General features: G+C 68.3%; 44 protein-coding genes and 2 pseudogenes (2 of these 46 cut by a window edge). 26 read left to right on the forward strand and 20 right to left on the reverse strand.

Annotated elements, in window-relative coordinates; translation table 11 throughout:
- The 4 genes in view from ABD340_RS06305 to ABD340_RS06320 are tightly spaced (each overlapping or abutting the next) and all read left to right on the forward strand, a layout consistent with a single transcriptional unit that may run on beyond the window.
- Positions 1–55: the 3' end of a VirB4 family type IV secretion system protein gene (locus ABD340_RS06305; RefSeq protein ID WP_344587560.1), read on the forward strand. It extends 1,661 nt beyond the left edge of the window; the window shows 55 of its 1,716 coding nt (coding positions 1,662–1,716); its start codon lies off the left edge, out of view; the stop codon is at positions 53–55.
- Positions 52–2,493: a type IV secretory system conjugative DNA transfer family protein gene (locus ABD340_RS06310; protein ID WP_344587561.1), complete on the forward strand. Its 2,442-nt coding sequence runs from the start codon at positions 52–54 to the stop codon at positions 2,491–2,493. The genes ABD340_RS06305 and ABD340_RS06310 overlap by 4 nt, the downstream gene beginning before the upstream one ends.
- On the forward strand, positions 2,490–3,413 hold the full coding sequence (locus tag ABD340_RS06315; protein ID WP_344587562.1) for a replication-relaxation family protein: 924 nt from the start codon (positions 2,490–2,492) through the stop codon (positions 3,411–3,413). Before ABD340_RS06310 ends, ABD340_RS06315 begins: the two co-directional genes overlap by 4 nt.
- Complete coding sequence (locus ABD340_RS06320; RefSeq protein ID WP_344587564.1) at positions 3,404–4,390, forward strand: C40 family peptidase; 987 nt, start codon at positions 3,404–3,406, stop codon at positions 4,388–4,390. Before ABD340_RS06315 ends, ABD340_RS06320 begins: the two co-directional genes overlap by 10 nt.
- Before the next feature lie 87 nt (positions 4,391–4,477).
- Here the strand turns inward: ABD340_RS06320 and ABD340_RS06325 are convergent, their stop codons facing one another.
- The 3 genes from ABD340_RS06325 to ABD340_RS06335 form a co-directional block, all read right to left on the reverse strand.
- The gene (locus ABD340_RS06325; protein ID WP_344587565.1) at positions 4,478–4,882 is read right to left on the reverse strand and encodes a hypothetical protein; all 405 of its coding nucleotides are present in this window, start codon (positions 4,880–4,882) and stop codon (positions 4,478–4,480) included.
- Between the two features lie 106 nt (positions 4,883–4,988).
- Entirely contained in the window at positions 4,989–6,095 is a 1,107-nt protein-coding gene (locus ABD340_RS06330; protein WP_344587566.1) for a MarR family transcriptional regulator, read from the reverse strand.
- Positions 6,096–6,741: 646 nt separating this feature from the next.
- Positions 6,742–7,140 carry an ATP-binding protein gene (locus tag ABD340_RS06335; RefSeq protein WP_344587567.1) on the reverse strand — a complete coding sequence of 133 codons (399 nt, stop codon included), beginning with the start codon at positions 7,138–7,140 and terminating at the stop codon, positions 6,742–6,744.
- Between the two features lie 698 nt (positions 7,141–7,838).
- Here ABD340_RS06335 and ABD340_RS06340 point away from each other — a divergent pair.
- Entirely contained in the window at positions 7,839–8,060 is a 222-nt protein-coding gene (locus ABD340_RS06340; RefSeq protein WP_344587568.1) for a hypothetical protein, read from the forward strand.
- Positions 8,061–8,214: 154 nt separating this feature from the next.
- On the opposite strand, the gene ABD340_RS06345 is transcribed toward ABD340_RS06340, so the two are convergent.
- Positions 8,215–8,892 (reverse strand): AfsR/SARP family transcriptional regulator, encoded by a 678-nt coding sequence (locus ABD340_RS06345; protein WP_344587569.1) that lies wholly within the window; start codon positions 8,890–8,892, stop codon positions 8,215–8,217.
- Between the two features lie 956 nt (positions 8,893–9,848).
- On the opposite strand from ABD340_RS06345, the gene istA (ABD340_RS06350) reads away from it, so the two are divergent.
- The 3 genes and pseudogenes from istA (ABD340_RS06350) to ABD340_RS06360 form a co-directional block, all read left to right on the forward strand.
- On the forward strand, positions 9,849–11,072 hold the full coding sequence (gene istA, locus ABD340_RS06350) for an IS21 family transposase (RefSeq protein WP_344587570.1): 1,224 nt from the start codon (positions 9,849–9,851) through the stop codon (positions 11,070–11,072).
- Positions 11,072–11,566: pseudogene (locus ABD340_RS47895) on the forward strand (ATP-binding protein); the annotation flags it as partial. The gene istA (ABD340_RS06350) and the pseudogene ABD340_RS47895, both read left to right, overlap by 1 nt.
- Before the next feature lie 148 nt (positions 11,567–11,714).
- A pseudogene (locus tag ABD340_RS06360) lies at positions 11,715–11,951 on the forward strand (ATP-binding protein); the annotation flags it as partial.
- Positions 11,952–12,100: 149 nt separating this feature from the next.
- Here the strand turns inward: ABD340_RS06360 and istB are convergent.
- Together istB and istA (ABD340_RS06370) are read right to left on the reverse strand one after the other, a co-directional pair.
- Positions 12,101–12,928 (reverse strand): IS21-like element helper ATPase IstB, encoded by an 828-nt coding sequence (gene istB / locus ABD340_RS06365; protein WP_344587573.1) that lies wholly within the window; start codon positions 12,926–12,928, stop codon positions 12,101–12,103.
- Entirely contained in the window at positions 12,928–14,151 is a 1,224-nt protein-coding gene (gene istA / locus ABD340_RS06370; protein WP_344587574.1) for an IS21 family transposase, read from the reverse strand. Before istA (ABD340_RS06370) ends, istB begins: the two co-directional genes overlap by 1 nt.
- Positions 14,152–14,327: 176 nt before the next feature.
- On the opposite strand from istA (ABD340_RS06370), the gene ABD340_RS06375 reads away from it, so the two are divergent.
- Positions 14,328–15,575, forward strand: a complete 1,248-nt coding sequence (locus ABD340_RS06375) for an MFS transporter (RefSeq protein WP_344587575.1) — start codon at positions 14,328–14,330, stop codon at positions 15,573–15,575.
- Between the two features lie 70 nt (positions 15,576–15,645).
- Here ABD340_RS06375 and ABD340_RS06380 read toward each other — a convergent pair whose 3' ends face one another.
- Entirely contained in the window at positions 15,646–16,788 is a 1,143-nt protein-coding gene (locus ABD340_RS06380) for a hypothetical protein (RefSeq protein ID WP_344587576.1), read from the reverse strand.
- A 108-nt stretch (positions 16,789–16,896) separates the two neighbouring features.
- Between ABD340_RS06380 and ABD340_RS06385 the strand changes: the two genes are divergently transcribed.
- On the forward strand, positions 16,897–17,298 hold the full coding sequence (locus ABD340_RS06385; protein ID WP_344587577.1) for a hypothetical protein: 402 nt from the start codon (positions 16,897–16,899) through the stop codon (positions 17,296–17,298).
- Positions 17,299–17,585: 287 nt separating this feature from the next.
- Complete coding sequence (locus ABD340_RS06390; protein ID WP_344587579.1) at positions 17,586–17,972, forward strand: ATP-binding protein; 387 nt, start codon at positions 17,586–17,588, stop codon at positions 17,970–17,972.
- A gap of 186 nt (positions 17,973–18,158) precedes the next feature.
- On the opposite strand, the gene ABD340_RS06395 is transcribed toward ABD340_RS06390, so the two are convergent.
- The 4 genes from ABD340_RS06395 to ABD340_RS06410 form a co-directional block, all read right to left on the reverse strand.
- Positions 18,159–19,601 carry a hypothetical protein gene (locus ABD340_RS06395; protein ID WP_344587581.1) on the reverse strand — a complete coding sequence of 481 codons (1,443 nt, stop codon included), beginning with the start codon at positions 19,599–19,601 and terminating at the stop codon, positions 18,159–18,161.
- Positions 19,602–19,859: 258 nt separating this feature from the next.
- A complete protein-coding gene (locus ABD340_RS06400; RefSeq protein WP_344587582.1) occupies positions 19,860–20,471 on the reverse strand; it encodes a hypothetical protein in 612 nt (203 codons plus the stop codon).
- A gap of 23 nt (positions 20,472–20,494) precedes the next feature.
- Positions 20,495–21,817, reverse strand: coding sequence for a histidine--tRNA ligase (gene hisS / locus ABD340_RS06405; RefSeq protein WP_344587625.1), 1,323 nt, complete (start codon positions 21,815–21,817; stop codon positions 20,495–20,497).
- Between the two features lie 140 nt (positions 21,818–21,957).
- Positions 21,958–22,122, reverse strand: coding sequence for a hypothetical protein (locus tag ABD340_RS06410; RefSeq protein ID WP_344587583.1), 165 nt, complete (start codon positions 22,120–22,122; stop codon positions 21,958–21,960).
- Between the two features lie 851 nt (positions 22,123–22,973).
- Between ABD340_RS06410 and ABD340_RS06415 the strand changes: the two genes are divergently transcribed.
- The 6 genes from ABD340_RS06415 to mads8 all read left to right on the forward strand — a co-directional run bounded on the left by ABD340_RS06415 (position 22,974) and on the right by mads8 (position 40,437).
- A complete protein-coding gene (locus tag ABD340_RS06415) occupies positions 22,974–25,076 on the forward strand; it encodes an AIPR family protein (RefSeq protein WP_344587584.1) in 2,103 nt (700 codons plus the stop codon).
- Between the two features lie 260 nt (positions 25,077–25,336).
- Positions 25,337–27,487 (forward strand): methylation-associated defense system DNA methyltransferase MAD2, encoded by a 2,151-nt coding sequence (mads2, locus tag ABD340_RS06420; RefSeq protein ID WP_344587585.1) that lies wholly within the window; start codon positions 25,337–25,339, stop codon positions 27,485–27,487.
- Positions 27,484–28,911, forward strand: coding sequence for a methylation-associated defense system restriction endonuclease subunit S MAD5 (mads5, locus tag ABD340_RS06425; protein ID WP_344587586.1), 1,428 nt, complete (start codon positions 27,484–27,486; stop codon positions 28,909–28,911). Before mads2 ends, mads5 begins: the two co-directional genes overlap by 4 nt.
- Positions 28,911–33,227, forward strand: a complete 4,317-nt coding sequence (mads6, locus tag ABD340_RS06430) for a methylation-associated defense system protein kinase MAD6 (protein ID WP_344587587.1) — start codon at positions 28,911–28,913, stop codon at positions 33,225–33,227. Before mads5 ends, mads6 begins: the two co-directional genes overlap by 1 nt.
- Positions 33,224–34,876, forward strand: a complete 1,653-nt coding sequence (gene mads7, locus ABD340_RS06435; protein WP_344587588.1) for a methylation-associated defense system protein MAD7 — start codon at positions 33,224–33,226, stop codon at positions 34,874–34,876. The genes mads6 and mads7 overlap by 4 nt, the downstream gene beginning before the upstream one ends.
- Positions 34,873–40,437: a methylation-associated defense system ATP-binding protein MAD8 gene (mads8, locus tag ABD340_RS06440; RefSeq protein WP_344587589.1), complete on the forward strand. Its 5,565-nt coding sequence runs from the start codon at positions 34,873–34,875 to the stop codon at positions 40,435–40,437. The genes mads7 and mads8 overlap by 4 nt, the downstream gene beginning before the upstream one ends.
- 565 nt (positions 40,438–41,002) lie before the next feature.
- Here the strand turns inward: mads8 and ABD340_RS06445 are convergent.
- Positions 41,003–41,263: a hypothetical protein gene (locus ABD340_RS06445; RefSeq protein ID WP_344587591.1), complete on the reverse strand. Its 261-nt coding sequence runs from the start codon at positions 41,261–41,263 to the stop codon at positions 41,003–41,005.
- Positions 41,250–42,371, reverse strand: coding sequence for a recombinase family protein (locus ABD340_RS06450; RefSeq protein ID WP_344587593.1), 1,122 nt, complete (start codon positions 42,369–42,371; stop codon positions 41,250–41,252). The genes ABD340_RS06445 and ABD340_RS06450 overlap by 14 nt, the downstream gene beginning before the upstream one ends.
- Before the next feature lie 147 nt (positions 42,372–42,518).
- Here ABD340_RS06450 and ABD340_RS06455 point away from each other — a divergent pair, with 147 nt between their 5' ends.
- The 9 genes from ABD340_RS06455 to ABD340_RS06495 all read left to right on the forward strand — a co-directional run bounded on the left by ABD340_RS06455 (position 42,519) and on the right by ABD340_RS06495 (position 51,062).
- The gene (locus tag ABD340_RS06455; protein ID WP_344587594.1) at positions 42,519–43,382 is read left to right on the forward strand and encodes a hypothetical protein; all 864 of its coding nucleotides are present in this window, start codon (positions 42,519–42,521) and stop codon (positions 43,380–43,382) included.
- Positions 43,379–43,567 carry a hypothetical protein gene (locus tag ABD340_RS06460; RefSeq protein WP_344587595.1) on the forward strand — a complete coding sequence of 63 codons (189 nt, stop codon included), beginning with the start codon at positions 43,379–43,381 and terminating at the stop codon, positions 43,565–43,567. The genes ABD340_RS06455 and ABD340_RS06460 overlap by 4 nt, the downstream gene beginning before the upstream one ends.
- Before the next feature lie 487 nt (positions 43,568–44,054).
- A complete protein-coding gene (locus ABD340_RS06465) occupies positions 44,055–44,771 on the forward strand; it encodes a GntR family transcriptional regulator (RefSeq protein ID WP_344587596.1) in 717 nt (238 codons plus the stop codon).
- On the forward strand, positions 44,768–45,772 hold the full coding sequence (locus ABD340_RS06470) for an ADP-ribosylglycohydrolase family protein (RefSeq protein WP_344587598.1): 1,005 nt from the start codon (positions 44,768–44,770) through the stop codon (positions 45,770–45,772). Before ABD340_RS06465 ends, ABD340_RS06470 begins: the two co-directional genes overlap by 4 nt.
- A complete protein-coding gene (locus ABD340_RS06475; protein WP_344587599.1) occupies positions 45,769–47,280 on the forward strand; it encodes a purine-cytosine permease family protein in 1,512 nt (503 codons plus the stop codon). Before ABD340_RS06470 ends, ABD340_RS06475 begins: the two co-directional genes overlap by 4 nt.
- Positions 47,277–48,200 carry a PfkB family carbohydrate kinase gene (locus ABD340_RS06480; RefSeq protein WP_344587600.1) on the forward strand — a complete coding sequence of 308 codons (924 nt, stop codon included), beginning with the start codon at positions 47,277–47,279 and terminating at the stop codon, positions 48,198–48,200. The genes ABD340_RS06475 and ABD340_RS06480 overlap by 4 nt, the downstream gene beginning before the upstream one ends.
- Before the next feature lie 94 nt (positions 48,201–48,294).
- A complete protein-coding gene (locus tag ABD340_RS06485; protein WP_344587601.1) occupies positions 48,295–48,735 on the forward strand; it encodes a hypothetical protein in 441 nt (146 codons plus the stop codon).
- A 531-nt stretch (positions 48,736–49,266) separates the two neighbouring features.
- Positions 49,267–50,304 carry a 2,5-dihydroxypyridine 5,6-dioxygenase NicX family protein gene (locus tag ABD340_RS06490; RefSeq protein ID WP_344587602.1) on the forward strand — a complete coding sequence of 346 codons (1,038 nt, stop codon included), beginning with the start codon at positions 49,267–49,269 and terminating at the stop codon, positions 50,302–50,304.
- Complete coding sequence (locus ABD340_RS06495; RefSeq protein ID WP_344587603.1) at positions 50,301–51,062, forward strand: maleate cis-trans isomerase family protein; 762 nt, start codon at positions 50,301–50,303, stop codon at positions 51,060–51,062. The genes ABD340_RS06490 and ABD340_RS06495 overlap by 4 nt, the downstream gene beginning before the upstream one ends.
- A gap of 64 nt (positions 51,063–51,126) precedes the next feature.
- Here the strand turns inward: ABD340_RS06495 and ABD340_RS06500 are convergent, their stop codons facing one another.
- The 7 genes in view from ABD340_RS06500 to ABD340_RS06530 are tightly spaced (at most 58 nt apart) and all read right to left on the reverse strand, a layout consistent with a single transcriptional unit that may run on beyond the window.
- Entirely contained in the window at positions 51,127–51,966 is an 840-nt protein-coding gene (locus ABD340_RS06500) for an alpha/beta fold hydrolase (RefSeq protein ID WP_344587604.1), read from the reverse strand.
- Entirely contained in the window at positions 51,959–52,609 is a 651-nt protein-coding gene (locus ABD340_RS06505; protein WP_344587605.1) for an isochorismatase family protein, read from the reverse strand. Before ABD340_RS06505 ends, ABD340_RS06500 begins: the two co-directional genes overlap by 8 nt.
- Positions 52,602–53,297: an SRPBCC family protein gene (locus ABD340_RS06510; protein WP_344587606.1), complete on the reverse strand. Its 696-nt coding sequence runs from the start codon at positions 53,295–53,297 to the stop codon at positions 52,602–52,604. The genes ABD340_RS06505 and ABD340_RS06510 overlap by 8 nt, the downstream gene beginning before the upstream one ends.
- Positions 53,294–53,791 (reverse strand): (2Fe-2S)-binding protein, encoded by a 498-nt coding sequence (locus ABD340_RS06515; RefSeq protein ID WP_344587607.1) that lies wholly within the window; start codon positions 53,789–53,791, stop codon positions 53,294–53,296. The genes ABD340_RS06510 and ABD340_RS06515 overlap by 4 nt, the downstream gene beginning before the upstream one ends.
- Positions 53,788–56,154: a xanthine dehydrogenase family protein molybdopterin-binding subunit gene (locus ABD340_RS06520; protein WP_344587608.1), complete on the reverse strand. Its 2,367-nt coding sequence runs from the start codon at positions 56,152–56,154 to the stop codon at positions 53,788–53,790. The genes ABD340_RS06515 and ABD340_RS06520 overlap by 4 nt, the downstream gene beginning before the upstream one ends.
- Positions 56,151–57,029, reverse strand: coding sequence for an FAD binding domain-containing protein (locus ABD340_RS06525; RefSeq protein WP_344587610.1), 879 nt, complete (start codon positions 57,027–57,029; stop codon positions 56,151–56,153). Before ABD340_RS06525 ends, ABD340_RS06520 begins: the two co-directional genes overlap by 4 nt.
- A 58-nt stretch (positions 57,030–57,087) precedes the next feature.
- Positions 57,088–57,671, reverse strand: partial view of an MFS transporter gene (locus tag ABD340_RS06530; RefSeq protein WP_344587611.1) — the 3' portion only. Its footprint extends 823 nt past the window's final position; 584 of the gene's 1,407 nt are visible here — the last part of the coding sequence; the start codon falls outside the window, past its right edge; it ends in the stop codon at positions 57,088–57,090.

The following is a 57,671-nucleotide window of genomic DNA, read 5'->3' on the forward strand; positions in this document are numbered from 1 at the left end:
CGACCCCGCCGAGCTGCTCGACAACGGCGACGGGACGGAGATCGACCCGCTGTGAACCCTGACTGGACACAGGTCTTCGACGAGATCGCCCGCCTATCGGACGGGCTGGCGGCTCAGGCCTACCGCCACGGTACCGAAATCGCCTTGGCGGTGGGCGTCATCGCAGTTGCCCGAGCCTGCACGCAGTTCGTTGTGTCGCGCTGGCGCACGCGGCGATTCAGCCGCGATGCGCGGGTGGTCGCCGTCTCCGTCCCACCGCAGGTCGATCCGGCCAGCGCCCCGGTTTGGTGGGCTAACCAGGCCGGACTCCTCGCGCCCAGGTGGAAGCGCTGGATCGTCGGCCAGCCGCATCTGTCATTCGAGTACACGGGCGACGACGCCGGACTCCACGTGCAGATCTGGGTGCCGGGAGTCGTCCCACCCGAAATGGTCGAGCAGACGATACGCGCGGCATGGCCAGGAGCAACCGTCACCACCCGCCCGGCCTCCGACCTGATCTCTCCCGACTACCGCGCGACCGGCGGCCGTGTGGTGTTGGCCAACGACGACTCCTACCCCATCAAGTCCGATCACGACACCGACCCGCTGCGCCCGCTGCTCAGCATGGTCGCGGCGTTGAGGCGAGGCGAGAAGAGCGCCGTGCAAGTCCTCGCACGGCCAGCGACAGGGCGAAGACTGAGCCGAGCACACCGCATCGCCGCCACCTTGAGAACCGGGCGCCCTGCCGGCCTCCGGGCGCTCGTGTTCGACCTCATCACCCCCGGCAGTCGCGCCGGGTACACGCACCACTCCAGCGAGGCGAGCCGGACGCATCCTGAACGCGCCGACCACGTCCGAGCCATCCTGGCCAAGGCCGCCCAACCCAGGTTCGAGGTCGAGGTTAGATACGCCGTCGCCACGCACGCACCAGCGGAAAAGGCTGAAGGCTGGCTGCGCGGTCACGCACACGCCCTCGCTTCCTTGTCAGCCCTGTACGCCTCCGGCCCGCAGTACCTCCGTCGCCGCAGGCTGTGGCGAGCAGCCGCCGTCCTGAACTCGCGCCACCTGGGACGCGGCTACCTTCTCGGGGCTTCGGAGCTGGCCGCCTTGGCGCACCTGCCGCTCGATCTCGACGCGCCCGCCATCACACGAGCAGGCGCCCGACCGGTAGCACCGCCGCCGGACGTCCCAAGCGGCCCCAGCAAGAAGATCGGACCGGTACGCATCCTGGGAGACGCCGACGGAGGCAGCCCACGCCCTGTCGCCCTCCCCGTCCTAGGCGCACGCCAACACGTGCACGTCCTCGGACAGACGGGCGTCGGCAAGTCGACCTTGCTCGTCTCCATGGTCTTGGCGGACGCCCGCGAGGGTCGCGGCGCGCTGGTCCTCGATCCCAAAGGCGACCTCATCACCGACATCCTGGACCGGTTGCCGAGCCGCACGGTGAAACGAACGGTGCTGTTCGATCCGTCAGACAGCAGCCCGCCGCCCTCGGTCAACATCCTCGGCGGCCCTGATCCGGCGTTCGCCGTGGACTCCGTCGTATCGATCTTTCACCGCTGCTACCCGTCGGCCTGGGGCCCGCGACTGGACGATCTACTCCGCTCGGCGTGCCTCACCCTCACCCGTACACAAGGACCGCGCGCCACGCTCGCCGACGTTCCCCGGCTGCTGACGGACACACCGTTCCGGCACCGAGCCCTGGCACGACTCTCCGATGAGCTGCTGCGCGGATTCTGGGCCGGGTACGACGAACTCTCGGCCGCCGGGCGGGCCTCAACGATCGGGCCGGTCATGAACAAGCTGCGCGCCGTCCTGCTCCGCCCGTTCGTCCACCAGGCGTTGTCCGCGACCGAATCGAGTGTGGACCTCGCCCGCCACCTGGACCGGGGCGGGCTGGTCCTGGCCCGTTTGCCCAAGGGCGTTCTCGGCGAGGACGCGGCCAGGCTGCTCGGCTCGATGCTGCTGGCGCACACCTGGCAAGGCATCACCCGACGCGCCTCGTTGCCCGAGCCCGAAAGGCCGGACGCAAGCGCCTACATCGACGAGTGCCACAACTTCCTCAACCTGCCCGGTTCGGTCTCCGACATCCTCGCCGAAGCCCGCGGATACCGCTTCTCGCTCGTCCTGGCGCATCAGCACCTCTCACAGCTCCCCAAGGATCTCCGCGACGCGGTCTCGGCCGACGCCCGCAACAAGATCTATTTCGCCGCCTCGCCTGAGGACACCAGAGATCTCGTCCACCACGCCGGCCCCGTCCTCTCCGCGCACGACCTCTCCCACCTCGGTGCCTACCAGGCCGTAGGACGGCTCGTCTCCGCAGGACGTCCGAGCGCCGTCTTCACCTTCCGCACCCGGCCACTCCACGCCCCCATCCCCGGACGAACCGAAGAGGTGCGCCAGGAATCCCGCAAGCGATTCGCACCGAAAACCGAGCCCTCATCCGAGGGCGTGACGGCCAAGGACGCGGTCCTAGCCGATCCGCGCGACGACGACCAGGAGGATCACCGATGAGCCGGACCCACATGCGCATGCGCCGCCCCGCGACCTCCTCCAGCCGCGCAAATCCCGAACTGTTCCTCGAACTGCGGCGACGCCTCACCGACCGCGACCGAGAGATCTTGAACCTGCTCTGGGAACACCGCGTCCTGACCACGCACCAGGTCGCAACGATCTTCTTCAGCACTCCCGGAAAGGGCCGGCACCGGCTACTCGAGCTGTTCCGACTCCGCGCCCTGGAGAGGTTTCAACCCTGGGTACCGGTCGGCGCCGCACCCTTCCACTGGGTAATCGGCCCGCTCGGCGCCGAGATCCTGGCCGCCGAGCAAGGGATCAGCGTCCGCGAGCTCGGATACCGCCGGGCCTCGGCCTTGGCGGTCTGCCACTCACGGCACCTCGGGCACCAGATAGGCGTCAACGAGTTCTTCACCCGCCTCCACGCCCATGCCCGGCGAGACCCGAACGCAGCGCTGTCCAAGTGGTGGTCAGAGCGTCAATGCGCGCGGCTCTGGGGCGACCTCGCCCGCCCCGATGCCTACGGCCGATGGACTGAACTCCACCCGCAAAGCGGCCGACTCGCCAAGCTGGACTTCTTCCTCGAACACGACACGGGAAGCGTCGTCCTGGCCAAGGTCACCGCGAAAATCGGCAACTATGCGGCGCTCGCCGACGCGACCGGGATCACCACGCCCGTCCTGTTCTGGCTCCCGAGCTCGCGGCGCGAGGCCCATCTCCGCGAGCATCTGGGAACACCCGAGGTCCCGGTGGCGACGGCCGTCCAACCGGCAGCCGGACACCCCGCCGACGCAGTGTGGCTGCCAGCTGGGCACAAGGGACCGCGACGGCGCCTGATCGAACTGACCGACGCGTGGCCCGGGATATCCCGCCCCACGACCGGCGGCCCCGACATGCCAGAAAGCGACCCGTGCCGGTAATCGCGGTCGTCGCCGGTATCGCGCTGCTGGTCGCCGTTCTGGTCGGGGCGATCGCCGGGATGTCCACCCGTGACGAGGAATGCCAGCCCGCAACCGCTACCGGCCCGGTGTCCGACATCCCGCGCGGATACCTCGCCCTTTACCGGAAAGCCGGTGCCGAGCACGGTCTCCCGTGGACGATCCTTGCCGCGATCGGGTCCGCCGAGTCCGATCACGGACGGTCCCGCGAGCCGGGCGTCCGGTCGGGCGAGAACCACGCCGGGGCAGGTGGCCCCATGCAGTTCGTCTCCGGCACCTGGGCGGCCTTCGGCGTCGACGGCGACCGGGACGGCCGGAAAGACCGCTACAGCCCCGCCGACGCCATCCCCGGCGCCGCCCGCTACCTACGCCACAACGGCGCGCCCGCCAAGATGCGCGCCGCCCTGTTCGCCTACAACCACTCGGCCGCCTACGTGAACGACGTCCTTGCTCGCGCCCGCCGGTACGAATCCGCCGTGCGATCCACCCCCGGCGCCAACACACTTCAACCCGCGCAAGCGTCCGGGTGCAAACCCATGGTCGGCGCCCACGCCGCGCCGAGCGGGACAGTCGCGAAGATCATCGCCTTCGCGATGGCGCAACGTGGCAAGCGCTACGTGTTCGGCGCGAGCGGCCCGGACGCCTGGGACTGTTCGGGCCTCGTCCAAGGCGCCTACCGCGCCGTCGGATATGCCATCCCCAGGACGACCTTCGAACAGTGGCCGTTCGGCGTCCAGGTCCCCAAAGGCCGTGAGCAACCGGGAGATCTGGTTTTCTTCAACTCAGGCCCGGGGACCTCATCGAGCCGACCTGGACACGTCGGCCTGGTCATCGGCGCCGGAAAGATGGTGGCCGCCCGCTGTTCCACATGCCGCCCCAACATCGGCGTCGAGTCGTACCGCCGTGGCGATTGGATCGGATCCACACGCCCACTCCTCAAGCTCAGGCCCAGGCGATGAACGTTTCCCTCCGCGCCGTCATCGCACACGAACAGGCCCCGGGGCGGTCTGTCGTCGTCCCCGGGGCCTGTGTGCGCTGGTAGCTGCCTACCCGATCGGTGTGATGCCGCCGCCCATGATGCGGCAGGCGCGTTCGTCGGCCGCGTCCAGCAGGATCACCGGCAGTTCGGTGACCCGTTCCGTGATGGCGCGGTGGATCCGGTGGTACCCGTCGATCACCAGGGGCACAGCGGCGTTCGGGACGGGTACGGCGAGCAGCGGTCGGGACAGATCCACGGTGGCCGCGTGAACGGGATCAACGTTGATCACTGGCCGCGCCCACCCCAACCGGGTGATGTCCGCCCGCATCACCGGATGACGGGCCGCCAACCGCGCGGCCTTGTCGACGTCCCATGCCCACCCCAGGAACACGAACATCTGGCCGGTCGCGTCACGGTCAGGCGTGTTCCCCGACGTGTCGCCAGGTGCCCCGCCCGGCACGTCACCGAACATGTAGCGTCTCCTTCGTCATGACAACCTCACGTTCTGTGGTGGGGCCTCACGGCCCCGGGTCATGACGGGGCGGACGGGCTGCCACCCGTCCGCCCCGCCCCGAAGATCAGGCGCTCTCGGCGTCCGCCGTCCCGGAGTCGCCGCTCTCGTTCGCGGGCTGGTTCTCGTCCGTACCGCCACCGGTGTCCGGGCCGGAAGACGCGGCCCGGAAGCGGCGGGGACGCTCACACGTCAGTTCCGCGATCCCGTGCCCGACCAAGGTGTCCAGGGCGTTCGCGACCGCGCCCGGCGACCGGTCCAGGACCCGCGCGATCTCGCCGGGTGTGAACTCCTTTCCGGGATGCGCGTGAAGGTGCTCGGCCACCGCTGGCCGCAACGGGCGCGGCGCGTTGCGGGTACCGCCCGCCGCCGGGCGCGCCGACTGACCAGGCACCCGCCCGGTAGCGCTGGGACGCGACGCACGCCGTACCGCACTGGCGTAGGCGGCCACCTGCTCCAGACCGGCCGCCACCTTCTCCTCGTCGTCGTCAGTGACCGCCGCCAAAGTGGTGGTCACCACCCCCAACAGTTCGGCCAGCAGCGTCCGAGTGCTCTCACGCGCGTGTGCCTTGGCCAGTTCGGCGTCAATACGAGCGCGCCGTTCCGCCTCCTCCTCACACGCCCGCCGCAACGCGTCCTCGGCCGCCGCCCGCCGGTCCGCCTCCTCGTGGAGAATGCGCATCGCCGCCCGTAGCGCGTCCTCAGACGAGGCGCCGGACGCCACCGGGGCCGCCTTGCTCTCGTCGTCAGGACGGGGCTCGGTGGCACCGTCGGTGTCGTCCTCGCCGTCCGGGCCCGTTTCCGCGTCAGTGTCGGCCTCCGCGTCCGTGACCGCGCCGGTAGTGGCCGTCTCGCCGTTGTCCCCTGTGACCGGGGCCCAGATGTCCGGGGTACGCCCGCGCCCGGTCTTGGCGCCCGGCGTGCGAACCGCGTGCCCGGCGTCGGCGAACGCTGCCAGCGCCTTCGTGACCGCCGAACGGCTCACGCCCGACGCGTCCGCGATCGCGGTCACCGTAGCGCCGTCCGGAACGGTCCTGAGGGCGCCCCAGACGGTGCCCGCCGCCCCGGTCGGGTTGAACGTCGCGGGACCGAACGCGGTCACGTCATCGGCCGTTTCGGCGATGCCCGTGCCCGTCGTGGTGGCGGTGATGTTGGTGATGGTGGCCGTAGTCATTCCTTCCTCCTGGGAAACGGCGAATCTAATGGCGGGACTTTCCCGACCGGTGTCGCCGTCATGACGACCATTTCTCGATGACTAACGCCATTGCAACTAGGAGCGCCGATAATTTTCGTCACCCCACCGGCTGGATAGGCTTACCTCAGCCAACAAAAATTTAATTCCGCCGAGGACGTTCACCTCGGGGCGGACGACATCTAGCGAAGGCACGCGGGGAAGCTAGTCCGACTCGGTCACAGCAACGGCCCGACTTGTCGAGTTCACGGAGAACAGAAATTCGCGGCAGCCCAGAGCCGGCCGGAGCAATACCCGAAGAGGCGGACCCAAGCGTGAGACTCAACTCGAAGGCTGCATGAACAGAGCCCGATTCTCGTCCGCCAGCACCCTTGTGGACCCCTGTAGGGGTATCCGGCCGCACCAGCGGCCCACGCGGCAGGCGCCTGACCTGTGCACATGCCACCACCCCGGAGGGCCCGTCATAGTCGGCCCGCCGGACGGCCCCACGGTTGGCATCCCGCTTGGCCCCCCGGTTGCCAGAACACAGCAAGGCCCCGTTCGCGCTGTTGAGAACACGAACGGGGCCTGCCTTCCAGACCTATGCTGGAGCGGGGACCAGCCTGCTACGGACGGGCTGGTCCTCCCTTCATATGGCCGGCGCCACCTCCACCGGCGGCTGAGCTGGCCTGTTGCAGACGCCCGCGAGGTCCGCCCACACCGTGTGTCCCTCCTCGGGGCTACCGTGAACACCGAGCGAGACGGCGAGCTTCGAGATCGCCAGCAGCCCTCGGCCGTGCTCGCGGTTGCTGCCGTCGATCGGGTCGGGCCGCACGGTCGGGTAGCCTCCGCCGCCCAGATCGCTCACTGCGACGTAGGCCAGCCCGTTGTTCACCAGCTCCACGCTGAAGCTTCCGCCCTGCCCCGACAGCGTGTGACGCACGGCATTCGAGGCCAGCTCCGTCACCACGAATCCGACCTCGTCGGCGATGGCGGTCTCCGCGAACAGATACATGGCGAAATGCCTGGCCGCCGGGATCTGGTCCACACGCCCCGCGAAGACACGCCGCCATGACATCGTCCGTCCCATCACGGACGCCGTCGGAACCTTTCTACTTGCAGCCAACCTTTTCCCCTTTCGATCACGTCGTCCGCCGCCACGCACCACGCGTGACCCTAACGGCACGGACGAACCAACCCTATAAAGGGATCCCTCAAACGTGATTGTCAAGCACTCGCCGCAAGGCGTTTCCTGCGTCGATAAGAATGACGACTGGCCGCGGCGCACTGTCAGATCTCCTGAACAATGTTCAGCCGGTGACGACTCCGGTACCCGGCACGGCCTGGGACTGGTCCCGGACGGGTGGCCCTATGTTGATCCACCCCGGTCACGGTCAGGGCTACTGCGAAGGGCGAAGACCATGAACCAAAAGCGGCTGGAACGTCGCGCCTCCCTGGGCACTGCTCATCACTGCGGCGACCCTGCCGCTGGCGGGTTGCGGCGGCGATGAAGCAGGAACGACCGCCCCGCGCGCCTCCACGTCCGCGCCGAGCACACCGCCCCCGAGCGCATCCCCCTCCGCCACGCCGAGCCCGAGCTCGGCGGCGCTGAAGGCACCGGACGGGACACGACTCAAGTCCTGCGCGGACGCCAAGTGCGAGGTCGAGGTCAAGGCCGGTGACGTCATCCGCTTCAACGCGGCCGGCGAGAGCAAGGCCGGATTCGGTGACATCAAGGTGAAGCAAGTGAGCCAGAAAGAGGTGGTCTACGACCTGGCTTCCGGCTCCGCCACCTACACCCAGCCAGTGAGGAAGGAGCCAGACTCCAGCAACCTCAACGACATCTCGCTCACCCTGGTCAGCGTCCAGGGCGAGCGCGCCGTCATCCGCCTCGGGAAACCTGTCCCCGGTGCGTTCACGGCCCGAGTCGGGGGCGGTGGCATGACCGTGACCACTCCAGGCGGCTGAGCAGACCCTGCCAGGTGCCGAGCATCCCTCATGTGGGGAGGCCCGACGCCCCGGCAGGGCTCTTCGGCCGCAGTCGTGGTTCGCGGTACGGCAGTCCTCTGCCCTCGGTGGGGACCGCCTTTCGCGCCCTGCTCGATCGCCACATGCACCGGTGTCACGTTCGGGTGAGCCGTCGATAGACCTCTTCCGTCTGAGACGCCGGCCGTAGTTGCAGCCCCTCCAGAACGTGGGCGAGCTCCTGATAGCAGTGATGGACGGCCGCCACTCGCCCCAGACGCGCGTTCATCTCCATGCGTTGCCGGCAGAGGTGCTCGGCCGTGGGGTCGATGCACGTGGCACGCTCCAGGTGAAGAACCGCGGCTTCAGGTTCGCTCAGGTCGGCCAACTGGGCGAGTGCGTCCACGACCTCACGCTCGAGAGCCAGCGCGGCGTTGCGGGCGAACTCGTAGTCACATCCGGGCAGGTAGGTACCCACGTACTTCTCCACCGCGGACGTGAGCGCGCACACCTTGTCGGCTCCACCGGCCATGCGAGCGGCCTTCAGAGCGTCGCGCAACTCCCACACGTCGAAGGTGAAGAAGCCCGCGTTGACCCGGTAGCTGCTTCTCCCGAGCTTCTGAATGACCTGTGGACCGGCCTGGCCGCCACCAAGGGCTTGCACGAGGCGGGTCCGCGCATCCCGCATCGGCTTCCAGAAGGTGTCCCTGTCGCCGGCGGGGTCCAGGTCAGGCCACAACTTCGCGTAGGCGGTCTCCCGAGGCAGAGGTAGCGCACGATGTTCCGCGAGGAGCCCCAGCAGCGCCCAGGTGTCCTTTCCTCCCTCGGTGTACACCAGCCCCGCAGGTCCTTCAACGGTGCACCGCCCCAGCAGGTGAATCACCCCTGAAGCCGCTCTGGACGTTGGTGAGATCGCGGCGCGCGAACTACCAGATCCGGACTCAGCGCCAACGGCGGAGGCGTTGGCTCGTGACGCCTCGTATGAAGGATCACCTGCCCCTGCCTGGTCAGCGAGGGGCGCCGCATCCCCGGTGTCTTCGTCGCGAGCCCGTAGACAGGAGAGAACCTCGACCAGAACGGTCCGCAGGACCTCTTCGGTACTCACCCCGGTACGTGCATCCCGTGAGTGCTGCAACGGGCTCGCACTCCCCTGGTCATCAGCCTGGGTGGCCTGTCTGCGTCGCTCGGATCGACCGAGGCACCGACGAATGACGCCACGCAAGCCGCCCACGCCCTTCAACAGCGACCCCGATGAGCGCGCGGCCGCAGACGGTGCCCCCTCGGCAGCGCCCTCGGCTGGGTTCCGCTCACCGCGCCCATTCGAGCGGCTGTGGGCAAGGACGGAGCCGTGAGCCACATTCGTCATGCTGTCTCCCGGTCGAACGGCGATCAGTAGCCACGATGAAACCGCAAAGATGCAGGTCAGAACCATGAGCGAAACCGACCATGGTGAGAAGTCGTCACCAGCGGAAGCAGGGAGGTTTGTCCAAGGTCCGCCGAAACCCCGATGGCGTAAGGGCTCCTCGCATGGCCAGGCTGACCGTCGCTGCCATGGCGACTTCCACTCATTGGCGCGAAACACTCACCTTGGAGGTCAGTGACACACAGTTAGGCGCTGCTACTCTCTGCGCCTTGGAGGTGGCGCACTGTGAGTTCCGAAGTCGAGCAGACAGCGAAGAAGCTTCTAAAAGGCATCGTTCCCGACGAACTACTCACTCCTGTCGGCGACACGTGAAAACTGACCCCCAGGCGACAGCCGAAATCTGACCCCCTCCGCTGTCACTGTGGAGGGTGATCAAGGTGGAGGACTGGGCGGAGATCCGCCGGTTGCGCCGGGCCGAGGGCGTGCCGATCAAGGCGATCGCTCGGCGGATGGGCATCTCGAAGAACACCGTCAAGCGGGCGCTGGCGGCCGAGGAGCCGCCGAAGTACCGGCGGGCGAGCAGGGGGTCGATCGTGGACGAGGTGGAGCCGCAGATCCGGGCGCTGCTGGAGGAGTTCCCGGACATGCCGGCCACGGTCATCGCTGAGCGGATCGGCTGGACTCGTTCTCTGACCGTGCTCAAGGACCGGATCCGGATCCTGCGGCCGCACTACAAGCCGGTGGATCCCGCGTCGCGGACGACGTATCAGCCCGGTGAGCTGGCCCAGTGTGATCTGTGGTTCCCGCCGGCCAAGATCCCCCTGGGTGCCGGGCAGGCGGGCAGTCCGCCGGTGTTGGTCATGGTGAGCGGGTATTCGCGCTGGCTGATGGCGGGGATGCTGCCCTCGCGGGCGGCCGGGGACCTGTTCGCCGGGATGTGGGCCCTCCTCAGTGTCTTGGGCGCCGTTCCGAAGACGCTGGTCTGGGACAACGAGAGCGCGATCGGTCAGTGGAAGGGCGGCCGGCCGCAGCTGACCGCTGAGGCGAACGCCTTCCGCGGCGTGCTGGGGATCGCGATCCACCAGTGCAGGCCCGCTGATCCCGAGGCCAAGGGCCTGGTGGAGCGGGCGAACGGGTATTTGGAGACCTCGTTCATGCCCGGTCGCGCCTTCACCGGTCCGAGCGACTTCAATGCTCAGCTTGCCGGGTGGCTGGCCCGGGCCAATGCCCGTCATCATCGGCGGATCGAGTGTCGTCCCGCCGACCGGTTCGAGGTCGATCGGGCGGCGATGGTCGGCCTGCCGCCGGTTGCTCCGTCGGTGGGCTGGCGGACCTCGACACGGCTGGCCCGCGACCACTACGTCCGGATCGCCTCCAATGATTATTCGGTGCATCCGTCGGTGATCGGCCGTCTGGTCGAGGTCGTCGCCGACCCCGAGCAGGTCACCGTGACCTGCGGCGGCCAAACGGTCGCCCGCCATGAGCGGTGCTGGGCCGCCCACCAGACCATCACCGACCCGGCCCACGCCCGGGCCGCCGCGGTGCTGCGCCGCTCGAAGATCCAGGCCGTGGCCTGCCCGGCCGAACTGGAGGTCGAGCAACGACGGTTGAGCGACTACGACGCGCTGCTCGGCATCGAAGGGGTCGCCTGATGACCGGCGCAAAGACCACCAGCGGCCGCAACCTCACCGCGGAACTGGCTTACCTGACCCGGGTGCTCAAGGCCCCATCCCTGGCCGCGTCAGTCGAACGGCTGGCCGAACGAGCCAGGGCCGAGTCCTGGAGCCATGAGGAGTTCCTGGCCGCCTGCCTGCAACGCGAGGTCGCCGCCCGCGAATCCCACGGCGGTGAAGCCCGCATCCGCACCGCCCGGTTCCCGGCCCGCAAGGCGATCGAGGACTTCGACTTCGACCATCAGCGCTCGCTCAAGCGCGAGGCCATCGCGCACCTGGGCACCTTGGACTTCGTCGCCGCCCGGGAGAACGTGGTGTTCCTCGGCCCGCCCGGCACCGGCAAGACCCACCTGTCGATCGGCCTGGGCATCCGGGCCTGCCAGGCCGGCCACCGCGTCGCGTTCGCCACCGCGGCCGAGTGGGTCGCCCGCCTGGCCGACGCCCACGCCGCCGGCAGGCTGCAGGGCGAACTGGTCAAACTCGCGCGCATTCCCGTGGTCGTCGATGAGGTCGGCTACATCCCGTTCGAGCCTGGCCCCGGGAGGCCGCCCCTAGCGGCTGTCCTAGGAGCCGGCCAATCACGCCGCCGCGCCCTGCCGGGCCTGCGAGCCCGAGGCGGCGAACCTGTTCTTCCAACTGGTCTCCAGCCGCTACGAACGCGCCTCCCTGATCGTGACCAGCAACAAACCGTTCGGGCGCTGGGGAGAGGTGTTCGGCGACGACGTCGTGGCCGCCGCCATGATCGACCGCCTCGTCCACCACGCAGAGGTCATCAGCCTGAAGGGAGACAGCTACCGCCTGAAGAACCGCGACCTGGGCCGCGTTCCCGCAGCCCAGACCAACAACGACCATCAGTAACAACCCATGACAAACAACACCACCAGGGGGTCAACATTCCGGCGTCGCCAGGGGGTCCACATTCGCGCGTCGTTGACAAGTGTCAACGGCGCGCCAAGCGTGACCCCCTGCGGGCGCGTGAACCGTAACCCCCTGATGTTGTCGTTGAGTTACTGTTCGTGGTCGTTTCTGGCCGCTGGTGGGCGGCCGAGGTCTCTGTTCTTGAGCCGGTAGCTGTCTCCCTTCAGCGAGATGACCTCGGCGTGATGGACGAGCCGGTCGATCATGGCCGCGGCGACGACGTCGTCGCCGAAGACCTCGCCCCAGCGCCCGAATGGCATATTGCTCGTCACGATCAAGCTCGCCCTCTCATATCTGGACGAGACGAGCTGGAAGAACAGGTTCGCGGCCTCGGCTTTGAACGGGATGTATCCGACCTCGTCCACCACCAGGACCGGGATGCGGGAGAGCTTGACCAGTTCTTCCTGCAGGCGGCCGGCGGAGTGAGCGTCGGCCAGGCGGGCGACCCATTCGGCTGCGGTGGCGAACGCGACCCGGTGTCCGGCCTGGCAGGCCCGGATGCCCAGCCCGGTCGACAGATGCGTTTTCCCTGTTCCCGGCGGCCCCAGGAAGATGACGTTCTCCTTGGCCGTGACGAAGTCGAGCGTGCCCAGGTGCGCGATGACGTCCCGTTTCAACGATCGCTGGTGGTCATAGTCGAAGTCCTCCAGCGACTTGCGCGCGGGGAAGCGGGCGGCTTTGATACGGCCCTCGCCGCCGTGCGCCTCGCGGGCGGCGACCTCGCGTTGCAGGCAGGCGGCCAGGAACTCCTCGTGCGTCCACGATTCGGCTCTTGCCCGTTCGGCGAGCCGCTCGATCGAGGCGGCCAACGATGGTGCCTTCAGCACGCGAGTCAGATAGGCCAGCTCGGCGGTGACGTTCCGGCCGCTGGTCGTGACCTGGGCACTGGTCGTGGTGGTGGTTTTGCGGGTGGCCATCACGCAACACCGCCTTCGATGCCGAACAGTGCGTCATAGCTGGCCAGCTGCCGGAACTCGACCTCGGTCTCGACCGGGGCGACGGCCTGCAGCCGGGCGCGGCGCATCTTCTGGGCGGCCTGGTCGTGGTCGGGGTCGGTGAGGGACTGGTGGATGTCCCAGCACCGGTCATGCTGGGCGACGATGCGTCCGGCGCAGGTCACCGTCACCTGCTCCAGCCCGGCGACGATCTCGACCATGCGGCCGATCGCCGACGGGTGGACCGAGTAGTCGTTGGAGGCGACCCGGACGTAATGGTCGCGGGCCAGCCGGGTCGAGGTTCGCCAGCCCACCAGCGGTGGGACGGGCGGCAGCTCGACCATCGCGGCCAGGTCCGCGGGCAGCCGGTCGACCGGACGGCACTCGATCCGGCGGTGCTGCCGCTGGTTCGCCCGCTCCAGCCAGCCGGCCAGCTGGGCATTGAAGTCCTGTGGTGAGGTGAAGATCCGGCCGGGCAGGAACGAGGTCTCCAGATAGCCGTTCGCCCGCTCCACCAGCCCCTTGGCCTCCGGGTCACCGGGACGGCACTGCCAGATCCTCACCCCCAGGCTCCCAGCGAACGCGACAGCGTCCTTGGTGGGCTGCGGTCTGCCCTGCCGCCACCCACCGACCGCGGACTCGTTGTCCCAGACCAGCGTCTTGGGTGCAGCGCCCAGCACGCTGAGCAGCGCCCACATCCCGGCGAACAGGTCCCCGGCCGCCCGCGAGGGCAGCATCCGCGCCATCAGCCAGCGCGAATAGCCGCAGACCATCACCAGCACCGGCAGGTTCGTCCGGACGGTCCCGCCAACCGGCACCTGAACGGGCGGGAACCACAGATCGCACTGGGCAAGCCCGCCCGGCCGATAACTCGTCCGCGATGCCGGGTCGGCCGGCTTGTATTCCGGCCGCAGCAACCGGACCCGGTCCTTGAGCACCGTCATCGACCGTTCCCAGCCGATCCGCTCGGCGATCACCGTCGTCGGCATCTCGGGAAACTCTTTCAACAGCGCACGGATCTGCGGCTCGACCGCGTCCACGATCGACCCCTTCCGCGCCCGCTGATACTTCGGCGGCTCCGATGCGGCCAACGCCTTGCGCACCGTGTTCCGTGCGATCCCCAACCGCCTGGCGATCGCCTTGATAGGCATCCCCTCGGCCCGATGCAGCCGACGGATCTCAGCCCAGTCCTCCACCTTGATCACCCTCCAGAGAGTGGAGGGGGTCAAGGTTCGCGCGCCCACAGGGGGTCAGTTTTGCAGCGTCGCCGACAGGAAGCAGAGTAACGACACAACCATTCAGCCAACAAACTTCCATTTCCAGGTATCAGCCAAGAAAACGGCCCACTTGACGCCTGGAGTCGTGCACTACCTTGCACACCATGCTCAAGCTCCTTTCACCCCTGCCACTTCTCAAAAACCCCGCCGCCGCCCCACTTTTCATAGCTCGCCTCATTTCAAGCGCCGGAGTGGGATTCGGCCAGCTTGCCCTCTCCTGGGGCGTGATGAGTTTGGGCCACGGAGCAAAGGGACTCTCGGTCGTTCTGGCGTGCAACTCGATACCTGCACTCCTGCTCATCTTCACCGGAGTCATCGGAGATCGATTCCGACGTCACCACGTACTCATAACAGCAGAGCTCCTCGCAAGTACCACCTGGTTCGGCTTGGGCGTTTGCTTCATCACCAAGAAGGCGCCCTTCCCCTTGGTCTGTGCACTCGCGCTCCTGGCCGGAATAGCGATAGCGATGTTCCTGCCAACCATCCGAGGCATCGTCGCCGACCTCCTCCCGGGTGACGCCAGGTCGGCCGGCAACGCCCTGATCAGCCAGACTCAATCGATCGGCCTGCTCATCGGCCTGGCATCGTCCGGGCTGGTGGTCTCCACGATCGGCCCCGGGTGGGCGGCCTTCGCGCGAAGCGGCCTGTGCGCCACCAGCGCGCTCCTACTCAGCCGCCTCAAGACCTCACGCTGGAACAACGCCGGAGCCGGAATGCTGAGCGACCTCCGCGTGGGCTGGCGCGAATTCATCGCCTACAGCTGGGTCTGGATCATGACGGTCCAGTACACGGCGGTCATTATCGCGATGATCTGCTTCACCGAGCTCGCGGGCCCTCTCTACATGTCACAGGGACACGGCGGCGCAAGAGCATGGGGCATCATCACGGCCTGCGAAGCCTTCGGCGCGCTGGCCGGAGCACTCATCGGCGCCAACTGGAGACCATCCCGGCTCGTCCTGACCGCCGCGGCGCTCCCAGCCATGGGGGCGATTCCGATGCTCCTTCTGGGCGGAGGCGCCCCCTGGGCGGTCCTCGCGATCGCCATCATCGTCCCCGGAGCGTGCCAGGCCGCCTACTACGTCCTGTGGACCACCGCGCTACAGAACACCTACGCCCCCGAGGTCCTGGTCCGTGTGAACAGCTGGAACATCATGGCATGCTACGTCCTGATGCCGATCACCGTGCTGTCCGCAGGCCCGCTCGTAGAAGCGATCGGCCCCCAAAACAGCGCCCTCGGCTCCGGTCTGCTCATCATCGCCGCCAGCGCAACAGCTCTGCTCGTCCTACGGCTTACTGGACCAACGCCGGTCACGTCGACTGCTCCCAGCCAAGGCGCTTCCCTGGCCTCATAACCCGAAAACGCCCGTAAGCAACAACCTGCGAACGTACCCGGGTTTCCGGGACAGCCAGGGGCAGATATGCCTAGCCTTTCTCTCCTTCACTTGGAGGCAATACGGATTGCAAGTGCTCACGGGCCACACGAACTTCAGGAACCCGCACCCACGGTGCGGATGCCTTCAAAATCTCCGTCGCTCGCTTGTTGACCCTGGCGGATGTTACAAGCGGGAGTGCTCTTGCAAGTTCGGTCATGCGGTCAGCAGCAAACGCGGGATCCGCTGCACGCAGAGAAGTCTGGATCTGACGGCCCAGATACTGGGCCTGGAAGAGCGGCGACCATTGACCGATGGATTCTGCAGCCTTACTGAGCAGTGCGCCGGCCTCCCGGTAGACGCGGAGATGGCCGAAGCCGATCCCTACATCACCCACCAGCGCAGCCTCCTCGAAGGGAGAGAGGCCGCCGATCGAACGAGCCCGATCAAGCGCAGATCGAGACGACGCCCGCTGCCCTGAAATTAGAGCAAGCGAGCGCCCTAGCCGCATATTCAGGGCGGCGCTTTGACTGTTGGTCAGGTCTGATATTTTGAGTCCTCGCTCTGCATAGACGACCGCCCGGGAGAAGTCGCCTCGATACAGGCTGATTCGACTGAGACCCTCATATGAGCGCGCTTGTCCCGAGAGGTCGTTGGCTCGCGTGGCGAGCTCAAGCGACAGGACCGCTGCACGATCGGCGGCGTCAAGCCTTCCAGCGTCGTAGAGCACCAGAGCAGCTTGGTTGGACAGGCTCGATCCAGCACTCTGAAGAGCTGGATCGCGACACTCGACAACAGCCTTTTCGATACGCGTCACATGATTCACCGCTGTTACTATTAGCGGCACTCCTCCCAGCTCGTACCGATTACGAGCCAGGACATCGGCGAGGGCGGCCACATATGAGGGATCTTGATAGGGAGATGTCTTACGCGAGGGCATGAAGATCACGGACGCGGCGCCAGCCATGAACTCCCTACGTTGCACAGGATCCTCCACTCTGGGCGATATGCGTACTTCCCAGCCTACGCGGGCCAGTAGCCCGACGGCCTTCGTGACCGTTGTGTCCTTTATTCCCCGTGAGACCTCGGATACCCAGACCTGGGAAACACCCAGCTCACGGGCTAGATCAGTCTGACTCCACCCGTTGGTCTCCATGATCGCCCTCAAAGCTTCGGGGAACGTCCGGACTTCCATCGAACTCCTATCGCTGTCAGCGATGAGCGCCCTACCGCTTACTCGGATGCATAGCGACTATACGGAGCATTACAAACGATGACCGGTCCGAAAAGGGGGCGCGTGAGGATGGACTGGACACAAACCGCGAATGCCGGGCACGCACGAGCGAGCGCCGAGCGGCTGAGCGCCGCGCTGGGCACGCGGCGCCTGGACCTGGCCACCCTGAAAACGGCGATCGTGACCGGGGGGCAGGGTCTGGCATGTGGCGTCGTCTCGCGCGCCGGGGCGGCTCCGGCGCTGAACGTGATCCAGGTGTGCAAGCCGGAACACTCGCTCGACGTCGGAACGGATCTGGTGGGTGGGCGGATGTGGTTCGTGCTGGAACCAGGCGGGGAAGGCGTGGTGCCGGTCGATGAGGTGGAAGCCGCTCCTGCCAAGCTGGTCGGGATTCTGAACCGGATGACGGATCGGCCGGCCCCCATCACCTCTCACGAGCACGGTCGTGCCCGCGCCCCGAAGGACCTCTGACAGCGGTCACCCCGCCCTTCGGCACGGCTCACAACTTCGGCCGGTGCCGGACGCGCAAGTGCAACAACAAAGCCCCTCCGGACGGAGGTCGAGCCGACCACTTCCCCCCGTACGGTCAGGCGCGGCCTGGGGTGAGGTCCGTCCGGAGGCCATTCCTCCGCCCGCCCGGCCGTGCCCGCGCCGGGCGGGCGGAGGAGCCAGCACCCCATCACCCTGTGTCCCCCGCCGTACCAGCTCCCCAGGGCCGCTGATAGCGGTAACTGCAACCGTCTCCGAGGTAGCCAGCCATGTGTGAACCCGCGACCCTCGTCGTGAAGGCGACACTGCACGCGATCAAGCAGACGCGGGACTTCATCGCACTCGTCTTCGGATCCTGGGGCCTGGACGACTACGTGGCCCGGACCGTCGTCTCCGAGCTGGCCACCAACGCCGTCCGCCACGGCTCCGCGCCCGGCGATCCCGTCATCATCCGCGCCTACCTGCTCGACGGCCGGCCGGTCGTCGAAGTCTGGGACAAGAGCGATGCACAACCGGTCGTCCGTGCCCCCGACCCAACATCAGAGAGCGGCCGGGGCCTGCTGCTCATGGAAGCACTCGTACACCGCTGGGGCTCACGCCCCCTCAACGGCGGCGGCAAGGTCGTCTACGCCGTCCTCAACTCCGAGCACGCATGAACGGCCGCCTCCTGCTGGCCTGCCTCCAGCACCTCTTCCCGGCGTGGCTCATCACGCTTGACCGCCACGGCATCAGGCGAGCCGTCGGATGCACGCTCATCAGCGCATCCAACGTTGCGGGGTGCAGCTCTCAAGCGTGGCTACATCGGTCATACCAACGTCCTTCCACCTCACGCGACTTCCCTGTCACGAGGAATGCTTTGGGGCCTCAAAGAGGGTCTGTTGGCCGGAGATGACATGCGAGTACTTTTTGGCTTTCGAGCCCCTTTTACGGGTACGCTCCTGCCGCCCTTTGACCGACTCCCCACTGCGTTCGGCCGCGACCATGATTCCCTGGCCAGCGTCCAACCTGCCCTCGACCAAGTCTCGCAGTTGCTCCACCGAGGTCCCGACCGTGCCAGCCAGACCATGTTTCACCAGCTCAACAAACTGGGCACCAACCAGATGACGTTCCACCTCCCGGTAGCCCAGGTAGCGCGCGTTGTGGTCCTCTCTGACCCCGCGAGTACAGTCATCGGACAGCAGCAACCGCACGTAAGACAACGGCAGATATAAGCCCGGCACGAGCCCGTCGACCGGATGGGCAGTGGTGTCGGCGGGCCAGTGGGCAAGCTTGAGGAAGCACGCATCGTTGCCCATCCGCCAATCGCTCGGTGCGGCTGGTGCTTTGCTCAACTTCGCCACCTGCTCAAGCTTATCGAGCTGCTCCTTCAGCTGACGCGTTACACGGACCGCTCGGGTCGTGGGATGTAGTCGCTTGTACTGAACGAGGACGAAGCTGTGGGTCGGTTCGTGGTAGTAGATCATGTCGGTGCCCAAACGGCCCTCGACCGGCGTGGCGTTGACGTTGGCGATTTCCAACCGCCGCCCCTGAGCATCCTGGAGGATATGGACATCGCATCGCGTCCGGGTAGAACCCTGCCACTCGGAGAACATGTCGAGCGGCTCGCCCGCGATGCGGATGTCGTGGTCGATGAGGCTGTGCTCGACCGGCTGAGGAATCAACCCGGCCAAGTAAGGTACATCGCGGGACGCCGGGCGTCGCCACGCGGCCAGCGCGGACGGCGGGAAGTCGGCAATGCGTACGATGTTGCGCAGCGCGTCTCGCTGCTCCAGCCACAAGAGCTCCGCCTCATCGTTAGCGTCCAGGCGTGGCGGCATCGCTTGGGCCAACAGCCAGTCCAGCAGATCTACCAGGTCCGGCCGTTCTTGCCGAAGAGCTGCCTCCAGCGCTGTCCACGTCTCCTGACCGCAGCCACCGACACCGCCGGGGATCATCGTCCGGTTGAAGTCCTCGTAGACAGAGCCCGGTAGAGCGTTCAATAAGCCTCTGGCACCGTCAAACGCGACTGGTATCCGGCACTCCCGCAGCGGGTCGACGGTGATGCTGGCATCGACCGCGCCGACCGTACCAGCCTTCGTGACAACGCCCATCCACTCCAACTGCAGCCACCGCCCGCCTAGGCCCAGTTGCGGATCCGCCCCAAGATCACCTAGCACCAGCACCATAGGAGGACCATCGATACCGAGCCGCGCCTTCGGAAGAGCCTTGGTCAGCCTCTGCTCCAGCTGGAGCTTGTCGCGGATGGATGCCAACTCCGGAGCCGGAAGCGTCACGATGTAGGCCACCTTCAGATCGTAACGCCCGGCACGGCCCCTTTGAAGCCCACCTCTCGCCGCTCGCTCATTGTTCGGTGGCGTGCTTGACCTTGATTCCGTATTAGCCCGGAGCTTAGTCATACTTCCGGAATAGCCGCGGTGTACGCGCCTACTACGGCAAGCCGTTGAGTGATACCGAACTACAAGCAGCCGGGCGTGCCCTTCAACAGTAGGGCACGCCCGAAGCTTCCATTATTGGGCCATTGCGCTGGGAGTTGCCGCCGGAGGTCAGTCGTCCAGGTACAGCAGGGCGGTGATGGTCTTCTTGCAGATGTCGCAGTGCATCGGGGCTTCCTCGGAGGCGAGATCGCATTCGACCGTGGTGACGCGGTCGATGACGCCCGTGGCCGCTTCCGTGACACAGGACTCGGCCCAGCGCTCGGTGTTGGTGCTGAGGTCGTCGACGTAACGGGCGGTCATCTCGTAGAAGGAACGGACCCCGTACTCCTTCATGTATCGCCAGTTGAACTGGAGCGACAGCAGCGCGATCGGGAAGGGGTGCTCGACGAGGCCGCGGGCCCATCGTTCGGACACGTCGTCGATGTCGAGGCGGACGGCGCGCTGGTCGAGCAGTTGCCACATGCCGCTCTGATCGTAGTCGGCCAGGACGTCATCGAGGAGCTTGCGCGCGGTGGTCAGGTTGCCGGCTTTGCGTTGGAACAGCTCGTCGATGGTGGCTGTGATCTGGGAGTCGGTTCCCTTGCGGGCGGTGTCGATGGCCTGCTTGAGCTGGACGGCATAAGCCGATTCCCAGGACAGGCATTCCCCGAAGCTCGACCACGGGTCGGGGAAGCCTCTCTGCTTGATCGCGGCGAAGATGCGGTCGCCTTGCACACCCATCGGTCACTGACCTCCTGACGGATCTACCCTGTCGGCACGCACCTCCGGGTGAGGTACGCGGCAAGCTCGGCCGCGGGGACCTGCTCCTGCTCTCCGGAATCCAGGTCCTTGACCGCGACGACCCCCGCTTCCTTGTCGGCCGCTCCGTAGATCAGCGCGAATCGCGCCTTGCGGTCGGCCGCCCACTTCAGCTGCTTGGCCAGCTTGCGGCTGGCAGCCAGATACACCTCAGTGCGAAGCCCAGCGTCCCGAAGTGCGGCAGCGAACCCCATCACCTCGGCGGCGGTCTCTTCTGCGATCACCGTCAGCGCGACGTCTGTCCGCTCGTCCTGCGCGGCGGCATCCCCCAGCAGCCCGATGATGCGCTCCACGCCGAGGGAACCGCCGCAGGCCGGGACGTCCGGACCACCCAGCGCAGCGATCAGCCCGTCATAGCGGCCGCCGCTGGCGATCGAGCCGGGCATGCCCTCGGCGACCACCTCAAAGATGACACCGGTGTAGTAGTCCAGGCCGCGCACCAGGCTGGGAGTGAACGCGATTCGCGCCTGGCCGACCTTGGAGGTTGCCAGGTCCAACAGCCGGTCGATCTCCTCCACGCCGGCCCGGCCGTCCTCGCTGTCCTCGAGCGCGGTCCGCATCCGTTCGACGGCGTCTTCTGCGGTCAGGTCGCTCACCAGCGCTTTGGCGATGTCGGCTGGCAACGACCGTGCCTCCACCAGTTCGGTGGCCACCTTCTCTGGAGCCAGCTTGTCGAGCTTGTCCAGGGTGATCAGCACACCACCGCCCAGCTCCCCCGGAACCCCGTAGGCCTCCAGCAGACCTGACAAAGCCCGCCGCGAGTTCACCAGAATCTTGAACTCGCGCACACCGACCGCATCCAACGCGTCGGCCATGGCGCACACGATCTCGGCGTCGGCCAACGGGGAGGAAGAGCCGACCACGTCCACGTCACACTGGGCGAACTCGCGGAACCGCCCCCGCCCTGGCCGGTCTGCACGCCACACCGGCCCCATCACATACCGCTTGTACGGGGTCGGGAGCTGCGATCCGTAGTTGGCCACCACCCGGGCCAGCGGCACGGTCATGTCGTACCGGAGGGCCAGGTCGGCCTCGCCGGTCGCCTCGTGCTCGCCACGGCGCAGAATTTTGAAGATCAGCTTGTCGCCCTCGTCGCCGTACTTGCCGGTCAGCGTCTCCAGCCGCTCGAACGCCGGCGTCTGCAACGGCTCGAACCCGTACCGCTCGAACACCTCACGGATCCGCGCGAACACATGCTCACGCGTCCGCAAGGCCCCCGCGAGGAAGTCACGGGTGCCCGATGGGGGCTCGAACTGTTGAGAAGCCATAGGAACTCCTGACCACCGTAACCGGGCAACGCGGTACAACGAATCTTAGAAACTAGTCCACATGCGGACGCTGAGATGCGCTCAAGCGCGCTGCCAGCTCACCACGTCGCCCCTCGATCGTATCGACCAGGCGCCTGAGATCAGCGCCTAACGGCCAGAGCAACTGGCAGCTGATGATGGGCGGCCCGCAGCAGCCGCTTGTACTCGGCCAGGGTGAAGCTGGCGCGTTCGCCCTTGCGGCGCTGGTAGCGGTGCAGCCGGTAGATCAGCCGAAACCGCCAGCCGGCCCAGTTGCGGACCATCACGGCGACCAACCCTCGGGCGCTGTGCTCTCCACCGTGCACCCTCGCCTGTGGGGGGTGTCCTCGGCGGCTCCAGGAGCGTCCGTGGGACGGCCTGAGCTCTTGAGCGGTCTCGCCCTCGAAACAGATCCAGGCGCCCAGGTCCGCCGCGCTCCTTCCACCTGCGGCCACACCTGCCGGTGCCACGCCTCAACGGCCTGCTCGTCGCGTTCGATGGCGCATCGGCTGGAACCTCGACCAACCAGGCATTGCGGCGAAGCACCAGCGAAACCCTCGGCAGGGTGTAACCGATCCCGAACAACTCCTTGATCAGTGCCGCCGCCCGGCCCAGCGTTCACCGCTGGTCATCGGCCAACCGTGGGCGGCCGGGCCGCGGTTCAGTTCGGCCTCCAGCCGCGGGAACTGTGCACCGTACTGCCGCGGACGTCCGTGCGCTCCCTTGAACACCAGCGCCTCTGGCCCCTGCCTGGCGCCAGGCCTACCGCCTCTTCTCCACCTACCGCAACCCGACCCGCAACTCGGCAACGTCCATGCGTTGGGCCGGCCTTCGCCGAACCATTGTGCGGCCTGCATCCGGACCTGTTCTCGTTTGTCTCGGCCCGCGACAGTCAACCCACTGTCCTGGGGGTATCTGGCCATGCCACCCGGCATACGCCCACACCACCGGCTCGTCCACTCACCCAACCGACATGACGCATTAACGCTGGTAGCCCCGTCTCCGGGCAGTCGGATGCTCGCGATGACAACAGCGCACGGAGCCGACACGCGACACAGGAATTCTGACCTATTCCCCCATCAAGGCACCCTTCGCCCGATATGGTAATTGTGCGATCATCCGTGAGGAAGGGCCGCAGATGAGTGTCGTACAAGTCCGGCACGTCCGCCAGCAGATCGAGACACGCTTTGACGGTCTCATCGACTCGACGGACCGCCCTGAACCCGAACGCGCCGACGTCCTCCTTACCCGCGGCCTCGCCGCGCTAGGTATCCAGAGCGAGCATCCCTGCAGCGACATGGAAGCCGCCCAGACGATCTTCGACGGTGAGGACGATCGAGGGCTCGACGCCGTCGCGGTCCAGCTCCAGACCCGCCAGCCGCGCATCTGTCTGGTGCAGGCCAAGTGGAACCACCAGGGCCGGGCAAAATTCGGGGAGTCAGAGGTCGATCGGATGCTTTACGGCCTGGACAAGATCCTCGATCTCGAGTTTCACCGGTTCAACAGGCGCTTCCAGCAGCACGTTCCGGAGATCCAGCAGGCTCTGGACAGCGGCTTCCCGAAGATCACGCTGGTGCTGGCCCTGATGCGGACCGAACCGCTGAACGGCGACATCCACCGCCGTATCCAGGAGGGAATCAAGAAGTACAACCTGGTCGAGGACATGGTCGACTACAAGATTTTCGACCTGCGCGACATCCACCGGGCGATCCTCGGCAATGCAGCAGCCCCGAGGATCGACACGAAGGTACGCCTGGAGCGCTTCGGCCTGGAGGAGATGCCCTACAAGGCCATGTACGGGACCATGGCAGTCCCGGAGGTTGCCGCCCTCTACGAGGAGCACCGGCGCGGGCTGTTCGCCCGAAACATCCGCGATGCCCTGGACGTCTCCGACGTCAATGTGCGGATCCGCAACACGCTGCTGGAGCAGCCCGAGCACTTCTGGTACTTCAGCAACGGCATCACTATGCTCTGCGACACGGTCAAGCCGGTCGGCGCCGCCGTTCCGGGCGGCGTGGCGGACTTCCACCTCACCGGCGCGAGCGTGGTCAACGGGGCACAGACCGTCCGGGCCATCCACAAGGCTTACGGTACAAGCAAGGAGAAGGCGCAGAGGGGCCGCGTGCTGGTACGCCTGATCTCCCTGGAGAACTGTCCGCCCGGCTTCGGCGACCAGGTCACCATCAGCACCAACACACAGAACCCCATCGAGGACCGCGACTTCAAGTCGCGGGACCCGGCGCAGATCAAGCTGCGCGACGACTTCGCCTTCCAACTGCATCTGAGCTATGTGGTCAAGCGCGGCGAGCCCGTGCCCGACCGGGAGCACGGCTGCTCGATCACCGAGGCCGCCGAGGCGCTCGCGGCTGCCCACCCGAACGCAGAGTACGCCGCCCAAGCCAAGCGGGATCTGGCGGCGCTGTGGCGTGACGACGCCTACCGCGAACTCTTCGGATCCGAGCCGGACGCCTACCGGGTGTGGCGCTGCGTGAGTCTGCTCCGCGCGGTCCGTGACCGGCTGGCCGAGCTGCGCGACGGGCTGCTGGGCCGGGCCGCAGCAGCCGCGAGTTATGGAGACCTGCTAATCACGCATGTCGTCTTCCGGCAGCTGGCCACCCGTACGATCGAGGACCCCGACACGGACTGGGACGCCCAGCTCGCCCGTGTGCCCGAGCTCGTCGAGGACGCGCTGGGCTGGGCGCTGCAGGCCATCGACTTCGAGTACGGCAGCAATAGCCAGGTGATCGCCGCAGTGCGCAACACCGAGCGCATCCAGCGGGTCGCCCACGCCGCCGTCCGCGGTATGGCCGCAGGCAAGACCGCCCCGGTCCTCGACCCCGGCTACCAAGCACCGGAGGCCGAAACCCGGGGACGCCAGGTGAACGCCGTGAAAACGCTAGTCACGGCGAGACGCATCCCCGACGGCGCGCTTCTGGAGTTTCGCCCGTTCAACCTGCCCGAGCGGCGGGAGATGGCCGAGTGGATCGCCGAGGATCCGGATCGAGGCCTGGCCGTGTGGCGCAACGCGGCACGGGACCCGCTGCAGTGGAAGGCCGACGGGAAGTGGTATTCCCCCAGCGGGCTGGTGCGATGGATGCGCCTTCAGGCCAGTGGCCAAGACCGCAGTGTGCAGGGCACGCTGCGGTGGTATGTGCCCGGCCAGGGGTCGCTCGTAGATCTTGCCGAGGAAGCCCGGGCGGAGCAGGGGCTGGATGTGGGGGAAGAGCCGGACGAGGCGTGATCCCCAGCGGGAACGGGCAGCCGGGTGACCGTTAGCCGGGCAGTGTCCCGGCCCCGGGCGTGTGTCCGCGAGGTGCACCGGATTGTCGGCGGTGGCCGCTACGCTTCAAGCGCACCCCGTGGACCCGGATTCGGCCCCCGCCGGACCGGTCGCCCTATCAGGCCCGCACCATCACTGAGGCCGTGCATACGCATCGTCCCCACCTGCGCGACCGGCCGACCGCCTGTGACCGATTTCATGAGAGAAGAAGTGGACCACTGATGGAGGAACTGACCTTGGACCTGGGCATCCCACCGCAGCCCGAGGGCGAGCACAAAGGGGCGGACAAGTCCGCGGAGACCCAGGTAACAGCCCTAAATGAGGGCGAGGTCGATGACTTCATCGACGGTGGGGCGGTCAAGGAGACCGAGAAGGAGAAGGTCCGTCAGCGGGTTGCCCGCGCCCTGTTCCACGAGTATGGCATCGCCCCGGATGACATGACCCGCGACTTTACGGTCACGGTGCGGGTGGACGGTACCCGGGACAAGAAGAAGAAGGCCGATATCGCGATCTTCGCGCGGGGCGCCGAGCACAACGAAGAGAACCTGCGGCGGATCGTGGTCTGCAAGCCCGAGCCCAAGCGCGGCCGGAACGTCGTCAAACTGCGCGACGCCGAGCAGGCAGAAAAGGATCTACAGGAACTCGACGAGCTGCTCGGCGCCGAGGACCGGCCCGATTGCGTCGACGGGTTGTGGACCAACGGCATCGAGTACTTTTTTCGCAAGAAGATCGTCAGCAAGTCGTGGACGGGCGCGACGTACGAGCATCGCAGCGACTGGGAGGCGGTGCCGGACATTGGCAGCCGTACCGTTGCCTCGCACCAGCGGCTGCGGCGGGCCGAGCCGGAGATGCTAAAGATCACGTTCCGCCGGTGCCACAACTACATCCACGGCAACGAGGGCATGCCCAAGGACGCCGCCTTCTGGCAGTTCCTCTTCCTGCTCTTCGCCAAGATGTACGACGAGCGCAAGAGTCGCGGGACGGGGCGGGCCCGGTTCCGCACCGACATGACCGAGCCCTTCTCCAACGAGGGCCGCAAGGAGATCCGCCGGCGGATCGAGGACCTCTTCAACGAAGTCAAAAGCGTCTACACCGAACACAAGCTCTTCAAGCCGACGGACGAGATCACCCTGTCCGACAAGGCACTGGCCTTCATCGTCAGCGAGCTCGCCCCGTACGACCTTGGTGCCACGGACGTCGACGCCAAGGGCATCGCCTACCAGGAGCTGGTCGGCACCAATCTGCGCGGCGACCGGGGGCAGTACTTCACTCCCCGCGGTGCGGTGAAGCTGATGGTGGAGATCCTCGATCCTCAGGAGGACGAGACCGTCCTGGACCCGACCTGCGGTACCGGTGGCTTCCTCGCGGAGACCCTCAACCACCTGCACCACAAGTGGCAGAAGGAGGACGGCACCTTCGGCTTCCCAGACGACGAGGAGCAGCAGGAGCGTTACCGGGACAGGCTCCGTGCCTACGCCGAGGAGCATCTGTTCGGGGCCGACTTCGATCCGTTCCTGGTTCGGGCCACCACCATGAACGTCATGACTCTGGCGGACACCACTGGCAATGTCTTCCACATGGACTCCCTGGCCTTCCCCAACGGGCATCTGTCGGGCAACGAGTTGGCAAAGGTGAAAATCCCGCTGGACAAGACGGTGGACGTGCTGCTCACCAACCCGCCGTTCGGCGCGGACATCCCGGTTAGCGACCCGGAGGTGCTGGGGCAGTACCGAGGCGGCGTCGCCAAGTCCTGGTCGCGAGACAAGGAGACGGGGGCGGTGATCGAAAGCCCCACCAGCAAGCCCGCGGCTATGGCGCCCGAGCAACTGTTCATCCAGCGGGCCATCGAGTGGGTCAAGCCGGCCGGTCGGCTTGGGATCGTCCTGCCCAACGGCATCCTGTCCAACCCGGGGCCCACGGACGAAGCGATCCGTCAGTACATCCTGGAGCAGTGCTGGGTGATCGCCAGCGTCGAACTCCCCGTCGAGACCTTCATCGTCGATGCGAACGTCAACATCCTCACTACGCTGCTGTTCCTAAAGAAGAAGACCAAAGAAGAGATCCGCAACCACCGGTCCGGCTCCGAGCGGCCCTACCCGGTGTTCATGGCAGTGGCGGAGAAGGTGGGCTTCGATCGGCGCGGCAACACGCTCTTCAAGCGCTACCCGAACGGCGACATCGTCACCGAAGCCACCGTGGAGCGGGAGCGGATCCGCATCAATGGGGACTACGAGATCAAAGAATTCAAGCGGACGAAGCGGGTAGTCGACAACGACCTGCCGGTGATCGCCGAGAAGTACCGGGAGTTCCGCAGGAAACACCCGCTGCCGGGTGCCGACCCACGGTCAGCGGGAGCGAGGGGCCGGGCGTGAGGATCGTCAACCCAAACAACCCGATCACGTCGGAGTGGCTGGCCGAGCAAGGGTACCGGCTCGACCCGGCGCCGTATCTATCCGGGGCGCTGGAGGCACGGAAGTTGCTGGAGCGGGTGCCGAGGACGGATCGGTTGAGTGATCTCACCGCGGGATTCAATGGAGGGATCTTCAATGGTCCCAAATTTCGCCGCATCTATGTGACTGACAGGGAACATGGTGTCCCCTTCTTGGGGAGCACCGACATGATGGAGATCGACTTTACGAATCTTCCACATCTGAAGAAGAGTGACGCGGTTTCGACCAAGCTCGCACACCTTCAGGTCAAGCCCGGAATGACGCTAATTTCTTGCTCTGGTTCCGTCGGCAGGATGGGCTACGTGCGCCCAGATATGGCCAGCTTCTGGTCATCTCAGGACATCTTGAAGGTCGAGGCCGACCCGGGGCAGATCAGGTCAGGCTATCTCTACGCTTTCCTGTCCAGCCGGTACGGCGAGGCGCTTGTCAAGAGCTCGGCATATGGAGCGATCATCCAGCATTTGGAGCCCCAGCACATCACGGATTTGCCGGTGCCACGGTTCAGCGATGAGTTGGAGCGGAAGATCCACAACCTCGTGGAGGAGGCAGCACGGTTGCGGGCGGGTTTCCAGGCGGGCCTGACTGCGGCTACGGAGGACTTTTTCAAGAGCGTGGGCTTGTCTGAGTTGAACGCCCTGCGCTGGCACGAGCAGCAGCGGGACCTCGGCTTCGAAGTGACAGGCGTGACGTCGACTTCACTCCGCGCAATGAACTACTCCGGACGTGCTGTTCGCATCACAGAGGCACTTGCCTCTGTGGAACACCTCCCTCTCGGAAATATTTGCAGAAACGGCCTTCTCGGCACTGGACCAATGTTTAAGCGCATTGATGGCGACTATGACTATGACGGTGTCCTCCTAGTAGGGCAGCGTCAGGGCTGGTGGGCGCGCCCGGAGGATGGTCGGGTGTTGAGTCGTGCCCATACTCCACGTCAGTGCTTTGTCCCAGATGAAACAATCATGGTTGGCGCGCAGGGGCTTCCCAGTGAAAACGGCCTTCTAGGACGGGCAATGATGGTCACGGGGAGCTGGAAAAAGCATGCATACAGTCAGCATTTTTTGCGTATTGCTTCTGGCCTACATGAAGTGCCAGGGGCTTTCCTGCTGAGCTTTTTCCGCTCGGAAATCTCGCTGCGGGTTTTTCGCAGCATGATGGCTGGGTCTGGGCCGCAAAGTCTCCACGCCGGGATGCTGAGAAATTTCCCGATCCCCCTTGCCGCCCCCGCCGACCGTGACCGCATCACAGAAACCGTCCGCCAGGCCTACCGTGACCGTGACGAGGCCGACCGCCTAGAGGACCAGGCCCTCGCCCTGCTGACCACTGCCATCGAGGAGGCCACCGCCTAATGGGTGCCCGGATCGTTGCCGTCGGGGAGGCCGTCAACGAGGCGGAGCGGCGCGTGATCGCGCATCTGCGCGATCACGGCCCAGACGACTGGACGGTCCTGCACTCCGTCGAGATTCCGCAGCGTGACGAGCTGTTCGAGGTCGACCTAGTCGTGGTCACCGGCCACGCCGTTTATGTGATTGACGTCAAGGGCACCCGGGGCCGGATCGAGGTCGAGGGCAGCCGGTGGCACCCGGCCCGGCGGGCGCCCTTCCGCAGTCCGCTGCCCAAGCTGCGCGGGCACGCCAAGAAGCTGAAGAGCATCCTGGAGAACGTGCACCCGCAGTTGTCCCGGGTCTACACCGACGCCCTCGTCGTACTCCCTGCCCCCGACGCCGTGCTGGTGGACCGTACCCTCGACGAGCGTGACGCGAAGGCGACTGTGACGCTCGCCGACCTGATCACCCGGCTGTCCGACGTCAGCCGGGTTCCGGTCGCGACGCACCCTGTGGACGCGGACATCTCCTCCCACCACGCCGCGATCGTGAACACGGTTCAGGGCTCCTCCCGGGCGCCCTCTGGCCCGCTGCTCCTCGGTAACTGGCAGGTAATCGAGCAGCTGAGCGAGTCGCAGCGGGCACCCGGCATTGATGTTCTGGACGAGTACCGGGCGAAGAACGTCTCCGCCGCTCAGGGCTCGGGTACGGTCCGGCTGTCCGTCCGTGAGGCCGACCCGTACGCTGAGCTGGCCGTACGGGAGCGGCAGCAGCGGCAGATCGGGATCGCTTATGAGGCGCTTGGAAAACTGCCCGCCCATCCACACATCGTCGGTGTGCGGGACTTCTTCCCATGGAACGACGGGAGCCAGTTCGTCACCGTCTACGACGACGTGCCCGGGCACGCACTGCGGCTGCACCTGACCGGTGCCGCCGATCCGCTGACGGCCGACGCGAAGCTTCGCACCCTCCACCACATTCTCCTCGGTCTCGCCCACGCCCACCAGCGGCTCATCGCCCACCGGGAGCTGAGCCCGTCAACCGTGCTCATCGCCCAGGATGGGCGGGCGATGCTGACCGGCTTCGACTACGCCAAGACCGCCCAGAAGCGTGGCCACACGGTGATGCAGCAGGCGCACGCCGCCGCCGAGGCCGCCTACCTCGCCCCGGAGTGCCACGCAGACCCGGCGAAGATGGGTATGACCTCCGACATCTATGCGGTGGGCGTGATCGGCTTCGAGCTGCTCACCGGAAATCTTCCCTTCGCCTCGGCCACTGAGCAGATGAGCTCCGGTGGCCGCCTGCCCGCCACCGAACTCGACGCAGCCGGGGTGGCTACGGAGCTGGCCCACTGGTTGCAGTTGCTGTGCGCCGCCGATCCGAAGAAGCGGCCCAGCGCCGCCGAGGCGCTGCGGCGGCTGATGCTGGCGATCGGCGCGCAGCGTGCCCCCCGTAAGCGCTTGGGTGCCTCCTCCACCCCGCCGCAGCAGCCCCCGCAGAACGGGACTCCGGGCGCCTTCGCCGAGGGCCCGCGCGACCCATCGTTCTTCAAGAACCTGCCAGCGGATTATCAGCTCGGCACGAAGTACATCGTGCGCCGGCGGTTGGGCCGCCCCGGCTCGTTCGGCGTCGCCTACCGAGTCTATGACTCGATACGGAACGTGGACCGGGCAGTGAAGCTAGTCCTGCACGACCGGGATTCGCCGCTGGAGCGGCTGCGCCGCGAGGCGAGCGTCCTGGAGCGGCTGACGGGCGAGCGGCACCCGAACGTGGTGACGATGGTGGACGCCGACCGGTTGCCGCACCCGGATAACCACCCCTATCTGGTCTTCGAGTTCGTCGACGGCAAGGACGTCGGGGAGGTCATCCGCGAGGGCTGGCTCGGTCCGGCAGACGTGCTGCGGCTGGGCATCGACACGGCCCACGGATTGGCGCACATCCACCAGCTCGGCGTGTGGCACTGCGACGTCAAGCCCAGCAATCTGCTGTGGACCGACGATGGCGTGAAGTTGATCGACTTCGGGATCGCCAAGACCGCCGATTCCTCCGCCGGACACACCCATCTCAGTCCGCGCTATGCGCCGCCCGACCTGGGCGAGATCCCGGCAGACGGCAGCGGCTTCGCCGACCGGGACCTGTTCGCGCTGGGTGTCACCCTGTACGAAGCGCTGACGAAGGGGCAGTACCCGTGGCATGGGGCGATGCAGCCGCTGCCCGGGGAGCGGGGCGCTGATCCACGCCAGGCCTACAGCGGCTTCGAGAATCTCCCATCCGGGCTGGTGAAGATAGTGCTCCGGGCGATCTCGCCCACCCGCGGTGAGCGCTTCTCGTCGGCTGAGGAGTTCTTGGGCGCGCTGGAAGAGCTGGAAACGACTCGGGCGTTGACCGTCTCTCGGCCGGTCCTGGCCACCAAAGGCAGCGCAGCCGAGCCGCCCGGTGACAAGCCGTCGGCCCCATTCGGTGAGGATGTGCCACCGAACACCAACCCGTATGTGGCGCACCTGCAAACCCTCTACAGCCAGAGCCGCAGCAGCAACCGCGGTACTCGTGGCCTGGACCCGCAGGACGTGCTGGTCTACGTCAGCACGGCCTTGGACGAGAAGCTGGTGCCCGCACTGCGGGCGGGCCGCCACGCATTGGTGATTATCACGGGGAATGCAGGCGACGGTAAGACCGCGTTCCTGGAGAACTTCGAGCGCCGGGCCCTTGACCTGGGCGCCGAGTTCGGCGCCGCGCGGCCCAACGGCAGCAACTTCACCCTCGACGGGCGGCGCTTCCGTACCAACCACGACGGCAGCCAGGACGAGGACGAGGCCGCCAGCGACGAGGTGCTGGAGGACTTCTTCGCGCCTTACGTAGGCACGGACGAGGCTGTCTGGGACACCGGCGACGAGACCCGGCTGATCGCCGTGAACGAGGGCCGTCTGGTGGATTTCCTCAGCCACCGCCGCGATCGCTTCCCGCGACTGGCGGAGCTGGCCGAGGCCGGGCTGGCCGGTAGCGGTACCCCGGACGCGGTCGCCGTGGTCAACCTCAATGCTCGCGACCTCACCGCGCGCCCGCTCGCTGTGGGCGGCACTCCGGTCGACGGCGAGTCGATCCTGGAGCGCATGGTCGGCCGCATGACCAGCGACCGCTTTTGGGCAGCCTGCGCCTCCTGCGACCTGGTAGCCACCTGCTACGCCCGGCACAACTCCCAGACTTTCGCCCATCCGGACGCCGGCCCGCAGATCACCCGCCGACTTCGCCACCTGTACGAGCTGACCCAGCTACGTGGCAAGCTCCACATCACCCTGCGCGACCTGCGCTCAGCCCTGGCCTACACCCTCACCTCCGGCCGGGACTGCGCCGAGATCCACGCGCTGTACGCCCGGGGCGAGGCGCAACCGATCCTGGACAGCTTCTACTTCTCCTCCTATCTGGGCGCCCCGCCCACCGAGGACGGCCGGGAAGTGGAGCGGGACCGGCTGCTGCGGCTGCTGCGGGAGACGGACGTGGCCGCCGTCCCCCAGCCGCAGTTGGACCGCCACGTCGACTACACGGGGATGCTGGACGACAGGGCGCTGTTCGCAGTCGACACTCGCGGCGACTATGACCGCAGGCTGCTGGCGGCGCGCTTTGGTCGGCTGGCCCGCTCCACCTCCGCACACCCCGCGGAAGTCGTCGCTCACCGCTGCTATCTGGACGCTGCCCGCCGCCTGCTGTACTTCGAGCTGTACGACGACGGACGCGCCCAGCGCATGCTGCCTTACGCCTCAGCGCTGCGCTTCCTCGACCTGCTGTCCTCCCCGGTCGCCGCGGCCGGGGCTCGGGACGAGCTACTCAAGGCTCTCAACCGCGGCGAGGGCCTGGCCGTGCCCGACCGGATCGAAGGGGCGCTGGCGCTGCAGGTGCGAGAGGTGCCCGGCGGCACGGTGCGCAGCTTCAGGCTCTTCCCCGCCGCCGGCTTTACCGTGACCCCCGGAGCCGCCCCGGCCTCAGAGTACGTGGAGGGCAGCCGCAGTGCGCTACTGCTGCGTTACCAGGATCCGGACGGCAGACAGGGCGCGGGCGCCGAGCTGGCCATCGGCCTTGATCTGTTCGAGCTGCTGCAGCGCTTCGCACGGGGCTACCGCCCGGGAGTGGCGGACATGCAGGGTCAGCAGCTGGCCCTTGCGGTGTTCAAGAACACACTCGCCGCGGTGCCGTACCAGGAGATCATCCTTACGGCGCACGGCCAAGACCTGCGCAAGATCCAGCGCACCGAGGACCACGTGCTGGTTATGAAGGACCTAACCGTGCCGGCGCAACGGGAGACCGGCAACGGATCGGTCAACACGGGGGCGGAGGAGAACGCATGACGCTCACCAGCGAACATGGCAGGTTCCACCACCCCGGCGTCAGCCGTATCGACTACAAGACCCTCGACATGGACCGGGTACTGACGGCCTTCCTGGCCCGATTGTGGCACCGCGGCCTACCCAGCAGGCTCAGCCGCGCCGGGGAGCTGGATGTCGATGTCTTCGTGGAACTCTTCCTCAACCACGACGACGTCTTCCAAAACTTCGACAAGGACACCGCCACCCGCTGGGCGAGTACCCACCTGCTGGACATGGTCAACCGCGGCCGTGCCAGCGAGGCAGTGGCCGGACCGCGCCCACTGCACGGGCTGGCCTACCGGCTGCGCAACAGCCGCAAGTCCCGACCCTACGGGGCGGACGAGCAACTCTACGAGATGCTCTTCGGGCAGCCGAACAATGTCCTGGAGGAGCTGCGGGACTTCTTCTTCTCCGACGTGGACCCAACCACCGGAGAGATCGAGCCGGGCCCGGACACCGATGTGGAAACCCAGGCCCTACTCCACCTAGTGAGCAAGACCTACACCCATGTCGCGGATCGCCCGGACGAGAGCAAGCCGAGAAAGCCCTACCCCGCGCTGTGCGGGGAACCGGCACGGCTACTCGCCGAGGACGTCATGAAGCTGATGCACCACCAGGGGCACATGCCGCGCACGGTGCTCGTCGACTACCTCAAAGTGCTGTTCTCCTTCCACCTGGCGCTGTACCACCTGCGGCTGATAAAGCTGCTGCCGCGGGCGGTCGAGGCCAGGGCCGTCGACCCCTCGTGCGCCAAAGGCCACACCGGGGCGGACACCGCCGACCGTTGTCCGTACAGGGTGCGGCTGTTCGTCGCCGCCGACGGCGCCCCTGACGCCGCGGCCGCGCCCCTGGCGCAGGGCAGCGCTGAGCTGTGGTATCGGCGTATCCCGGCCTTCGTCCAGGCAACCTACGCGGTGAAGAAACTGGACGAGTTCGCCGAACACCTGGTCAGAAAGCGCCGCCAGCTCCAATACCCGCAGGGGCGGAGCTATTTCTCGCCTGCCGAGGTGCTGGCGCTGCTGGGCAAGTCACGCCGCAGCGAGCGCGACAGGTTTTTCGGGCAGCGGCTCAACGGCGTGCTGGATGACGAGGACGATCTGCCCGCGGAGATGCAGCGGATTGTGGATCTGAAGCTCGACCCATTCGACGAGTACATCGAGTCCCTGATGCACTACAAGGGCCGCTACCACCGCGGCTACATCGTCGACTGCCTGGACTCACTGCTGCTGAAGAACCGGCCTGGGGCCCTGCTGGCCCAGCCCCGCGGGATGCGCGGCACGCGGCGCTTCGTGCTCGATGCGCGTCTGCTAGAGGTGCTGCTGCAGGTCATCCTGCTGCGCCCCGACCCCGCCACCGGGCACTGGCGCACCGCACCGATGCGCGTGGACGAATTCCTCGAGGGACTGCGCCTGCGCTACGGGCTGTACGTCGACCGGCTACCCAAGGGCGACGGCTTCACCGGCGCCCAGCTCGACGACCAGGCCGCCCTGCGCTCCAACTCCGCCGCTTTCCTGCACCGCCTCCGCGAGATCGGCTACTACCAGGACATGTCCGACGCCTACCTGACCCAGACCATCACCCCCCGGTACGCCATCGGCACCCCCGCCGGCCAGGAGGTGCGGACCCGATGACCACCTCGACGAGCACGACCGGCCTGGCCGAACCGAGCCCGCAGGACATGCGGGACGCGCTGGAAGGCGTGCTGGCCCCGCGGCTGGCCGCGCTCATAAGCGCGCGCTCGGCGGGGCACTGCATGCGCGTGATGGATCTGGACGCGGCGCTGGCGGCGCGGCTGGTGCGGCGCCTGCGCAGCTCGGTCGGGCCGGGCGCGGAGATCTGCCTGCTGGGCACGACCCAGGACACCGCTGAGGCCAGCCCGCTGTATGACGTGGCGGTCACCAGCACCAAGCTTGTCGAGCTACGCAACCGTAACGAGCAGGAAGGCCGGGGAAGCACGGCGCCCGGCTCGCTGCTGGTGTTCGTGCCCCCAGGGCTGCGGGCCAGCGCCGAGGACTCCTTCGGGGTCGCCACCTTCGAGAACGTCTCGCTCGGCGACGGCTACGAGCTGCTGGCCGACCGGCTCCTCCAGGAGGTGCCAGCGCAGCTGCGGCCACGCGTCGACGAGCTGATGACCGCTGTGGGCGGCGGAGACAGCCGACGCTCGGCCGCCCGAGTGCGGGCCCGCTACCTGCTGACGCTTAGGCTCAACGGCTTTGACGAGCACGCGGCCGGGGCAGCGATCCACCACTTCGGGCTCGTCCCCGACTTCGAGCTGTTCACCCAGGACGGCGGGCTGCTGGAGCGGGCCGGCCGCAACCGCGACCTCGTCGACAAGCTGACGGACTCCCCCAGCTCCGAGCGCCAGCGGGTGCTCGCCTTGGATCTCGCCGACGCAGACTTCGCCGCCAAGCTGGCCGCCTTCGCAGCCCGATGCGGTCTGGAGGATCCCCAGACCTGGACCCGCCGCATCGCGGCCGACCGTGAGAACTGGTCGCTGTCCTTCGGGAACTGGCGCATCGACGAGCGACAGCGGGCCTCGGTGGCCATCGAGCTGCAGGAACTGCCGCTGCCGCGTGCCGGCGACAGCACGGAGCACCTGACCGCCTTTCCGGCGCTGGCCGCCATCGCCGGCCAGCAGTACCTGCTCGCCGGGCCGAAGGCCACCACCGAACTCACCGCCTGCTTCACCGTCGAACCCGACCCGCGCAAGGTGGAAGGGCTGCACCGGTTCCGCGTGGAGATCGTCTCCGAGAGCGGCGATCAGGTCAGCCGCCCCGTCCACACCGCGGTGGGCAAAAAAGCCAAGGCCGAGTACAAGGCGACACTCCGCAAGCTCGGGAAGATTGACTGGGGCGAGGGCTGGCACTACGTGAAAGTCACCCCCCTCAACGAACAGAACCAACCCCTCGATGTGGAGCCGAGCGGGCACCGCTTGAACGGGGGTGAGAGCGAGCGCTTCTACGTCCTCCCCGACGCGGAGACGGAGGAGCCGCCCGAGCGCAGCGCCGGGCGGTTCGACGGCGTAGCGCAGGCCCTGCGGACGCTGCAGTTCCAGGCGCTGGCCAACGGCGCGGGCGCGGAGCGGGTTGGGCTGTCGGACGTGCAGTGGAAGGTGGCCTCCACACGTGCGGCACAGCGGGCGCTGACCGCCCGGTTCAGTGCCGCCGGTAGCGTCGAGATCCGGCTCGCCCCGGCCCTAGTCTCACTCCAGCAGCACATCCTGGTCGCACCGGACCGGATCAGCCCGTGGCAGCTGAGCGTTACGTCTTCAAACGTGGGCGAGCCCGTTCAGGACCCGGATGACGGCCTGGCCACAGGCCTCACCGGCCGGGCCGCCGACGCCTATCGGGCCTTCCTCGACGCGCGCAGATGCTACTTCGCAGCCATCCGCGGCCCGGAAGCCTCCGATCCCGGCGACTACCTGATCACCGAGGCCCGCGATCTGTCCGCCGTGCACGCCGAGCTGGCCGAGTACGCGCAGGCCTACGCCGAGCTGATCGCCGCCCAGCTCAGCCACGTCGAGCGGACCGGGGACGAGGAGCGAACCGCCGCGCTCGTCCGGCTCGCTCAACTGCTGCAGACCGACTGCGCCGACGTCACCCTCACCGACGGCCTGGGGCGACCCCAGAACGTGCTGCTAGTCTCCCCCACCCACCCCCTGCGCGCACTGTGGCTAGCGACATGGTCCGCGCTGGGCCAGGACTGGATAACCCGGCTGGCCAGCGCCGAGGGCCGCCGCGTCCTGGCCGCTCGGGACTCGCTTCTGGAGCAGCTGTCCTGCCTGGGTTTCCCCTTCGCCCTGCCCCGCCGCGACGGCCGCCTGATGGTGGCCGCCGACGCCCTCACCCCGTACTGGGGCGCCTACCTGCCCAGCGAAGCCCCCGACCCCCGCGGACAGCTCGGCCTGCTCTCCACGGCGCTACGTATCCCGGCCCCCGCCTCCGGCAGTGCGGCCACTGGGCTGTCCGGCAAGCAACTGGCCGACCGCGTCGAACGCTATCTACGGCTGCACCCGTATGTGCGCACCCTGGTGATGAACGTAGTCAACGCTGGGCGTGGCGAGCTGCTGGCCGACATGCTGCTGGAGCTGCAGCGCCGCCCCGTCACCCACGCTCTGAACTACGACCTGCGGCTGTGCGTCGACGACCCGGAGGCCCCTGAGGCCGGAGAAGCCCTCGCCGAACTGCTGTGGGCCGGGGCCCAGATCACCGCGGCCGAGGCCGAGGCCTTCCTCACCCCCGCCACCGGGACGCACGGCGCCAAGCTGGCCTTCTCCATCCGCTCCGTCGCCGAGTTCACCGATGATGCGGCCGCGTTCGACGCGCACCTGACCGTGCTCATCGACGCCTTTGGCGGCGAGCAAGCTGGCTCGGCCCCGCACGAGGACATAGCCCACACACCCGTCCACGGCCTGATCCAGGCCGTTGCCTCGACGTACCGCGAGCGGGGCGGCCAGATCATCTGGCGCAAGATCCCTCGCCACGGGAAGGCCCCAGCCCTGGACGATGCGGAGGACTTCACCACGCTGCTCGGCCACCTCCCCGCACTGATCGCCTCGGCCACGGGCAACGTGGCCACCGCAGGCCACGCCCCCCGCCACGTGCCGTGCACCCAGCTCGCGCTGGACACCGACGACCGCGCCCTGCTCTACCACGCCCACCAGGTCAGCGACTGGGTAGTCACCATCGACCGCACCCTCGGCCTAGAGTACTTCGACCACGCCGGCACCGACGGCCGTCCCGAGTACGTCATCGACTACACGCCCCAGACCGGCGGACGACTGGGCCACCAGATCCTGGTCAGTTCCAAGTCCGTGGACGAGCTGCGTGGCCTGCTCGAACCCGTGGCCGAGCAGCACGGCCTGGAGGTCGACGAGCGCCATTTGCGCACCTTCTTCGAACAGCTGCGGCTGCTGTCCGGCAACCTCGCCTTCAAGCTGGCCTCCACCACAGCCACCCAGCGCACCGAGGTCCTCGGCCTGGCCCTAGCCCGGCTGTACCTGGACTACCAGGGAGTGCTGCGCAACCAGGTCGTCGTCCCGCTGGACGCCCATACGCAGCTATACGACGAGGTGCGGCGGCAGGCGAAGGAGCTGGACGAGGCCCTCTCCTTCGACAGAACCGACCTGGCACTCTTCCACCTCGACGAGCACGCCCAGCAGATCACCTGCAACCTCGTCGAGGTCAAGTGCTATACCGCGCTGCAGGACATCGGCGCCTACCAGCAGCTCAAGGTCAAGGCTGCCCAGCAGCTAGATCGCAGCCAGGAGGTCCTCGCCGCCGCCTTCGACCCGAACCGCTCCACCCCCGACCGGGTGGACCGCAGTGTGAAGAACCTGTCCTTTGCCACCATGCTCCGCTTCTACCTGGAACGTGCCCGCCGTCACGGCACCATGGACAAGGACCCGCACCGGGCCGCGCAAAACCTGCTGGACCGGCTCGACGACGGTTTCACCCTCAACTTCACCCGCAGCGGCCTGGTTTTCGACCTCGCCCGCACCGGCACCGACCGTGAACTCGACCACACCGTCGAGTTCCACCGCATCGGCCTGGACCTGATCAAGGAACTTGTCGAGGCGATCCCCACCGTCTTTGAGAAGTACCGGACCGAGGACCTCGATACCGAAGAGTCCGACGAGAGCGGCGATGGCGCCGAACCGGACGCCGCGACAGTCTCCCTGCTGCAACTCACCGTGCCGCGCCTGCAGGATGCCGCCTTCCGCGCCCCCGAACCCGCAGCCCCGGCCCCCGAGCCCGAGCAGTCTGCCCCCGCACCTATCTCCCAGGACACCCCGGCACAGGACGCTGAGCCTCCTACTGAGCTCACCACCCCCCCGGAGCCGTCACCACCGCCCGTCAACGTCGAGTCCGTGCCTCAGCAGGCACCCCCGGGCGCCCCACCCTCGCCCCCTGAGCCGACGGCCCTCGACCCGGCCCCCGCCTCCTTCCAAAACGCTCCCGCTGTCGACGCACAGCCCGTCCCGCTGGCGAAGACCCCCGACGCGTTCACTGGGGTCATGCACCCCTCCAAGCAGTACGGGTTGCTCGGCGACATCGGCGGACGCCGCATCGCCCTGGACCTCAACGAGACCCACACCATCAGCCTCTTTGGCGTCCAAGGCGGCGGAAAGAGCTACACCCTCGGCAGCATCATGGAGATGGCCTCGCTGCCCGCCCCGCCCGTCAACGAGCTACCGCACCCGCTGGCCACGATCGTCTTCCACTACAGCCAGACTCAGGACTACGCCCCCGAGTTCACCAGCATGATTCGCCCCAACGACGAGGCGACCCAACTGAACGCGCTCAAAGAACGCTACGGGGCAGAGCCCAGGGCCCTGGAGGACGTGCTGCTGCTCGCCCCAACTGGCCAGGTCGGCCAGCGCCACGCCGAATACCCCGGCATCGAAGTTAAGCCGCTGACCTTCTCCTCCAACGAACTCCAGGCCGCCCACTGGCGCTTCCTCATGGGCGCAGTCGGTAACCAGTCCACCTACATCCGCCAACTCACCCGCATCATGCGGGCCCACCGCAACGACCTGAGTTTGGCGGTCATCCGCCAGGGCTTGGAGGACTCTCACCTCCCCGATCACCTCAAGCGCCTGGCCCAGGAGCGCCTCAACCTTGCCTCCGACTCCATCGACGACACGGTCCGGCTCACCAACCTCGTCCGGCCCGGCCGTCTGATCATCGTCGACCTGCGCGACGAGTTCATTGAAAAGGACGAAGCCCTCGGCCTATTCGTCGTCCTCATGCAGCTCTTCGCCGAGGCCCGCGACGGGGATAAACACTTCAACAAGCTCGTCGTCTTCGACGAGGCCCACAAGTACATCGACAGCCCCGACCTAGTCACCGGCTTGGTCGAGACCGTCCGCGAGATGCGCCACAAGGGCATGAGCATTTTGGTCGCCAGCCAGGACCCGCCTTCGGTGCCGATCTCGCTGATCGAGCTCTCCGACCATGTCATCCTTCACAAATTCACCTCCCCGGCCTGGCTCAAGCACCTGCAGAAGGCCAACGCCGCACTCTCTGGCCTGACCTCGGAGCAGATGTCCCGGTTGCAGCCCGGCGAGGCTTACGTGTGGGCGAGCAAGTCCACCGACCCGGCCTTCACCCACGGCGCCGTGAAAATCCGCTGCCGCCCCCGGGTGACCAAGCACGGTGGAGCCACCAAGACTGCGAGTGGTGGCCGCTGACGCCTCCAGCGGACCCCAGAGGCACTCGAAGTTGGTGGGTTCCTGTTCGCCCTCGTGCAGTTCCTCGCCGCGCTCTGGCCCACCGGTCCCGCCGCCTGAGACCCGGACTCGTATTCCGAACGTAGCCACGTCCGAGCCGTGATCATCATGCGGCGTGTCCGCTCGTGCTCCGCTCGACGTCCCTGACGTGGACCGACACCGTACGCACGCCGAGCCACGAATCGGGACCTCAGCGGATAGATCAGCACCGTTCACCACGGTTTGCAATCACGTGGTGATCGTGAAGGGAATCCTTATCCGGGGGTGTCAATCTACGCACCGACAGTGATCCGGTACGGTTCGCCGATCGGGCACCATGCGGGCCATGTGCTGTTAGAGCGTGTCGCCCCTCAGACACACAATTATGCATATTTCTGAGAATCTATGCATGACGAGCGGATGGTCTGGCTTCCAGACAGCCTCTGGGGCTGGGCTTTCTTCTTGGTCCACCGGTTCGGCGGCTCAGCCTTGGGCGCCAGATTGCATAAGAATCCATAGGATAAGTGTCCGAGGGGGACACACTGAGTCAGCGAAGGCTGAGCACGATCGGTCCTCGGTGGCCTTCAGTGGCGATGCTTTGGCCGTGATGGTCGTAGGTCAGTTGGCCGTGATGGTCGTAGGTCAGTTCGAGGCCGAGCCGCCGGCACAGTACGACCTGCTCGGCCTCACCGCGAGGGATTTCGACGTTCTCGAGCGGGATGGCGGTCTCGACCTGGGCCTTATCGGCAATCGCGCGGATCAGCACAGCGCCCAGGTGACTTGTGATCGCATCCTCACGAACCGACACGCTGACAGGCCAATCCTCTCCGTTCCCCGCGCCCGTGATGGCAGCGGTAGTTCGCCCGGCCGTTGTTCCAGGCGCCTTGCATCCGGCGACCGCAGAACCCGCATCGCAGTAGGCCACGCAGCAGGTAGGTCCGCCGGCCGCGTGTACCTTCGGCGCGGGTGTGCTGGGCTCGTTCGAAGTCCGCGACGCTGACGATGGCGGGGTGGGCGATCTGGCGTGAGATCACCCAGTCCGCACGGCGGTTCCAGCGCATCAGGGGCCGAGTCCCCAGGCCCACATTGTGCGGGTCCACGAGCACGTCGGTGCGGCTCTGCCTGTTCCACACCTGGTGGCCGGTGTAGCGAGGGTTGACCAGGATCGACAGCACGGTCCCGGCCGTCCATCCCGCACCGGACCGATGCCGGTTACGGCACCGATCATGGGCGGACGGACAGGGAACACCGTCGGTATTGAGCGCCCCGGCGATGCGCTTGCCGCCCCACCCGTCAAGCCGCAACGCGAAGATCCGCTCAACAACCGGTGCGGCCTGCGGATCGAGCTCCAGCCGATGGCAACGAGCGCCCAGCGCCGCCAGCACCGGGTTACGGTGGGGCCCCGCGTCGGCCAACCGGTAGCCATAGGGCGGCCGACCGCCCAAGTAACGCCCTTCACACTCGGCTTGGGCGGCCATGGCCGCGCGGACCCGGACCTGGATACGCCGCCGCTCAGCCCTGGACATCCCGGCATACATCGCCATGATCAAACAGTGCGCCTCGGAATCCGGATCAAGCGCGCCTCCGACCTCCGGAACCCACAGTGCCACTTTGAAGTGGACGAACAGCGGGAAGACCAGGCCGAACTGGTTGTCATAGAAGATCCGTTGCGGTTCGCCGATCACCACAGCGTCGAAACCGCGCTGGCGGTCCTCCAGCGCTTGCAACAGCCGTGCCGACGCGGGTCTTCGCAGCCACGACACCGCCCGCGACTGCCCGACGTCGAAGAATTCCGCCACGATCCGGCCATGACCGGCGACCAGCGCCTCAGCACGCGCCAGCTGCCACTGACGCGACGCCACCGGATCCTGAAGATCCTCCGTCGACACCCGCCCCAAGAACGCGAACCTGACCATCACGGCCCCCTGGACCGCGCACCCCGCACTACCGCTGTTCCTCCAGGATCCTCCGCTTAACGGTCCGTGATTGATGGGTGACACGGGTTCGGCCTGTCGTTCTGGGACGGCACATTGGTCACCCACCGCCTCGGTAGGCTGCGGGTCGTGGCGAAGCTGAGCAAGGCCGAGCTGGACGCCTTGGTCGAGCAGGTCGTCGTCGACGCCTACGACGAGTACGAACAGTTCACGGCCTTCCATGTCGTGATCGAGGACAACCTCGCCGTGCCGTTCCAGACCACCGTCCTGGGGGTCGAGGTGAGCGTCACGAAGATCGACCTGCTGCCCGGCAGCGGCATCGTCGCGATCTGCACCCGCGACAAGACCACCAGGCGACCGGCATCCTCGACCTGCCACTGCCCGCCTCTCCCCCGGACGGTGCCGAATGGATCAAGGCCTCCCAGGCACTCGGCCTCTGACGACGAAACGACATCCCCCGCTTCGACCTTGCCGGCTCGGTGGCGCTCTGCCGACCAGGGATCCATATCTGCGCCCCGGTTCACAGGCGCCCACCACCTGTGTTGGCTCGAACACACGACGTCGCGGCTGAGCCGTACACTCAAGCTGGAGGTACAGATCATGCGCACCGACCAGGGCTACCGGCCAATGACCATCGCTGACCTGGCTGTTCACCTCGCCGGCGCCTCGGACGACGAAACCCGGTGGCGGCTGATCGCCGAATTCCTTGAGGAATACCGGCACGAGCCCATGACCGAACGCATGGAGCTTCTAACGGACGAACCCGCCACCAGCGAGGACCAGCGGTGGGACGTGCTACTGGCGGCCCTGGCCGAGCACCTGGCCGCCCGGGACGGACGCGGCGCTCCGCCTTGGGCCGAGCCCCATCGTCTGGGGCGGTTCTGGTTCCCGTTCAATACTCCCTCCGCCCGAGCCGACGCCATCGTCCACGCCCCTGCCGCATTCCGCCGGCGTGGCGTCTTCGTCGCCTCCCAGGAACTGGAGGTGGCGTGAGCGACGCCGAACCGCCCCTTGACTGCGCCGCCCTCGAAGACGCCTTCCGCAAGCTCGGTGACCGCCTGGCACGCCGCGGCGTTGTCGCCGACATTCATATCGTCGGTGGTGCGGCCATGGCGCTGGCCTACGACGCCCGGCGTTCCACCCGCGACATCGACGCGGTCTTCGAGCCTCACGGGTAGTGCTGGACGAGGCCCGCGCCCTCGCCCAAGAACTCGGGCTGCCGCCCTGGTACTGAACGAGCAGGCAAGCGTCTACATCGCCCAGGCGGAGACCCCGCGGCCAGGCACGTCTTCGACCATCCCGGGCTTCGGGTCTCCGCCGCCTCATATCACCCAGCTCCACCGCACCAGACGCCGGTCATCCCATCCGCACAGCTCTCACCAGCGCGGATGAGATCTCCGGCAACTGCAGGGTCGGCGGCGTACGCCGCGGACTCCTCGACCGGACGCTGATCCTGAACGCCGCACACCAACGCAAGGCCCTGACCGGGCACGAAACCCCTTGCAAGCGGCACTGGCCACACCGGGCGCTGCACCAGGTCGGCCCCTGCGGGCGCTCCTCCACCCGGCCGATCCCGGCGTCAAATGTCACCCGACGGACCCGGATCGGCGGACTCCTCCGCGGGTCTCCGGCACGGGGACGGGAACGATGGCGTAATGTACAAGTATGAACAGGAGTGGACAGGTTCGCTTCGGTAAGCGGGATCGGCTGGTGGCCGACCTCGCACGGCAGATCGAATCGGGGCGCCTCGCGTACGGGGAACGGCTTCCCGGCGAGAACGAGCTGGCCGAACACTACCGGGTCAGCCGCGGCACCGTCCGCGGCGCACTGTCCGAGCTCCAGCGGCGAGAGTTGATCGCCACCCAGGGCGGCGTCGGTTCGATCGTGACGTTCGACGGCGTCCGGCTCGACCAGGCCACCGGGTGGGCGACCGCGCTGGCCGCCTCCGGGTTCGACATCGGCGTGGAACTCCTGGGCATCGAGCGGACCACGGACACGGTGCTCGGCGAGCGGTTCGGCGTCGAGGAGTTCGTCGCCGTACGGCGCCTGCGCAGGGATCCCGTGGCCGGGCCGGTGTCGTACGAGGTCGCCCGTGTCCCGGCCACCGGCGGCCTGGCAGGCCTTCCGGAACGGGGCCTGCTCGGCGGCTCCCTCACCGCGACGCTCGCCGCGGCCGGCCTGCGCGTCGAGGGCGGCGAGCAATGGATCGGTACCGAGGCCCTCACCGCCGACGCCGCGGCCCTGCTCGAACGGCCGGAGGGCGAGCTGTTCCTGAGGTCCACCCGCGTCAGCACCGGCGCCGGCGGCGGGCTGGTCGAGCACGTCGTCAGCCTGCTGGACCCGGCCAGGTTCCAGTTCCACCTGACGTTCGGCGTCCGATGAGCGTCCGCGACCGTGCGCTGGGCGCGTTCACCGGACTGGCGCTCGGCGACGCGATGGGAATGCCCACGCAATCGATGTCCCGCGCGCAGATCACCGCCCGCTACGGGCCCGTCCGCTCGCTGCTGGACGCCGTCGCGGAGCAGCCGATCTCACCGGGCCTGCCCGCCGGATCCATCACCGACGACACCGAGCAGGCCGTGCTCGTCGCCAAGCTGCTCACCGACGGCGCCGGGCGCATCGACCCGGCGGTGTTCGCCAAGGCACTGCTCGACTGGGAGGCCGGGATGGTCCGGCGCGGCCTGGCCGACCTGCTCGGGCCGTCCACCAAACGCGCTCTCGAACTCCTCGGCTCGGGGGTGCCGCCCGAGGAGGCCGGACGGACCGGTACGACGAACGGCGCCGCCATGCGGATCACCCCGATCGCCATCGCCACGCCCCCCGACCTCGGCCCGCTGCTCGACGCGGTCGTCGAGGCCAGCGCCCTCACCCACAACACCAGCCTGGGCCTCGCCGGGGCGGCGGCGGTCGCGGGGGCGGTCTCCGCCGGGATCGACGGCGCCGACCTGCCCGCGGCGCTCGACCACGCCGAACGCGCTGCCGCCGAAGGGGCCCGCCGCGGCCTCTGGAGCGCCGGCGGTGACATCGCCGCGCGCATCCGCTGGGCCCGGCGCTGGGTGCGCGGCATGGACGTCCCCGCCCTCGCCGACGCCGTCGCGGAGGTGATCGGCACGTCGGTCGCCGCGCAGGAGTCGGTGGTCGCGGCGTTCGCGCTCGCCGAGGCGCTCGGGGACAGGCCCGTGGAGGCGCTCGCGCTCGCCGCGAGCGTGGGCGGCGACACCGACACGGTCGCCGCCATGTGCGGCGCCGTCCTCGGGGCGCGGCACGGAACCTCAGGCTTTCCCGCGGACCTCATCACGGTGGTGCGCGAGGTCAACGCCCTCGATCTGGAACCCGTCGTCGACGGGCTGCTTCAACTCCGGCAGCGAAGGAGAACCCGGTGACCATCGACACGACCGTCCAGAGCGGCGAGGCGCCCGCCGAGGGCGCCATGGAGACCCGTGGCATCGAGCCGGTCCCCGAGAACGAGCGGCACGGCCACCCGATGCAGCTGTTCTGGGTGTGGTTCGCCGCCAACATCTCGATTCTCGGCCTGCCCTTGGGCGCGACCCTGGTGGCCGTCCAGAAGCTGACGTTCTGGCAGTGCGTGATCGTCGCGCTGCTCGGCTCGGTGGGCTCGTTCGCCATCGTCGGCGTGGTGTCCATCTCCGGGCGCCGTGGCGGCGCGCCGGGACTAACGCTGTCACGCGCGGTCTTCGGCGTCCGGGGCAACGCGGGGCCGACGCTGGTCTCGCTGCTGTCCCGGCTGGGCTGGGAGACGGTCAACACCACGACCGCGGCGTTCGCGCTGCTGTCGCTGTGCGCGATCCTCTTCGGCACCGACACCGCCGCAAAGGACACGCCCGTGCTGACGATCGGCTGCATCGCCGTCTTCGTCGTGTGCACCCTCATCGTGTCCGGGCTCGGGCATCGCGTGCTGGTGGCCGTGCAGCGCTGGGCCACCTGGATCTTCGGCGCGCTGAACATCGTCGTCGCCGCCTCCCTGGTCGCGACGGTCGACTGGCACGCGGTGGGCGCGGCCTCTCCCGCCCCGGTCGGCGCCATGATCGCCGGAATCGGCACGATCGCCGCCGGGACCGGGATCGGCTGGGCCAACGCGTCCGCCGACATGTCCCGCTACCAGGCGCCCGCCGTCCGCGCGGGCGCCCTGGTGGCCTCGGCGGCGGCGGGCGCGGGAATCCCGCTGGTGCTGCTCATCTCGCTCGGCAGCCTGCTGTCGGCGGGCGACCCCACCCTGGCGGAGGCTGGCGACCCGGTCGCCGCGATCCGCGGGATGCTGCCCGCATGGGCGGCCGTGCCGTACCTGATCGCCGCGTTCGGCGGGCTGCTGCTGTCCAACCACCTGTCGGTGTACTCCGCCGGGCTCACCACCCTCACCCTGGGCCTGCGGGTCAAGCGCGTGTACGCGGTGATCGTCGACGTCGTCGTCACCACCGTCGGGGCGATCTACTTCATGCTCGTCGCGGACAGCTTCTACGACCCGTTCATCACGTTCATCAGCCTGCTCGCCGTGCCGATCACCGCCTGGGTCGGCGTCTTCGTGATCGACATGCTGCACCGGACGGACTACGACGCTGCCTGGCTGATGGACATGGGCCGCGCCAGCGGCTACTGGTACCGGGGCGGGGTGGAGCCGCGGGCCCTGGCCGCCTGGGCCGTGGCGATCATCGCCGGGTACCAGTTCACAACGGCGGGCACGGGCGATGACGTGTGGTTCACCGGGTTCTTCGCCGAAAGCTGGCCAGGGCGCAACGGGATGGGCTGGTTGATCACCTTCGCCGTGGCCGCGGGCCTGTACGCGCTGCTGGGCGGCGCCCGCCGCGTGGCGGAGCAGCAGCGGCGGAGCCGTTCGGGGGGTCTGGGGGACCGCCCCCAGGGAGGCACCGCGTGAGCGGCCGCCTGGTGCACACCGGCCAGGTCATCGTGGACCTGGTGATGCGGGTGAGGGACGTGCCCGAGCCCGGCGGCGACGTGCTGGCCTCCAGCACCGAACTGCTCACGGGCGGCGGCTTCAACGTGATGTCCGCTGCGGCCCGCAGTGGCGCCCGGGTCGTCTACGCCGGGGCGCACGGCACCGGCCGCTTCGGCGACCAGATCCGCGCGTCGCTGCGAGACGAGGGCATCGCGATCGCCTCTCCCCCGCTGGCGGACGGCGACACCGGCCTCTGCGTCGCCTTGGTCGACAAGACCGGCGAACGCACCTTCGTCACCGGCACGGGTGCGGAGGGCAGGATGCGGCCCGAGCAACTCGCCGCCATCGACGTCCGCCCCGACGACCTGGTCTACCTCAGCGGCTACAGCCTCCTGCACGAATCCAACCGAGCCGCGCTGCGCGCCTGGCTCCCCACGCTGGGCCAGTCCCGTGTCCTCCTCGACCCGGGCCCCCTGGCCGCCCAGATCGACGCGGACACGCTGACCGAGATCCTCCCAAGCGTCGACGTCCTGAGCTGCAACGCCACCGAGGCCCACGCGCTGACCGGCCTCGCCGAGTCCGCCTCGGCGGCCGCGGCCTTGAGGGCACGCCTCGGCCCCGGCGCGGCGACCATCGTCCGTACCGGCCCCTCCGGCTGCGTCCTGTCCACCAGCGACACCACCCGTACCATCCCCGGATCCCCGGTCACCCCCGTGGACACCAACGGCGCCGGCGACACCCACTGCGGCGTGCTGGCCGCCACGCTCCTGGCCGCCGCCGACCTGGAGACCGCCGCGCACCGCGCCAACGCGGCGGCGGCCTTCTCCGTCCTGCGCTCCGGCCCGGCCACCGCCCCCACGGCCTCCGAACTCGACCGCTTCCTGGCCGAGCGAACCTGACGGAGACCGGCAAGAAGCACCAAAACCGGGAGTAGCTACGCGGCCGCGTCACCGGGCGATCGTCTCGCGGCCGGCGCCCGTCACCATCTCGTAAGTGAGCCTTTACGCGGGTGCCCCGGCAGGGGATCGCGGAACGATGGTGAAGATCATCGACCATGGCACCTGGGCCCTGACGGCCACCTGGAACCGGCCCTGGTACTGGGCATGCGTGGTGGGCCCGGACCGGCCCCTGGCGCGGGCGCCGATGCCCGCGGCCGGCGGCACGGACGTGCGCACCGCCTCATACGAGGCGACCCAGAAGGTCACCGAGCCGTTCGGGCCCGCGCGGATCGGGCTGGACGCGGCCGCGGACGTGCTGCCCGGCCCCGCGGACGCCACGGCGACCTGGGCGGCACCCGGCTGGTCTTCGAGGAACACCGCCGGGGGTGTCTACCCGTACAGGGGCATCCCCCGGTACGAGATCCCCTGCACGGTGACCGGGACGGTCGAGGTCGGCGGCGAACGGTTCGAGATCGACGCGTACGGAGCGCGATGACCGGGCCGGTCTCGGGCGCCGCCGGGCTGACCGCCGACTGGCTGACCGGGGCGCTGGCGCCGCACCTGGAGGGCGGGAAGGTGATCGCGGTACGAGGCGAGCTTCTACGCCGAGATCGCCCCGCCCCTGGACGCGGGTGTCCCGGCCTGCCACTTCGTCGCCTACGACGACGACCGGGACGACTATGTCGTGCTGCTGGAGGACCTGGCGCCGGCCGAGCCCGGCGACCAGCTGGCGGGCGTCACGCCGCAGGACGCAGGGGCCGCGGTGGACGAAACACCTCGCCGGGTTCTCCATCGTGCGCAATCCCGAAAGCTATCGCATGTGGGGCGGGTTCCTGTGAGCCGCTGGCCACCGGGGGTGATGTCGGCGGCACACCCCCCGGGATGGCCAAATGTCGTGAGAAAACGGGCCTGACCTCTTGCGTTGGGCAAGTCGTCCGTGTTCGGATTAATTCCTGTCACCTGGGCCGGCCCCTCGAGGGCCACTCCGGCCTAAATCATCAGTGTCCGGACTAATTAGCGAGGCTGGATGGACCAGAACCTGCTGAACGAGATCTGCTTGCGGCAGCTCACGCTGAGCGGTGTCCACGAGGGGGAGACCCTCGCGGTGCTCTCCGAGGGGGCCGAACGGCTCGACTACGCCGACGCGTTCCTCTACGCGGCGCGGCGGCTCGGCGCGAGCGCTTTCCACATGCGGCTGCCGATGCCGGGCGCCGGGTCCGGCGCCTGGGCCGTCGGGCAGTCCGAGCTCGGCGGCAATCCGCGGGCGGTAGAGGCTCTCAAGCAGGCCGACATGCTGATCGACCTGAAGTTCCTGCTGTTCAGCAAGGAGCAGTTCGCCATCCAGGACGCCGGCACCCGGATCCTGACCGTGGTCGAGCCCGCCCCGCTGCTGGCCCGCCTCATGCCGACCCCCGAGCTGCGCGAACGCGTGGAGGTGGGGGCGGAGCTGCTGGCCAAGGCCGGCACCATGCGCATCACCAGCCCCGCCGGGACGGACGTCACCTACCGGCTCGGGGTCTACCCGACGATGAGCGAGTACGGGTACACCGACCAGCCGGGCCGCTGGGACCACTGGCCGGCCGCGTTCGTCTTCACCGGCGGCGCGGACGACGGTGTCGACGGCACCATCGTGCTCTCCCCGGGCGATGTCCTGCTGCCGTTCAACACCTATGTGCAGACCCCTGTCACGCTCACCATCGAGAAGGGGTTCATCACCGACATCAGGGGTGGTCTCGACGCCGACCTGCTGTCGTCCTACATCAAGTCGTTCGACGACCCGCGCGGCTACGGCATGTCCCATGTCGGGTGGGGTCTGGACGAGCGCGCCCACTGGCACGGCCTGACCCAGTTCCCCGGCGGCATGGGCATGGAACTGCGCTCGTTCTACGGCAACGTCATGTTCTCGATCGGCCCCAACAACGAGCTGGGCGGCCCGAACGACACCCCTTGCCACTTCGACATCCCGATGCGCGGCTGCAGCCTCTTCCTCGATGACGAGCCGGTCGTCCTGGACGGCGACGTCGTCATCCCCGAGATGCGGCCCGCCGCCCGGAGGAACGCATGACCGACCACCACATCGGCCTGATCGTGCCGAGCTCCAACCTCACCATGGAGACCGAGCTCCCGCGCATGCTACGGGCCCGCGAGGAGGCCGAGCCCAGCGACCGCTTCGTGTTCCACAGCGCCCGCGCGCGCATGCAGCACGTGACGCCCGAGCAGCTGCGGGCCATGAACGCCCAGGCCGAGCGCGCCGCCCGCGAGCTGGCCGACGCCCGTCCCGGCGTCGTCACCACCGCGTGCCTGGTCGCCATCATGGCCCAGGGGCCCGGCTTCCACTGCATCGCGGAGGACTCGATCAAGGGCGCGCTGCGTGAGGAGGGGTCGGAGGCGCCCGTCGTCTCCAGCGCCGGCGCCCTGCTGACCGGCCTGGGCGCCTTGAAGGCCAAGCGCATCGCCGTCATCACGCCGTACATGAAGCCGCTGACCGAGCGGGTCGTCGAGTACGTCGAGGACGCGGGTGTGGAGGTCGTCGACGCCCTGAGCCTCGAGGTCGCCGACAACCTCGACGTGGGCCGCCTCGACCCGGTGGACCTCCAGGACCACTGGCGCAAGCTCAACCTGACGAACGCCGACGCCCTCGTCCTGTCCGCCTGCGTGCAGATGCCGTCGCTGCCGTCCATCCAGGTCGTCGAGAACGAGGCGGGCCTGCCGGTCCTGTCGGCCGCAACCGCCACGACGTTCTGCGTCCTGTCCGAGCTGGGCCTCGCGCCCACCGTTCCCAACGCGGGCAGCCTTCTCAGCGGCAAGTACACCGCGGCCTAAACAGACACAACCGAATGCGGCCCCCGGGAAACTCCGGGGGCCGCAGCTCGTTCGTCCAGGACGATCAGATCAGCTCGCGCAGGATCTCGCGGAGCGTCCCCAGCGCGACCCGGGGGTTGTCCCAGAAGACCATGTGACCTGCGTCGGGGACCTCGACGAGACGCGCGGCGGCGTTGGCGCGGGCCGCCTCAGCGGCGCCGCCGGCGGTCACGACCGGGCTGTCCCCGCCGTGCACCAGCACTGACGGCCCGGGGACGGCTGGCCAGAAGTCGAAGAAGTCCTCGCTCTCGAAGCCCCGGTGGGTCGCGGCAACCGCCTCGTCGCCGCAGCTCGCGAGCCACCGGGCGCGCAGCTCCTGCTCGCGGCGCGGCCAGTGCGGCCAGGACGCCGCGACCTCGTCGGCGTCGGTGCCGCGCCGGGCCTGCCGCAGCTGGTCCTGGAACGCGGCGAGGGTCGTCGGGTACGGGCCGCGGCCGGGGCCGCTCATCGGCGGGTCCACCAGGATCGTCCCGCGCGGTGCGGTGGCGGACTTGGCGGCGGTGAACGCCGCGATCCGGGCGCCCATCGAGTGGCCCAGCAGCAGCGGCCGGTCCAGCCCGAGACCGGCGATGACGGCCTCGGTGTCGGCGGCGTAGTCCTCCAGCGCGTAGCCGGCGCCGTCGTCGGAGAAGCCGCGGCCACGCACGTCCAGGACGATCGGGCGTACCAGGTCGGTCAGCTCCCTGGCGACGAAGTCCATGCCGATCGCGGGCGTGGTGATGCCGGGTATCACCAGCACCGGAACCCCGTCGCCGCCGTAGTCCAGCGCGTGCAGCCGAACGGGCCCCGAGGAGACCCAGCGGCTGGTGGCGGGGACGGCGGCCAGGTCGGCGAGGGCCGGCTGGGTCAGGACGCGGTCAGACACGGATGCTCCCGGCTTCGGTGAGGAACTCGATGGCCTCGGCGACATCGATGACGTCGCCGTACTTGGCCTGGATGTCGAACAGGTTGGCCTCGTGCGGGCCGGGCGCGCGGTCGCCGACGCACTGGCGCGGCACCAGTACCGAGAAGCCCGACTGCACCGCGTCGACGGCCGTCGCCCGGACGCAGCCGCTGGTCGTCGCACCGCAGACCAGGACGGTGTCGCGGCCCAGGGCGGTGAGGGTGGCGGCGAGCGTGGTCCCGAAGAACGCCGAGGCGCCCTTCTTGACGATCAGGACGTCCTCGTCGTCGCGGAACGGCAGCCGGTCGTCGACCTCGACCGCCGGGGTGCCCGCGCGCATCAGCCGCATGCCGGGCGCCTTCTGTAGCCAGGTCACGGCGTCGCCGGACGCCTCGGTGGGGGTGTAGGCGATCGTCGTGTAGATCACCGGGATCCCGGCGGCGCGGCCGGCCTCGATCAGTCTGCCCGTGGCGGCGACCACCTCGGTCAGGTCGGCGCCGGACGGGTAGGCCGGATCGGTGAATCCCTTGGTGAGGTCGACGACGACGATCGCCGGGCGGTCGCCCCGGCGCACCTCGGCGCCGAACCCGGCGTGTGCGTAGAGGGCGTCGACGTCGTCAGCCACGGCGCAACTCCTTGATCAGCTTGGCCTGGGTGCGCAGCTTGCAGAGCAACCACCCCTGGAAGAGCCCGGCCGTGAACGCGGCGGCGACCGGCGCGTACCTGGCCGCGTTCGGCGGCAGGAGCATGGCGAGCCCGTTCAGCTCCGCGTCCGCCGCGACCGGTGCCGCTGCGGCGGGTGCGGCCACGGCGGCGGGCGAGGCGGCGGACGGAGCGGTCGAAGCCGCGGCGGCGCCCGAGCGGTCGGCGTCGATCAGGGCGGCGAGGTTGCGCGCGAACTGCTGGAGCAGCCGGTTGGACACCGCGACGATGGCGCCCTTGCCGAACTGCACGAGCTTGCCTCGGATCAGCAGGTCGGTCTTGAGCCGCAGCACCGCGCCGGCGCCCCCTGCCGCCTCGTCCACGGTGAGCTCGACCTCCGCCTCGGCGTCGCCGTTGCCGTGTGCGTCGGCGCCGCGGCCCTGCAGCCGCAGCCGGCGATGGTCGGGCTCGACCTCCAGGAACCGCACGGTCCCGGTGTACGCGGCGGTGATCGGGCCGACCTTGACCTTCACCCCACCGCGGTAGGCGTCGCCGTCGCGGCCGTCCAGCGCGGCGCCTGGCAGGCAGGTGACGACCCGCTCCACATCGTTGATCAGCGTGAACACCTCGTCGGGGGTGGCGTTCACCGTGATCTCGTTATCCAGGATCATCGGGTCTCTCCTGCTCCACAGCGCCGCTCCCGGGCGCAGCTCTCGATCGCGTCGACGATGGTCTGGTAGCCGGTGCACCGGCACAGGTTGGAGGCCACGACCTCGCGGATCTCCGCCCGGTCCGGGTCCGGGCGCTCGGCGAGGAAGCCCTCGGCGAGCATCAGGAAGCCGGGCGTGCAGAACCCGCATTGCAGGCCGTGATGGGCGGAGAACGCCCGCTGCAGGTCGTTCATCTCGCCCTCGGGGGCCAGCGATTCGACCGTGCGGACGTCGCGGCCCTCGGCCTGCGCCGCGAAGATCAGGCAGGCGCGTACCGGGGCGCCGTCCAGCAGGACGGTGCACGCCCCGCACACGCCGTGCTCACAGCCCACGTGGGTGCCGGTGAGGCCGATCTGGTGCCGCAGCACATCGACGAGCGTGTGGCGGGACTCCACCACCAGATCGTCGTGCCGCGTCCCGTTGACGGTCAGGCTGATCAGCAGCTTCTCACTCATGCGGGCACTCCGACAGGGGTCAGGGCGAGCAGCACCGTCGCCGGGCGGATGGGGGTGTCGTCAAGTTCCACGCCGGTGCGGCGCAGCGCGTCGTTCACCGAGTTGAGGACGGCCGCCGGGGCACCGATCGTGCCGCCCTCACCCGCGCCCTTGGCGCCGCCCTCGGTGAACGCGCAGGGCGTCTCCAGATGGTGGATCGCGATGTCCGGGATCTCCATGGCCGTGGGCACCTTGTAGTCGATGAAGCTCGCGCACGACGGTTCGCCCTGCTCGTCGTAGGTGACCTGCTCGAACAGCGCCCCCGCGATGCCCTGGGCGATACCGCCGCGGGCCTGGCCTTCGACGACCTGCGGGTGGATGGCGACGCCGCAGTCCTCGACGCACACGTACCGCAGGATCTCCACCTGCCCGGTGCCGGGGTGCAGCTCCACGACCACGCCGTGCGCGGCGTTGGAGAACGTGCCGTCGCCCTGGACGTCGAATGTGGCGGTGGCGGTCAGCCCGGGGTCGGCCCCCTTGGGCAGCAGGTGCGCCTTGAGGTAGGCGACATCGGCCAGATCGGCGAACGACACCGACCGGTCGTGGTCGTCGCACCGCCGGACGCGGCCGGGGCCAAGCTCCACCTCGTCCGGCGTCGTGTCCAGCAGGTGAGCGCCCAGCGTCAGCAGGCGGTCGGCCAGCTTGGCGGCCGCGCGCGCGACGGCACTGCCTCCGATGGTCGCCGACCTGCTGGCGAACGTGCCGAAGCCGTATGTGACCCGGTCGGTGTCGCCTTGATGGATCTTGACCTGGGCGAGGTCGAGGCCCAGCCGGTCGGCGGCGATCTGCGCGAGCGTCGTCTCGTGGCTCTGCCCGTGGCTCATCGTCCCGGTCGTCACCGTGACGCCGCCGCTGAGGTCCATCCGGATCTCGGCGATGTCGAAGCCCGGCACCACCGCCATCTTGCGCTTGGCGAACGCCGCCGTCCCGTAGCCGGTGCGCTCGCTGAAACAGGAGTAGCCGATTCCGAGGAAACGGCCCTCGGCGGCGGCCGTGTCCTTGCGCTCGTACCAGCCCTCCTCCTTGAGGACCTTCTCGCAGAGGTCGAGCGATTCCAGGTAGGAACCCGGGTCGTAGGTGACGCCGTTGACGCCGGTGTAGGGGAACTCGGTGATGAGGTTCCGCCGCCGGATCTCGACCGGGTCCATGTCCAGCTCGCGCGCGGCACGTTCGAACAGCCGCTCCATGACCATCACGATCTGCGGGCGGCTGACCCCGCGGTACGGCGCGGTCGGCGCCTTGTTGGTGGTGACGGCGCGGCCCCGCACCCGATAGGCGGGGACGCGGTAGACGCCCGGCATCTCCGCCGACGCCATCAGCGGCTCGATGCCCGCGGTGAACGGGTAGCAGGAGTAGGCGCCCATGTCGCACACAACGTCGGCGTCCAGGGCAAGGATGCGGCCTTCGGCGTCGAACGCGGCACGCGCGTCGTAGCGCTGCTCGCGGGCCAGGAAAGAGGCCGACAGCGCGTCGCGGCGGTCCTCGATCCACTTGACCGGCCGCCGCAGCCGCAGGCACGCCGCCCCGACGGCGATCTCCTCCCGTCCGACCACGCATTTCTGCCCGAAGCCCCCGCCCATGTCGGGCACCACGACCCGGACGGTGCGCTCGTCGAGGCCGAGGCAGCCCGCCATCACCGTGCGGACCTGATGCGGGGTCTGCGTGCACGTCCGCACCAGCAACTGTTCCTCGCGCGCGTCCCACTCGGCCACGGCGCCGCGGGTCTCCAGCGGGAGGGCGTTCTGCCGGGGCGTGCTGGTTTGCACGCGCACCACCTGGTGTGCTCCGGCGAAGACGGCGTCGATGCCCTCGGTGGCGAACATCGACACGTCCACCAGCGTGTTGGCCGTGGCCTCGTCGTGCACCAGGGGTGCCCCCTGTGCCAGCGCCTGCTGGTCGGAGAGCACCGGCGGACGGACCTCGTAGGTCACCTTGGCCGCCTCGATCCCGTCCTCCACCGTGTAGGGGTCCTTGGCGATCACGATGGCGATCGGCTCGCCGACGTACCGCACCCGGTCGCGGGCAAGCACCGGCATCGCGGTGGGCACGAACTCGGTGAGCGGCCGGTCCAGTTCGGCGACGATGTCGCCCATCTCCAGGTCGGCGGCGGTGTAGGCGGCCACCACACCTGGCACCCGCAGCGTCTCCGACAGGTCGACGCCGGTGACGACGCCGTGGGCGACCGTGCTCCGTACGAACTGCGCGTGCAGCATGCCTGGAAGGTGGATATCGTCGACGAACCGCCCTCGTCCGGTCAGCAGCCGCGGATCCTCGCGCCGGGCGACCGACGATCCCACCCAGCCTTTCGGCACCGCCGATGTCATCGGGCCATCGCCTCCTCACATGCTCGAACGACCAGGGTGCGGGTGAGCGCCCTGCGGTAATCGGCGCTGCCGTTGGCGTCACTGGGCGGGTCGATGGCGGAGGCGGCCGCCTCCGCGCATTCGGCGAACGTGCCGCCTCCCGCCAGCACGGCCTCGGCCTCCGGGATCCGCAGCGGTGCCGGGGCGACCCCGCCGAGGACGACCCGCCCGCCGCGCACCCCGCCGCCGACCGGCGCGCCATCGCACGGCGTGGCACGTTGCACATCCAGGGTGACGGCCGCGGCGACGGTGGCGAAGTCCCCGCTGCGCTCGGCGAACTCGGTGAGCGCGGCGTGCGGCGCCGGGCGTGGGAAGACGACCTCGACGATCAACTCCGCGGGGTCGAGCGCCGTGCTGAAGAAGCCGTGGAAGAACTCCTCCGCCGGGATCACGCGGCGCCCGTCCAGCCCCACGACGACGATCTCGGCGCCCAGCAGGACGGCGAGCAGGCACCACTCGGCGGTGGCATCGCCGTGGGCGAGGCTGCCGCCGATCGTGCCCCTGGTGCGGATGGGCAGGTGCCCGAGCCACCGCATCGCCTCGCTGAGCACACCGAACCCAGGCCCGAGCCGCTCCGCCGGCGCGGTCTCCACCTCGTGATGGGTGGCCAGCGCCCCGATGCGCAGCGCGTCGCCGGCACGGCGGACGTAGGCCAGCTCGCGGCTCAGGCCGGTGAGATCGACCAGGTGCGCGGGCCGGGCCAGCCGGAAGTTCATCATCGCGACCAGGCTCTGGCCGCCCGCGATGAACTTGGCGTCCTCGCCCAGCTCGGCGAGCAGGCCGACGGCACCGGTGACGTCGCGGGCGCGGTGATAGGTGAACGAAGCGGGTTTCATGGTCCTCAGTCAGGGATCTGTCTTACACGTTGGTCAGGCCGCCCGGCCGCGAACGGCCTCAGCCACCGACCGGAACGTCGGCGGCGTCGCCGGTGGCGTCGCGGACCTCGCCGACGTCGGCGACCTGGTCCAGCTTCTGACCCTTCGTCTCCGGTGCGGCCACGGCCATCCACAGCATCACCGCGGTCACGATGCCGGCCACGACGATGAACGTCATGGTCAGTCCCAGCATCGGCCACAGCAGCCCGCCGAAGATCATCGGGATGAAGCCGGAGAAGACCCGGCTGACCGAGGACGCCCAGCCGAACCCGCTGGCCCGGATGTGGGTCGGGTACAGCTCGGCGACGTAGGCGTACAGCACCGGGATCGCGATCTGGATGAAGAAGCCGAAGATCCCGAGCCACAGCAGCGCCGCGTTCGGCATGTCAAGGAAGGCCGCGAAGGCCACCAGGGCGATCGTGGCGACCGGCGCCGAGGCGCCGATCGCCCACTTGCGGCCCAAGGCCTCCACCAGCCAGGCCGACAGCGCCACGCCGACGATGCCGACCGCGGTCATCAGGGTGCTTTTGGCGAACGCGGCGCTGTCGCTGTAGCCCTCCTCCTTGAGAATCGTCGGCATCCAGGTCAGGGCCACGTAATAGG

This window comes from Actinomadura vinacea (assembly GCF_039532545.1).
Lineage (GTDB): Bacteria > Actinomycetota > Actinomycetes > Streptosporangiales > Streptosporangiaceae > Spirillospora > Spirillospora vinacea.

What these genes read in the sequence shown, in the direction of transcription:
- ABD340_RS06495 (WP_344587603.1), top strand. Translation starts at nt 50,301, where the DNA reads ATGACCGACCACCACATCGGCCTGATCGTGCCGAGCTCCAACCTCACC.
- ABD340_RS06390 (WP_344587579.1), top strand. Translation starts at nt 17,586, where the DNA reads ATGTGTGAACCCGCGACCCTCGTCGTGAAGGCGACACTGCACGCGATC.
- ABD340_RS06400 (WP_344587582.1), bottom strand. Translation starts at nt 20,471, where the DNA reads ATGGGTGTGCAAGGCGACCGCATCTTCGCCGCGATCAAGCAGAGAGGC.
- ABD340_RS06315 (WP_344587562.1), top strand. Translation starts at nt 2,490, where the DNA reads ATGAGCCGGACCCACATGCGCATGCGCCGCCCCGCGACCTCCTCCAGC.
- ABD340_RS06330 (WP_344587566.1), bottom strand. Translation starts at nt 6,095, where the DNA reads ATGACTACGGCCACCATCACCAACATCACCGCCACCACGACGGGCACG.
- mads6 (WP_344587587.1), top strand. Translation starts at nt 28,911, where the DNA reads ATGGGTGCCCGGATCGTTGCCGTCGGGGAGGCCGTCAACGAGGCGGAG.
- ABD340_RS06385 (WP_344587577.1), top strand. Translation starts at nt 16,897, where the DNA reads ATGGACTGGACACAAACCGCGAATGCCGGGCACGCACGAGCGAGCGCC.
- ABD340_RS06465 (WP_344587596.1), top strand. Translation starts at nt 44,055, where the DNA reads ATGAACAGGAGTGGACAGGTTCGCTTCGGTAAGCGGGATCGGCTGGTG.
- ABD340_RS06490 (WP_344587602.1), top strand. Translation starts at nt 49,267, where the DNA reads ATGGACCAGAACCTGCTGAACGAGATCTGCTTGCGGCAGCTCACGCTG.
- ABD340_RS06325 (WP_344587565.1), bottom strand. Translation starts at nt 4,882, where the DNA reads ATGTTCGGTGACGTGCCGGGCGGGGCACCTGGCGACACGTCGGGGAAC.
- ABD340_RS06520 (WP_344587608.1), bottom strand. Translation starts at nt 56,154, where the DNA reads ATGACATCGGCGGTGCCGAAAGGCTGGGTGGGATCGTCGGTCGCCCGG.
- ABD340_RS06380 (WP_344587576.1), bottom strand. Translation starts at nt 16,788, where the DNA reads ATGGAAGTCCGGACGTTCCCCGAAGCTTTGAGGGCGATCATGGAGACC.
- ABD340_RS06515 (WP_344587607.1), bottom strand. Translation starts at nt 53,791, where the DNA reads ATGAGTGAGAAGCTGCTGATCAGCCTGACCGTCAACGGGACGCGGCAC.
- ABD340_RS06525 (WP_344587610.1), bottom strand. Translation starts at nt 57,029, where the DNA reads ATGAAACCCGCTTCGTTCACCTATCACCGCGCCCGCGACGTCACCGGT.
- ABD340_RS06415 (WP_344587584.1), top strand. Translation starts at nt 22,974, where the DNA reads ATGAGTGTCGTACAAGTCCGGCACGTCCGCCAGCAGATCGAGACACGC.
- mads7 (WP_344587588.1), top strand. Translation starts at nt 33,224, where the DNA reads ATGACGCTCACCAGCGAACATGGCAGGTTCCACCACCCCGGCGTCAGC.
- hisS (WP_344587625.1), bottom strand. Translation starts at nt 21,817, where the DNA reads ATGGCTTCTCAACAGTTCGAGCCCCCATCGGGCACCCGTGACTTCCTC.
- ABD340_RS06510 (WP_344587606.1), bottom strand. Translation starts at nt 53,297, where the DNA reads ATGATCCTGGATAACGAGATCACGGTGAACGCCACCCCCGACGAGGTG.
- istB (WP_344587573.1), bottom strand. Translation starts at nt 12,928, where the DNA reads ATGGCCACCCGCAAAACCACCACCACGACCAGTGCCCAGGTCACGACC.
- ABD340_RS06375 (WP_344587575.1), top strand. Translation starts at nt 14,328, where the DNA reads ATGCTCAAGCTCCTTTCACCCCTGCCACTTCTCAAAAACCCCGCCGCC.
- ABD340_RS06470 (WP_344587598.1), top strand. Translation starts at nt 44,768, where the DNA reads ATGAGCGTCCGCGACCGTGCGCTGGGCGCGTTCACCGGACTGGCGCTC.
- ABD340_RS06450 (WP_344587593.1), bottom strand. Translation starts at nt 42,371, where the DNA reads ATGGTCAGGTTCGCGTTCTTGGGGCGGGTGTCGACGGAGGATCTTCAG.
- mads8 (WP_344587589.1), top strand. Translation starts at nt 34,873, where the DNA reads ATGACCACCTCGACGAGCACGACCGGCCTGGCCGAACCGAGCCCGCAG.
- mads2 (WP_344587585.1), top strand. Translation starts at nt 25,337, where the DNA reads ATGGAGGAACTGACCTTGGACCTGGGCATCCCACCGCAGCCCGAGGGC.